Source organism: Variovorax boronicumulans NBRC 103145, from assembly GCF_001591345.1.
In the GTDB taxonomy this organism is placed as follows: Bacteria; Pseudomonadota; Gammaproteobacteria; order Burkholderiales; family Burkholderiaceae_C; genus Variovorax; species Variovorax boronicumulans.
Window position 1 is genome coordinate 1 of the sequence record NZ_BCUS01000045.1, and the last position, 44,761, is coordinate 44,761.

41 protein-coding genes and 1 pseudogene are annotated in these 44,761 nt (G+C 70.2%); 24 read left to right on the forward strand and 18 right to left on the reverse strand.

All coding sequences use genetic code 11. The features are described 5' to 3' along the window. From VBO01S_RS14865 to VBO01S_RS14885, 5 genes are all read right to left on the reverse strand, one after another. Positions 1-1,403 (reverse strand): penicillin acylase family protein (locus VBO01S_RS14865; RefSeq protein WP_174543665.1); only part of this gene is annotated, 1,403 nt, incomplete at its 3' end. Positions 1,404-1,505: 102 nt separating this feature from the next. Beyond that, entirely contained in the window at positions 1,506-2,087 is a 582-nt protein-coding gene (locus VBO01S_RS14870; RefSeq protein ID WP_062475589.1) for a glutathione S-transferase family protein, read from the reverse strand. Between the two features lie 40 nt (positions 2,088-2,127). Beyond that, on the reverse strand, positions 2,128-2,766 hold the full coding sequence (locus VBO01S_RS14875) for a CDP-alcohol phosphatidyltransferase family protein (RefSeq protein ID WP_062475593.1): 639 nt from the start codon (positions 2,764-2,766) through the stop codon (positions 2,128-2,130). Between the two features lie 88 nt (positions 2,767-2,854). Beyond that, entirely contained in the window at positions 2,855-3,601 is a 747-nt protein-coding gene (locus tag VBO01S_RS14880; protein WP_062475677.1) for a glutamine amidotransferase, read from the reverse strand. Positions 3,602-3,635: 34 nt separating this feature from the next. Next, positions 3,636-4,538 carry a LysR family transcriptional regulator gene (locus VBO01S_RS14885; protein WP_062475596.1) on the reverse strand — a complete coding sequence of 301 codons (903 nt, stop codon included), beginning with the start codon at positions 4,536-4,538 and terminating at the stop codon, positions 3,636-3,638. 143 nt (positions 4,539-4,681) lie between these two features. Between VBO01S_RS14885 and VBO01S_RS14890 the strand changes: the two genes are divergently transcribed. The 4 genes from VBO01S_RS14890 (at position 4,682) to VBO01S_RS14905 (ending at position 9,498) form a co-directional block, all read left to right on the forward strand. Next, positions 4,682-5,836, forward strand: coding sequence for a CaiB/BaiF CoA transferase family protein (locus VBO01S_RS14890; RefSeq protein ID WP_062475599.1), 1,155 nt, complete (start codon positions 4,682-4,684; stop codon positions 5,834-5,836). Positions 5,837-5,889: 53 nt separating this feature from the next. Continuing rightward, positions 5,890-6,858 (forward strand): Bug family tripartite tricarboxylate transporter substrate binding protein, encoded by a 969-nt coding sequence (locus VBO01S_RS14895; RefSeq protein WP_062475601.1) that lies wholly within the window; start codon positions 5,890-5,892, stop codon positions 6,856-6,858. Positions 6,859-6,866: 8 nt separating this feature from the next. Then, positions 6,867-8,675, forward strand: a complete 1,809-nt coding sequence (locus VBO01S_RS14900; protein WP_062475680.1) for an acyclic terpene utilization AtuA family protein — start codon at positions 6,867-6,869, stop codon at positions 8,673-8,675. Positions 8,676-8,874: 199 nt separating this feature from the next. Then, complete coding sequence (locus tag VBO01S_RS14905) at positions 8,875-9,498, forward strand: hypothetical protein (protein WP_062475603.1); 624 nt, start codon at positions 8,875-8,877, stop codon at positions 9,496-9,498. A 16-nt stretch (positions 9,499-9,514) separates the two neighbouring features. Here VBO01S_RS14905 and VBO01S_RS14910 read toward each other — a convergent pair whose 3' ends face one another. Together VBO01S_RS14910 and VBO01S_RS14915 are read right to left on the reverse strand one after the other, a co-directional pair. Then, positions 9,515-10,060, reverse strand: a complete 546-nt coding sequence (locus VBO01S_RS14910) for an SRPBCC family protein (RefSeq protein WP_062475605.1) — start codon at positions 10,058-10,060, stop codon at positions 9,515-9,517. Between the two features lie 40 nt (positions 10,061-10,100). Then, on the reverse strand, positions 10,101-10,460 hold the full coding sequence (locus VBO01S_RS14915) for an ArsR/SmtB family transcription factor (RefSeq protein WP_062475607.1): 360 nt from the start codon (positions 10,458-10,460) through the stop codon (positions 10,101-10,103). A 176-nt stretch (positions 10,461-10,636) separates the two neighbouring features. On the opposite strand from VBO01S_RS14915, the gene bla reads away from it, so the two are divergent. The 5 genes from bla to VBO01S_RS14940 all read left to right on the forward strand — a co-directional run bounded on the left by bla (position 10,637) and on the right by VBO01S_RS14940 (position 16,572). Then, on the forward strand, positions 10,637-11,524 hold the full coding sequence (gene bla, locus VBO01S_RS14920) for a class A beta-lactamase (RefSeq protein ID WP_062475609.1): 888 nt from the start codon (positions 10,637-10,639) through the stop codon (positions 11,522-11,524). Between the two features lie 47 nt (positions 11,525-11,571). Continuing rightward, a complete protein-coding gene (locus VBO01S_RS14925; RefSeq protein WP_062475611.1) occupies positions 11,572-12,567 on the forward strand; it encodes a LysR family transcriptional regulator in 996 nt (331 codons plus the stop codon). Between the two features lie 141 nt (positions 12,568-12,708). Continuing rightward, positions 12,709-14,280 (forward strand): AMP-binding protein, encoded by a 1,572-nt coding sequence (locus VBO01S_RS14930; protein ID WP_082818148.1) that lies wholly within the window; start codon positions 12,709-12,711, stop codon positions 14,278-14,280. Between the two features lie 20 nt (positions 14,281-14,300). Then, a complete protein-coding gene (locus tag VBO01S_RS14935) occupies positions 14,301-15,539 on the forward strand; it encodes an acyl-CoA dehydrogenase family protein (protein WP_062475683.1) in 1,239 nt (412 codons plus the stop codon). Positions 15,540-15,573: 34 nt separating this feature from the next. Then, entirely contained in the window at positions 15,574-16,572 is a 999-nt protein-coding gene (locus VBO01S_RS14940; protein WP_062475616.1) for a tripartite tricarboxylate transporter substrate binding protein, read from the forward strand. A gap of 10 nt (positions 16,573-16,582) precedes the next feature. On the opposite strand, the gene trhA is transcribed toward VBO01S_RS14940, so the two are convergent. Continuing rightward, positions 16,583-17,206: a PAQR family membrane homeostasis protein TrhA gene (gene trhA / locus VBO01S_RS14945; protein WP_062475619.1), complete on the reverse strand. Its 624-nt coding sequence runs from the start codon at positions 17,204-17,206 to the stop codon at positions 16,583-16,585. A 197-nt stretch (positions 17,207-17,403) separates the two neighbouring features. On the opposite strand from trhA, the gene VBO01S_RS14950 reads away from it, so the two are divergent. Further along, positions 17,404-18,399 carry a sialic acid TRAP transporter substrate-binding protein SiaP gene (locus tag VBO01S_RS14950; RefSeq protein ID WP_062475620.1) on the forward strand — a complete coding sequence of 332 codons (996 nt, stop codon included), beginning with the start codon at positions 17,404-17,406 and terminating at the stop codon, positions 18,397-18,399. Here the strand turns inward: VBO01S_RS14950 and VBO01S_RS14955 are convergent. Beyond that, on the reverse strand, positions 18,396-19,415 hold the full coding sequence (locus VBO01S_RS14955; protein ID WP_062475623.1) for an AraC family transcriptional regulator: 1,020 nt from the start codon (positions 19,413-19,415) through the stop codon (positions 18,396-18,398). The genes VBO01S_RS14950 and VBO01S_RS14955 overlap by 4 nt on opposite strands. Positions 19,416-19,555: 140 nt before the next feature. Here VBO01S_RS14955 and VBO01S_RS14960 point away from each other — a divergent pair, with 140 nt between their 5' ends. Beyond that, the gene (locus VBO01S_RS14960; RefSeq protein WP_255221122.1) at positions 19,556-20,347 is read left to right on the forward strand and encodes a crotonase/enoyl-CoA hydratase family protein; all 792 of its coding nucleotides are present in this window, start codon (positions 19,556-19,558) and stop codon (positions 20,345-20,347) included. A gap of 9 nt (positions 20,348-20,356) precedes the next feature. Here VBO01S_RS14960 and VBO01S_RS14965 read toward each other — a convergent pair whose 3' ends face one another. Together VBO01S_RS14965 and VBO01S_RS14970 are read right to left on the reverse strand one after the other, a co-directional pair. Continuing rightward, positions 20,357-21,781, reverse strand: coding sequence for a GTPase/DUF3482 domain-containing protein (locus VBO01S_RS14965; RefSeq protein WP_062475626.1), 1,425 nt, complete (start codon positions 21,779-21,781; stop codon positions 20,357-20,359). After that, positions 21,778-23,163, reverse strand: a complete 1,386-nt coding sequence (locus VBO01S_RS14970) for a DUF2868 domain-containing protein (protein WP_062475628.1) — start codon at positions 23,161-23,163, stop codon at positions 21,778-21,780. The genes VBO01S_RS14965 and VBO01S_RS14970 overlap by 4 nt, the downstream gene beginning before the upstream one ends. A 476-nt stretch (positions 23,164-23,639) precedes the next feature. Here VBO01S_RS14970 and tssE point away from each other — a divergent pair, with 476 nt between their 5' ends. Both tssE and tssF read left to right on the forward strand, forming a co-directional pair. Beyond that, complete coding sequence (gene tssE / locus VBO01S_RS14975; protein WP_082818151.1) at positions 23,640-24,230, forward strand: type VI secretion system baseplate subunit TssE; 591 nt, start codon at positions 23,640-23,642, stop codon at positions 24,228-24,230. A gap of 58 nt (positions 24,231-24,288) precedes the next feature. After that, entirely contained in the window at positions 24,289-26,169 is a 1,881-nt protein-coding gene (gene tssF, locus VBO01S_RS14980) for a type VI secretion system baseplate subunit TssF (RefSeq protein ID WP_062475631.1), read from the forward strand. Here the strand turns inward: tssF and VBO01S_RS14985 are convergent. Then, positions 26,166-26,759, reverse strand: a complete 594-nt coding sequence (locus VBO01S_RS14985; RefSeq protein WP_062475634.1) for a TetR/AcrR family transcriptional regulator — start codon at positions 26,757-26,759, stop codon at positions 26,166-26,168. The genes tssF and VBO01S_RS14985 overlap by 4 nt on opposite strands. An 85-nt stretch (positions 26,760-26,844) precedes the next feature. On the opposite strand from VBO01S_RS14985, the gene VBO01S_RS14990 reads away from it, so the two are divergent. Continuing rightward, entirely contained in the window at positions 26,845-27,273 is a 429-nt protein-coding gene (locus VBO01S_RS14990) for a VOC family protein (RefSeq protein WP_062475637.1), read from the forward strand. A 7-nt stretch (positions 27,274-27,280) separates the two neighbouring features. Here the strand turns inward: VBO01S_RS14990 and VBO01S_RS14995 are convergent, their stop codons facing one another. Then, positions 27,281-29,137, reverse strand: coding sequence for an ABC transporter ATP-binding protein (locus VBO01S_RS14995; RefSeq protein ID WP_174543666.1), 1,857 nt, complete (start codon positions 29,135-29,137; stop codon positions 27,281-27,283). Between the two features lie 94 nt (positions 29,138-29,231). Further along, entirely contained in the window at positions 29,232-30,167 is a 936-nt protein-coding gene (locus VBO01S_RS15000) for a LysR family transcriptional regulator (RefSeq protein ID WP_062475640.1), read from the reverse strand. 99 nt (positions 30,168-30,266) lie between these two features. Here VBO01S_RS15000 and VBO01S_RS15005 point away from each other — a divergent pair, with 99 nt between their 5' ends. Both VBO01S_RS15005 and VBO01S_RS15010 read left to right on the forward strand, forming a co-directional pair. Next, entirely contained in the window at positions 30,267-31,094 is an 828-nt protein-coding gene (locus VBO01S_RS15005) for a DODA-type extradiol aromatic ring-opening family dioxygenase (protein ID WP_062475643.1), read from the forward strand. A gap of 29 nt (positions 31,095-31,123) precedes the next feature. Continuing rightward, complete coding sequence (locus VBO01S_RS15010; RefSeq protein ID WP_062475646.1) at positions 31,124-32,002, forward strand: alpha/beta fold hydrolase; 879 nt, start codon at positions 31,124-31,126, stop codon at positions 32,000-32,002. 19 nt (positions 32,003-32,021) lie between these two features. On the opposite strand, the gene VBO01S_RS15015 is transcribed toward VBO01S_RS15010, so the two are convergent. Both VBO01S_RS15015 and VBO01S_RS15020 read right to left on the reverse strand, forming a co-directional pair. Beyond that, complete coding sequence (locus tag VBO01S_RS15015) at positions 32,022-33,026, reverse strand: Bug family tripartite tricarboxylate transporter substrate binding protein (protein ID WP_062475649.1); 1,005 nt, start codon at positions 33,024-33,026, stop codon at positions 32,022-32,024. After that, positions 33,023-34,018, reverse strand: coding sequence for a Bug family tripartite tricarboxylate transporter substrate binding protein (locus tag VBO01S_RS15020; protein WP_062475652.1), 996 nt, complete (start codon positions 34,016-34,018; stop codon positions 33,023-33,025). Before VBO01S_RS15020 ends, VBO01S_RS15015 begins: the two co-directional genes overlap by 4 nt. Positions 34,019-34,184: 166 nt before the next feature. Between VBO01S_RS15020 and VBO01S_RS15025 the strand changes: the two genes are divergently transcribed. The 7 genes from VBO01S_RS15025 to VBO01S_RS15055 all read left to right on the forward strand — a co-directional run bounded on the left by VBO01S_RS15025 (position 34,185) and on the right by VBO01S_RS15055 (position 42,302). After that, positions 34,185-35,639, forward strand: a complete 1,455-nt coding sequence (locus VBO01S_RS15025) for an FAD-dependent oxidoreductase (RefSeq protein WP_062475654.1) — start codon at positions 34,185-34,187, stop codon at positions 35,637-35,639. 90 nt (positions 35,640-35,729) lie between these two features. Beyond that, on the forward strand, positions 35,730-36,572 hold the full coding sequence (locus VBO01S_RS15030; RefSeq protein WP_062475657.1) for an IclR family transcriptional regulator: 843 nt from the start codon (positions 35,730-35,732) through the stop codon (positions 36,570-36,572). A gap of 53 nt (positions 36,573-36,625) precedes the next feature. Then, positions 36,626-37,921 (forward strand): aconitase X, encoded by a 1,296-nt coding sequence (locus VBO01S_RS15035; protein ID WP_062475660.1) that lies wholly within the window; start codon positions 36,626-36,628, stop codon positions 37,919-37,921. Then, the gene (locus VBO01S_RS15040) at positions 37,918-38,385 is read left to right on the forward strand and encodes an aconitase X swivel domain-containing protein (RefSeq protein WP_062475662.1); all 468 of its coding nucleotides are present in this window, start codon (positions 37,918-37,920) and stop codon (positions 38,383-38,385) included. The genes VBO01S_RS15035 and VBO01S_RS15040 overlap by 4 nt, the downstream gene beginning before the upstream one ends. After that, positions 38,382-40,082, forward strand: coding sequence for a dihydroxy-acid dehydratase (gene ilvD / locus VBO01S_RS15045; protein ID WP_062475665.1), 1,701 nt, complete (start codon positions 38,382-38,384; stop codon positions 40,080-40,082). Before VBO01S_RS15040 ends, ilvD begins: the two co-directional genes overlap by 4 nt. Positions 40,083-40,197: 115 nt before the next feature. Continuing rightward, positions 40,198-41,325: a porin gene (locus VBO01S_RS15050; RefSeq protein WP_062475668.1), complete on the forward strand. Its 1,128-nt coding sequence runs from the start codon at positions 40,198-40,200 to the stop codon at positions 41,323-41,325. A 14-nt stretch (positions 41,326-41,339) separates the two neighbouring features. After that, positions 41,340-42,302: a Bug family tripartite tricarboxylate transporter substrate binding protein gene (locus VBO01S_RS15055; RefSeq protein ID WP_062475671.1), complete on the forward strand. Its 963-nt coding sequence runs from the start codon at positions 41,340-41,342 to the stop codon at positions 42,300-42,302. Here VBO01S_RS15055 and VBO01S_RS15060 read toward each other — a convergent pair. Together VBO01S_RS15060 and VBO01S_RS15065 are read right to left on the reverse strand one after the other, a co-directional pair. Further along, positions 42,289-43,116, reverse strand: a complete 828-nt coding sequence (locus VBO01S_RS15060; protein WP_218005400.1) for an aldo/keto reductase — start codon at positions 43,114-43,116, stop codon at positions 42,289-42,291. The two genes, VBO01S_RS15055 and VBO01S_RS15060, sit on opposite strands and share 14 nt — an antisense overlap. 170 nt (positions 43,117-43,286) lie before the next feature. Next, positions 43,287-44,423 carry an ABC transporter substrate-binding protein gene (locus VBO01S_RS15065; protein ID WP_062475674.1) on the reverse strand — a complete coding sequence of 379 codons (1,137 nt, stop codon included), beginning with the start codon at positions 44,421-44,423 and terminating at the stop codon, positions 43,287-43,289. 111 nt (positions 44,424-44,534) lie between these two features. On the opposite strand from VBO01S_RS15065, the pseudogene VBO01S_RS15070 reads away from it, so the two are divergent. After that, positions 44,535-44,761 (forward strand): annotated as a pseudogene (locus tag VBO01S_RS15070) (translesion DNA synthesis-associated protein ImuA); the annotation flags it as partial.

A 44,761-nucleotide genomic window follows, 5' to 3' on the forward strand; every position in this document is an offset into this window, starting at 1 on the left:
CCCTCGAGCACGGGCAGGCCGGCGGCGTTGAGCAGCGCGGCGGCGGCCGGCGAGGGCGCGCAGGTCTTGAGCATCTCGGCCGACACGTCGGGCACCACCGACAGGTCGGCGTACATCGCGTTGCCTTCGCGGTCGGCCGCCAGGGTGTTGATCCACGGGATGCCCTGGTTGCCCATGGCGGCGCGCAGTTCGGCGACGTTGCGGGCCCGGCCCATCTTCATCCAGCTCTCGGCCGAGCGCACGTTGAGCGTGTTGGCGTCGCGGATCGCGTAGGCCTTCTGGGCGGTCCAGCCCAGGCCGGCGCGCGGCAGCGAGACCACGGGGCCCCAGTCGGTCGCGTAGAAGGTGTGCTGCACGGGCGCTCCACCGGCCGTGGCGGCGGCCGGCAGTGCGACGGTGCGCGCGACCATCTTCTTCGGCTGGCCGTCGACCCAGTACACGGTCGGGTCGTTGGGGTCGAGCTTGAGTTCGTACAGCGTGAAGCGCTTGCCGGTCGACACGGTGTGGGTCCAGGCCACGTCCTTGTTGAAGCCGATCGACACCACCGGGCTCAGGCCGCCGGTGGCGCCCATCACGTCGAGCTGGCCGGGAATGGTCAGGTGCATCTGCCAGAAGCGGTTGGTGCCGTTCCAGGGGAAATGCGGGTTGCCCAGCAGCAGGCCCTTGCCGTCGGGCGTGGCGTTGCGCCCGAAGGCCCAGCCGTTGGAGCCCAGCTCGCCGCCTTCGGGGTTGGCGTTGAAGCTGTGGCGGCCGATCTCGGCCACCGCCTGCTCGAGCGCGACCGGCGCCGCGCCGGTCTTGGCGCCCGGTGCGGGCGGCACGGCGGCCAGCACGGCGCCGGCCAGTGCGCCCAGGCCGCCCTGGATCATCGATTGCTCGGTGGCGCGCGCCAGGTCGGCGGCCGTCATCGGGCGCACCCACGGCTTGCCGCGGCAGGCCTCGGGCAGGCCATTGGGGCCCGCGTCCTGCAGGTAGCGGTTGTAGCCCGCCACGTAGCCGCGCAGCGCGGCCTTCACCTCGTCGTTGGTGGTGGCCGCCGCGCGGGCCAGCGCCGCGTCGTCCATGTGGTAGCGCACGAACAGGTCGATCTGCGCGTTGGGCATGCGGCCCAGGCCGAAGTCGCCGGTGTTCTGCGCCCCGAGGAACTGCGCGCGGTCGCCGCGCAGCGTCAGCAGGTGCTCGGCGGTCTGGCAGACGTTGTCCTGCGCATGCGCGTAGGCGGTGCCGTAGGCCAGGCCTTCGTAGTCGGGCGCCGTGATGTGCGCGATGCCGAAGGTGGTGCGCTCGATGCTCACGCTGCGGCTGCCGGGCGGCGGCGTGCTGGCGCAGGCCCCAAGCAGGGCGACCAGGCCCAGGGAGAGGGCCGTCAACGAGAACCGGGAGCGCGAGGTGTTCGAAGTCATGGGGCGGGCGTGAGGTGGGAAAAGGGTCGAAAAAGAGGGACCGATTAGAGGATGAACCTCCGCCGCGCACTGTCGCCAGCGCGGCACGCCTTGCCGCTTACTTCAACCGAACTTCATGCCTTTGGGCCGTGCCTGCAGCCTGTGGATGTACGCGTCGAGCTTCGGGCGGTTGGTGCGCCCGCCGAAGGCGCGGTGCCAGATGAGCATCGAGCCGATCATCACGTCGGCGGCCGTGAACTGGGCGCCGAACAGGTAGGGGCCGTCGCCGAGTTCGCGTTCGACGGCGTCCTTGGCCTGCTCGAAATCGGTCCAGCCGCGCGCGCTGTTGTTGCTCTTGATCTTCAGCAGGCTGTCGCCCATCGAGGGCTCGAGCTGCGCGGTCGAATAGACCATGAGCGACAGGTAGCGCCCGCGCTCGGACGTGCCCACGGCAGGTGCCAGGCGCTTGCCGGGGTACTTCTCGGCGATGTACATGCAGATGGCCGCGTTCTCGAAGATGCGGGTGCGGCCGTCGACCAGCGCGGGCAGCTTGCCGGCCGGGTTGATCTTCAGGAACTCGGGGCGCTTGTGGGCGCCCTCCCGGATGAGGGTGGGCACGATCTCGTAGTCGACCTCGGCTTCGTCGAGCATCCACTTGGCGACCTGCGCACGGCTGCGCGGGTCGAAATACAGCTTCATCGCCATGCGGGGTCCCCTTTGTCAGGTGGGTGAGATGGGCGGGTTGTCAGAACTTGGGAATGCGCAGGGTCTTGCTGATCATCAGCGTGCCCGAGAGCGCGAACAGCAGCACCAGCGGGTGCAGCTGCCAGGGGCCGAGCGTCCAGGCGCCGCCCCACACGTTGGCGCCGAGGGCGCCCTTCGAGGCCGCGTAGGCCAGCACGCCCACCAGCACCACGCTGGTCGGGATCGGCGTGCCTTCGAAGTACTTCACCTTGTCGGCGCCGGCCGAGAGGGCCTCGGCCGTCACGTTGTAGCGCGCGAGCCGGCTCACGCCGCAGCCGACGAAGTAGATGAGCACGGCGCAGTCCCAGCCGCCGTCCAGGCCGGCAGCGAAGCCGAGCGCGGCGGGCAGCACGCCGAAAGAGATCACGTCGGCCAGCGAGTCGAGTTCGCGTCCGAGCGCCGACTGGGTCTGGCGCCAGCGCGCGATGCGGCCGTCGAGCACGTCGAAGATGAAGGCGGCCGGGGCGAGCGCCGCGGCCCAGTAGAAGTGGGCGAGCGACTGGCTGCGCATGAAGGCCATCGCGAAGAACACCGCCCCGACGCCGCAGGCCGCGTTGCCGAGCGTGAACACATCGGCCAGGTGAAAGCCGCGGATCATCGAGAAGTGCTTGCGGGCCGGCGGGGACGAAGGCGTGGTCATGAGGCGGGGAAAGCTGCGAAAGGAACCGCACCTTAACCCAAGCGGGGCCCGCTTTTTGTAGTCGCGCGCCGACGCCCCGTCGGCGCGCTCAGACGGCTGGCTGCGCCTTGGCCTCGACGATCCGTGCGAAGCGCCCGAGCAGGCCCGCCGCCGCGTCGGTGGGGCGCACGCCTTCGCGCAGCGCCGCGGCGTCGAGCCCGTCCGCGGCGAGGTCGCGGGCCAGCAGCTCGATGTAGCCGCCCATGGTCCGGGCGTCGAACTCGGGGTGGAACTGCAGGCCCCAGGCCTGCGCGCCCACGCGGAAGGCGTGCACGGGTTCGTGCGCGCTGTGGGCCAGCTTCACCGCGCCCTCGGGCAGGCGCAGCGCGCTCTGCCAGTGGATCGCCTGCGCCGGGAACTGCGCGGGCAGGTCGCCCAGCAGTGCGTCGCCGGCGGCGGCCGCGTCGAGCGTGACGGTGACCGTGCCCACCTCCGGGCCTTGCGGGTGGTGCCCGGCCTCGCCGCCGAGTGCGTGCGCGAGCAGCTGGTGGCCGTAGCAGATGCCGAGCACGGGCGTGTCGCGCGCGACCAGCTCGGCAAGCCAGGCGGCGGTGGTTTCGCTCCAGGGCTCGCGGTGCGACACCATCGCGTGCGAGCCGGTGACGACCACGCCCGCGACCTGGCCGGGCGCGGGCAGCGTGTCGCCGCGGCGCGGGTCGACCACCACGAGGGGCAGGGTCTGCGTGCCGAGGCCGTCGGCGATCCAGTGCTCGAAGTCGCCGCGGCCTTCGCGCAGCGCGTCATGGGTGTCACCGACCTTGACGATGACCAGGGGATACGGGGGCGTGCTGTGCATGGCGTCGATCATGCCGCAGCGCACCGTGCGCCGGTCAGCGCCGGGACGATTCCCGACGGTGCAGCAGGTCCATGAAGGCACGGCCCACGGGCGAGGGCGAGCGCCCCGCGCGCGTGACCAGCCCGATGGGCCGCGACATCAGCGGGCGCTGCAGCGGCACGGTGGCCAGCTCGTCGTTCTGCGACAGCTGCAGCGCGAGCCGGGGCAGGGCGGTGAGCCCCAGCCCGGCCGCCACCAGCGCGCCCGCCACGGCCACGCTCGGGTATTCGAGCGCGGGCTGCACCTGCAGGCCGCGCTGCAGGAAGGCGGCGTCGGTGATCGGCCGGATGCTGCTCTGGAAGCTGCTCGCAATGAAGGGCCGTGTCGCGAACACCGACCACGACACCGAGGCGCGCGCGGCCAGCGGGTCGTCGCGCCGGCACAGCAGCACGAAGGGGTCGTCGCGCAGGTGGCGGTACAGCAGGGGCTCGTGCGCGCCGGGGCGCACGCTGAGGCCGAAGTCGGCGCGGCCTTCGTCCACCGCGGCGCGCACCGCCTCGGCCGGCCCTTCGATCAGCGAGAACTGCACCTGCGGATGCTGCTGGCGGAACTCGGCGATGGCGCCGGGCAGCAGCGCCACGCCGGTCGAGGGCAGCGCCGCGATGGTGAGGTGGCCGCTGCGGCCTTCGAGGAACTGCGACAGCTCGCTGAACGAGCTGTTGAAGTTCTCCAGGATGCGCAGCGCAATCGGCAGCAGCTCGCGCCCGGCCGGCGTGAGCTCGACGTGCCGCGTGTCACGGTCGAACAGGCGCGCGCCCACCAGGTCTTCGACGATGCGCACCGTGCGGCTCAGCGCCGGCTGCGACACGTGCAGGGCCTGCGCGGCGGCGCGGAAGTTGGTGGTCTTCGCGACTTCGACGAAGGCCTCGAGCTGCTGCAGCGTGATGTCGACTCGCACGGACGCGGCCTTCCCGGAGTGGCTGTGGATTGATCCATCCAAGTTATCACAGATATAGGAATATTGTTCTTCACAGATCAATGCGCGACGCCGAGACTGGCGCATTCGATACACGGAGACAAGGGGCCCCGCGCCCGCGTGACATGGACACCAAAATTCTGGAAGGCATCCGGGTGCTCGAGCTCGGACAGGTGCTGGCGGGGCCCTTCGCGGGCGCGATCCTGGCGGACCTCGGCGCCGACGTCGTGAAGCTCGAGCGCGTCGAGGGCGGCGACGACGCGCGCCACATGGGCCCGGCGTTTCGCCACGGCGACGCGCTCAACTTCCACGTCTTCAACCGCGGCAAGCGCTCGGTCGCCATCGACCTGAAGAGCGAAGAGGGCATGGCCGCCTTCGAGACCCTGGCGGCCGGCGCCGACATCCTCATCCACAACCTGCGCCCCGGCGTCACGCAGTCCATGGGCATCGACGGCCCGTCGCTGTGCGCGCGCCATCCGCGGCTCATCTACTGCGAGATCTCGGCCTTCGGCCACACCGGCCCGCTGCGCATGCAACCGGGCTACGAGCCGCTGATCCAGGCCTTCAGTGGGCTGTCGAGCATCAACGGCGGGCCCGACGATCCGCCCATGCGCACCGGCGCCTCGGTCTGCGACCAGGGCACCGGCATGTGGGCCGTGATCGGCGCGCTGGCGCTGCTGCAACGGCGTCACCTCACGGGGCGGGGCGGCGTGGTGAGCACCTCGCTGCTGGAGACCGCGCTGGTCTGGACCGGCCAGAAGGCCGATGCTTACGTCAACGAAGGCCGGCTGCCCGAGCGCCACCGATCGGGCCACCCGGGCTTCGTGCCCTACGAATCTTTCGATACCGCCGATGCGCCGCTGCTGATCTGCTGCGGCAACGACCGGCTCTTCGCCAAGTTCGCGCACGAACTCGGGCGCGACGACTGGACCACCGACGCGCGCTTTGCCGGCAACCGGCAGCGGCTGCAGCACAAGGCGGCGCTGTTCGACGAGATCGGCCCGCTGCTGCGCGCGCGCACCCGCGCCGACTGGATGGTGCGCTTCACCGCCGCCGGCGTGCCCTGCGCGCCGGTGCACACCGTGCCCGAAGCCGTCGCGCATCCGCAGGTCGAGGCGCTGGGCATGCTGCAAGCGGTGCCGGGCGAGAACTTTCGCCTCACGGCGCTGCCGATGTCCATCGACGGCGTGCGGCCCGCGCACCGCGCGGTCGCGCCCCGGCTGGGCGAGCACAACGCGGCGCTCGGTGCGCCGCCGGTGCCGCAGCGCGACAGCATTTGAGCGACCGCATCCTTTCCCGTTTCAAGAACTACATCCCACCGGAGACATCACCCATGCGCACTTCCATCTTCCGCCTCGGCGCGATCCTGGCCTTCGCGGTCGCGGCGGCGGCACCTGCCCACGCGCAGGACTACCCCGCCAAGCCGCTCACCGTCGTCGTGCCCTTCGCGGCCGGCAGCGGCACCGACCAGCAGGCACGCAGCATCGCGCAGGCCCTGACCACCGAGTACAAGGTGCCGGTGATCGTGGAGAACCGCGCCGGCGCCAGCGGCTTCCTGGCCGCGCAGTACGTCGCGAAGGCCGCGCCCGACGGCTACACGCTGCTCATGACCACCAACACCACGCACGCCGCCAACGAGCACCTGTACAAGAAGCTGCCCTACGACCCAGTGAAGGACTTCACGCCCGTCGCGCTGCTGTCCAAGGGCCACATGCTGCTGCTGGTGGGGGCCGATTCGCCGATCAAGTCGGTGGCCGACCTCGTGGCGGCGGCGAAGAAGTCGCCGGGCAAGCTCAACTTCGGCAGCGGCAGCTCGTCCAGCCGCGTGGCGAGCGAGCTGCTCAAGCAGATGGCCGGCATCGACATGGTGAACGTGCCCTACAAGAGCAACCCGATGGCCATCACCGACCTGCTGGGCGGGCAGGTCGACTTCATGTTCGCCGACGCGCCCACCGCGCTGCCGCACGTCAAGAGCGGCAAGCTGCGCGCGCTGGCCGTGAGCGGCGACAAGCGCCTGGCCGCCGTGCCCGCGCTGCCGACCGTGGCTGAGGCGGGCGTGAAGGGCTACGACATGTCGTACTGGACGGCGGTCTACCTGCCGCCGGGCGCACCCGCGGCCGTCACGCGCAAGCTCAACGAGATGCTGGTGAAGGTGTCGGCCTCGCCGGCCATCGTCGCCTACCAGGCCATCTCCAGCGGCGAGGCCGCCACCGGCACGCCCGAGGCGCTCGCGAAGTTCCAGGCCGCCGAGTCGCAGAAGTGGGGCCGCGTGATCCGCGCCGCCGGCATCGAGCCCGAATGAGCCGCGCGATGAACAGCCCCCACACGCAGCAGAAGACCGTGCGCATCGGCGGCGCCTCGGGCTTCTGGGGCGACAGCAGCACCGGCGCGCCGCAGCTCGTGGCGCACGGCGGCATCGACTACCTCGTGTTCGACTACCTGGCCGAACTCACGATGTCGCTGCTGGCCGGCGCGAAGCTGAAGAACCCCGACGCCGGCTACGCCACCGACTTCGTCACCACCGCCATGGCCGCCGTGCTGCCCGACGTGATGCGCCAAGGCATCCGCGTGATCGCCAACGCCGGCGGCGTGAACCCGCGCGCCTGCGCCGCCGCGCTCACGCACCTGGCGGCCGGCATGGGGCTCGCGCCGCGCATCGCCGTGGTCACTGGCGACGACGCACTGCCGCATGCCGAAGCGCTGCGTGCGCAGGGCATCGGCCACATGAGCACGGGCGCACCGCTGCCCGAGCGCCTCGTGAGCGCCAACGCCTACCTGGGCGCCGTGCCGATCGCGCGGGCGCTCGATGCCGGCGCGCAGATCGTCATCACCGGCCGCTGCGTCGACAGCGCCGTCACGCTCGGCGCGCTGATGCACGAATTCGGCTGGGCCGACGACGACTGGGACCGCCTCGCGGGCGGCAGCCTGGCCGGCCACATCATCGAATGCGGCGCACAAGCCACCGGCGGGCTGCACACCGACTGGGAGCAGGTGCCCGACTGGGCCCGCATCGGCTACCCGGTGGTCGAATGCGCGGCCGACGGCAGCTTCGTCGTCGGCAAGCCGCCCGGCACCGGCGGGCTGGTGAGCCGCGCCACCGTGGGCGAGCAGCTGCTGTACGAGATCGGTGACCCCGCGGCCTACCTGCTGCCCGACGTGACCTGCGACTTTCGCACCGTGCAGATCGTGGCCGTGGGCGCGGACCGGGTGCGCGTCTCGGGCGCGCGCGGACGTGCGCCCGCGGGCCGCTACAAGGTCACGGCCACCTACGCCGCGGGCTACCGCTGCAACGCCGAGCAGCTGATCGTCGGCTTCGACGCCGCCGCCAAGGCGCAGCGCAGCGGCGAAGCCATGTTGCGCCGCACGCGCGACCTGTTCGCGCAGCGCGGCTGGGCCGACTTCTCGGCCACCCACATCGACGTGCTGGGCGCCGAGCAGTGCTACGGCCCGCACGCCACCGCCCAGCCGCCGCGCCAGGCGGTGCTGCGCGTGGCCGTGACGCACGCGGACAAGGCGCCGCTCGAGCTCTTCGCGCGCGAGATCTCGGCGGCCGGCACCTCGTGGGCGCCCGGCACCACCGGCCTGGGCGGTGGGCGGCCGTCGGTGGCGTTGTCGATCCGGCAGTTTCCGCTGCTCGTGGACAAGGCGCTGTTCAAGCCCGTGGTCGAGATGGCCGGCGAGTCGTGGCCCGTGGCCGTGAGGGCGCAGGCGGCGCAGGTCGCCATGGCCGATGAGGTGGCGCCGCAGGCAGACGCCACCGACCCGGACACGGACGACGAATGGCTCGAGGTGCCGCTGATCCGCCTGGCCTATGGCCGCAGCGGCGACAAGGGCGACGTCTCGAACATCGGCATCCTCGCGCGCGAGCCGCACTACCTGCCCGTGCTGCGCGAGCAGCTCAGCGCGCAGGCCGTGCGCGCCTACATGGCGCACCTGGTCGAAGGCGAGGTGACGCGCTACGAGCTGCCCGGCATCGGCGCCTTCAACTTCGTCTGCGAAGCGGCGCTGGGCGGCGGCGGCATGGCCTCGCTGCGCACCGACCCGCTGGGCAAGAGCATGGCGCAGATCCTGTTGTCGATGCCGGTGCGCATCGCGGCCCGCCGGTTGCGCGCGGCCTGAGCTGGTGCGCCGCCGGGCCCGCGTTTTCAGCGCGGGCCCACGCCATCGCTCACTGCTTTCGGATTCGTCCGATGGCCTGCCTCGGCGCTTTTTCCTAGAGTGCTTCGTTCCCTGAGCGCTGGCCGTTTTCCGGCCGGCCCGCTCTTCCTTCTCTTCGCCAGATGGCTGCCTTTTTTCTCGAAGGCGCTCGAAGCACGCCATGTCCTTGTCCAGATTCCTTTCCTTCCATCCCCGCCTGCGCGCGGGCCGCTGGCTGCTTGCCGCCTCCACGCTGGTCGCGGGCTGCGGCCCCGTCGCGGTCACGTCGTACGTGCCGCTGCCGCCGATGCCGCCGCCTTCCGAACCGATGAACATGGCCGTGCCTGTCGCGGTGTCGGCCACGACCGCGCGCAAGGGGGCGGTGTACCGGCCCGCGCCCGCGGTGGTGCCCGAGCTGGCGCAGGTCGTGTTCTTCCGCCGCGCCACGTCCACGCCCAGCACGGGCGCGGCGCATGTGTATGTCGACGGCGAGTTCCACGCCGCGTTGATGCCCAACGGCTTCACGCGCCTGTGCGTGGCGCCGGGCGCGCACTCGCTGGAGGCCTACATCGACGATGCGCCGCTGTACGCGGGCAAGTCGCAACCGAAGACGCAGGCCGTGCTCGAAGGCGGGCAGACGGTGTTCGTGGCCGTGTCGGAAATGGGCGAGGGCGCGCCGGTGCCCCACGGCAGGGTCGCGGCCGAGCGCCTGCTCAAGAGCGCACGCGAGCAGCGCCAGGTGATCAGCCGCGCGGTCCGCGTGCAGCCCTGCCGCGCGCCTTCGCAGCCCGCCCGCCGGGCCTGACACCGCCCGACGGCCTTCAAGGGATGTGCGTCGCGTAGGCCGCCTCGGCGGCCTCCAGCTGGGTCCAGAAGCCTTGCGGCGCGCGCCCGTGCAGCACCTCGTCGAGCACGCCCAGGTGCGCGTGCCAGCCGCTGGCCACGCTCAGCGTTTCCTTGCGGTCGGGCAGGCGGCGGTGCGTGAGCACCAGGTGCGTTGTTTGCGCGCCCTGCGGCGACAGTTCGAAGCTGACTTCGGACGCGTCCTCGCGCTCGCTGCCCCAGCTGATGACCAGCAGGGTCGGCGGCTCGATGCGCAGCACGCGCGAGTGCTGCACGTGGGTCTCGCGGTAGGCCGCGAAGCGCTCGGGCGCCACCTCGCCCGACAGCTCGGTGTGCTGGAAGCGCAGCTCGAACACCGCGCCGGGTGCCTGCGCCATGGTGCCGCCAGCCAGCCAGCTGCGGCGCTTCTCGGGATCGACGAGGTAGGTCCACACGCGGTCGATGGGGCCGGGCAGGATGCGTTCGATGCGCAGGGTGCCGGGCTCGGTCTGCGTGCCCAGGCTGTGCTTCAAGGTCGTGGTCATGGGTCGGTGCTCCTTGGGTGAATGAGGGGAGAGAAGGCGCTCACGCGCGGCTGTGGCCGTCGTCGTGGGCATCGCGCCGCAGCGCATCCGCCAGCGCGTCCAGGCGGTGGTTCCAGAAGACTTCGTACGCGCGCAGCCACGCATCGGCCGTGGCGAGCGCCGCCGGTTCCAGCCGGCACACGTGCGCGCGGCCCTGCACGGTGCGCGACACCAGCCCCGCGCGCTCCAGCGTCTTGACGTGCTTGGAGGCGCCCGCGAAGGACATGCGAAACGGCGCCCCCAGCTCGCCCACGCTGCATTCGCCCTGCGCGAGCAACTGCAGCATGGTGCGCCGCGTGCTGTCGGCCAGGGCGTGGAACACGGCGTCGAGCCGTTCGTCTTCGATTTCAAGTTCAACCATGAAGTTGAATATAGATCGGCCCCGAAGAAAATTCAACCTGAAGGTTGAATGATCTAAATGGCGTTACACCTGATACACCCGGGACGCCGTGCGCGCACCGGGCGCTGGAAGCGCGGGGGCTGCGCTCCTACGATGCCTTTCATTCCATCCACTCGCGAAAAGAAAGACGCACGCACATGAACCCTCTGATCCAGCGCCGCACCCTGTTGCTCGCCGCCGCCGTGACCCCGCTCGCCGGCGCCTGCAGCGCATGGCCGAAGAAGGGCGCGCAGTCGGACGCCGAAACGCAGCTCGCCGAACTCGAGCGCGCCTGCGGCGGGCGCCTGGGCGTGGCGGGCTTCCACACCGGCAGCGGCGCGCGCCTGCAGCACCGTGCACACGAGCGCTTTCCGCTGTGCAGCACCTTCAAGCTGGTGCTCGCCGCCGCCGTGCTCGAACGCAGCGCGACCGACGCCAGCCTGCTCGGGCGCCGCATCAGCGTCGGCAAGGGCGACCTGGTGTCGCACTCGCCGGTCGCCGAGAAGCACCTCGCCACCGGCATGACCGTGAACGAGATGTGCGCCGCCACCATGCAGTACAGCGACAACGCCGCCGCCAACCTGCTGCTGAAGGTGCTGGGCGGGCCGGCCGCCGTCACGGCCTTTGCGCGGCGCATCGGCGACACCACCTTCCGCCTCGACCGCACCGAGCCCGAGCTGAACACCGCCATTCCCGGCGATCCGCGCGACACGACCACGCCCGCGGCCATGTCCGAGACCGTGCAGCGGCTGGCGCTGGGCGATGCGCTCGGCGCGCCGCAGCGCGAGCAGATGCGCGAATGGCTGCTCGGCAACACCACCAGCACCGAGCGCTTCCTGGCCGGCGTGCCCAAAGGCTGGCGTGTGGGCGACAAGACCGGCGCGGGTTCGTACGGCAGCACCAACGACGTCGGCGTGCTGTGGCCGCCGTCGGGCGCGCCGTTGGTGCTGTCGGTCTACCTGACCTTCCCCGACAAGGACGCGAAGAACCGCAACGACGTGGTCGCCGAGGCCACGCGCATCGCAGTGAGGGCCCTCGCGGGCTGAGTCGGCGACGGGGCCACAATGGGCGCCCCATCTTTCCCCGTCGCCCCATGGACCTGAGGTCTCTTCGCTATTTCATCGCGGTGCTCGAAGCCGGCAGCCTGTCGCGCGCCGCGGCGTCGCTGTACGTGGCGCAACCCGCGCTGACCGCGCAGATCAAGAAGCTCGAGGCCGAACTTGGCACGCAGCTGTTCGACCGCTCGCACGTCGGCGTCACGCCCACGGCCGCCGGGTTGCAGCTGTACCAGGACGCGCGGCGCCTGCTGTCGGATGCCGCGGCCATGCGCGAGCGGCTGCAGCGCGCGCCCGACGGGCCCGAGGGCTCGGTCACGGTGGCGGTGCCGTTCCTGCTGGCCTCGTTGCTGCTCGGGCCGGTGCTGGCGCGGCTGAAGCAGTCGCACCCGCGCATCCGCGTGTTCGTGATCGACGACCTGAGCCTGATGGTGCGCAAGGCGATGGTCGATCGCCGCGCCGACATCGGCCTGCTGGTCGACACCCCGAGCGTTGAAGGGCTGGACGTGCGTCCCTTCGTGCGCGAAGGCATGTTCCTCTGCGGCTTCGATGCCAAAGGAGAGGTGGCGGCACTGCTCGGAAAAAGCGCGAAGGGTGGGCGCGCGAAGAAGGGCGCACCGGTGCGTCCCACGGTGCCTTTCGCGCGCGCCGCGAACCTGCCACTGGTGCTGCAGTCGCGCCGCTTCAGCATCCGCCAGCGCGTCGAGGCGGCGGCCGAGGCGGTGGGCGTGGAACTCAACGTGGTGCACGAGCACGACTCGGCGCGCGTGCTGCGCTCGCTCTACCTGGCGGGCGCGGGCTTCACGGTCACGCCCGCCTGCGCGCTCGCGGACGGGCCGGGTGATCAGCCGAACTGGTTGATTGCACGCATCGTCGAGCCCGAGCTGGCGCGCACCTACCACCTGGCCACGCCAGCGGGCAAGGCGCCCGACGCGGCCACGCAGGTCGTGAGGCAGGCGCTGGCCGACGAGGCGCGATCGATGATCGCCTCGGGCCGCTGGGACGCGCAGTTCCTGGGCGACGGCAAGGCGTAGCCATCGCGCACGGCGGTGCCGTGCGCCGAGGCCATCATCTTTTGTGATGGCCGCGCATCAGCAATCGGTATTTGTTGTGCGGCGGCGTTGTTTGCGAAAGTTCTCCCCACGGTGCACAGGCACCGGCCTCAAGGAGACAACTTGCCCTCACTTTCGCCCGAGGTCGCCAACGTCGGCGAACTCGCATCCCGCGCCGCCCGCCTGCATGCCCGGCAGATCGCCGTGACCAGCCCGCAGCGCGCCTGCACCTACGAACAGCTCGACCGGCGCGCCAACCGCCTGGCCAACGCCCTGCGCGGCCTCGGCCTGCAGCGCGGCGACCGCGTGGGCGTGTACCTGCCCAACTGCGTCGAGATCGTCGAGCTGGAGCTGGCCTGCTACAAGGCCGCGCTGGTGAAGGCGCCGATGAACGCGCGGCTCGCGCCGGTCGAGGTGGCCGAGGTCATCGAGAACAGCGACGCCGCGCTGATCGTCACCACCGCCGCGCGCGCCGAGACCTTCCTGCCGCTCTTGAAGGGCGCGGCCCCGAAGCTACTGCTGCTCGACGCGGCCGAAGGCACGCCCGCTTCCTACGAAAGCCAGCTGGCACGCGCGAGCGACGCCTTCACCTGCGAGCGCGTGCGTGCCGACGAGCTGGCCGTGCTGCACTACACCTCGGGCTCCAGCGGCGTGCTCAAGGCCGCGATGCAGACCTTCGGCAACCGGCTGGCCCAGCTGCGCAAGTTCCTCTCGCGCAGCGAAGGCCTGCGCCCCGGCGACCTGCTGGGGCTGGTGGGGCCGATCACGCACGCCTCGGGCATGCAGATCGTGCCGGCGCTGTGCAGCGGCGCGACCATCCGCCTGTTCACGGGCTTCGAGCCCGCGCGCTTCCTGGACGACATGAAGAAGGAGCGCGTGACCCACACCTTCATGGTGCCCACCATGATCAACATGCTGCTGGCCGAGCTGCAGGGCCGCTACCGGCCGCTGCCCGACCTGCAGCGCCTGGGCTACGGCGCCGCGCCGATGGCGCCCGCGCGGATCATGCAGGCGATGGACGTGTTCGGCCCCGTGCTGTCGCAGGGCTACGGCGCGGGGGAGACCACCTCGGGCGTGTGCGGCCTCTCGGTGGAAGACCACCTGTTCGCGCGCGCCGCCATGCCCGAGCGGCTGGCCTCGTGCGGGCGGCCGTTCCTCGAGTCGCTGGTGGAGATCGTCGATGACGAAGGCCGGCCGGTCGCGCCCGGCGAGGTGGGCGAGATCGTGGTGAGCGGCGAGGACATCTTCGCCGGCTACTGGCGCGCGCCCGAACTCACGGCCGAGGTGCTCAAAGAGGGCCGCTACCACACGGGCGACCTCGCGCGCGCCGACGACGAGGGCTACATCTACATCGTCGATCGCAAGAAGGACATGGTCATCAGCGGCGGCTTCAACGTGTACCCCTCGGAGGTCGAGGCCGTGCTGTACCAGCATGCGGCGGTGGCCGAGGCCTGCGTGTTCAGCGTGCCCGACGACAAGTGGGGCGAGGCGGTGGCCGCGCACATCGTGCTGAAGCCGGGCGCCTCGCCCGACACGGCCGGGCTCGACGACTTCTGCGCCGCGCGGCTCGCGGGCTTCAAGCGGCCGCGCCGCATCGAGTTCGTCGAGTCGCTGCTGAAGAACGCCAACGGCAAGGTCGCGCGCAAGGCGATCCAGACGCCGTACTGGGCCGGCCACGCGCGGCGCGTCAATTGAACAAGAGCGAAGAGAACGACATGGACACCACGCTGACCCCTTCCGCCGCCCCTACCGAGGCTTCGGCCATCCGCGCGCCGCTGTTCGACGGCCCCTTCGAGGGCTCGTCGCGCGCGGCCGAATTGATCGCCCGCATCGGCGACTTCCTGAACGGCGAACTGGCCGACCTGGTGCGCGAGAAGGGCATCGACCACGAGCACGGCCCCGACAGGGAGACGCTGCGCCACGTCTGGCGCCGCTCGCACGCGATGGGCTTCTACGGCATGACGCTGCCGCCGGCGATGGGCGGCCTGGGCCTGTCGCTGCTCGACCACGTGCTGGTGAAGGAATCGATCTACGCCAGCGGTTCGCCGCTCGCGCCGCATGTGTTCGGCGAACTCAGCGGGCCGCCGCGCGTCGGCGCACTGGCCAAGTTCGCGACGCCGGAGCAGATGGCGCAGTTCATCCGTCCCGTGGCGCAGGCCGAGAAGGCGATCTGCTTCGCGCTCACCGAAGCCGAGGCCGGCTCCGATGCCGGCGCGGTGCAGACGCAGGCGCGGCGCGAGGGCGACGTGTATGTGCTGAACGGGCGCAAGCGCTTCATTTCGGGCTCGCCGTTTGCCGATCTCGCGGTGCTCATGGCGTCCACCTCGGACGATCCGGCGCGCCGCGAGGTGACGGCGTTCTTCGTCGACCTGACGCTGCCGGGCGTCGAGGTGCAGGCGGGCTACAAGACCATGGCGGGCCAGTCGACCACGGGCGACATCGTGCTCACCGATTGCCGCGTGCCGGCCGCGAACCTCATCGGCGAGCCCGGCAAGGGGCTGGCGCTGGCGCTGGGGCGCATCACGGTCAACCGGCTGCTGCACTGCCCGGGCATGGTGGGGCTGGCGACCGTGGCGCTGAAGGACGCACGCGACTACGCGCGCACGCGCCGCCAGTTCGGCCGCGCCATCGCGCAGTTCCAGGCGATCCAGCATTCGCTGGCCGACATGGCGACGCAGCTGTGCGCGGCGCGCGCGCTGATGCTGTCGACCGCGCGGCAGATCGACGCCGGCGGCGACCCGCGCGCCGAGGCCTCGATGGCCAAGCTGTTCTGCTCGGAGGCCGCGTTCCGCGTGGCCGACGCGGCGGTGCAGATCCACGGCGGCGAAGGCATCGTGCAGGGGCGGCGCGTGGAGTTTTTGTTCCGCATGCTGCGCATGTACCGCGTGCTCACGGGCACGAGCGAGATCCAGAAGAACATCATCGCGCGCGAGCTGATCGGCGACGCGGCCTGAGGCCGAACCAGACAATCAGGAGACAAGACAAGCCATGACGCTCATCAATGCCCATCGCCGCGCGCTGTGCGGTGCGATCGCTGCCTCGGCGCTGCTGCCGGCCATCGCGCGCGCAGCGGGCGCGAACGCCTCCGCCTGGCGGCCGACCCGCCCGGTCAAGTGGGTCGTGCCGTACCTGGCCGGCACCGGCCCGGACAACGCCGCGCGCATCCTCGCGGAAGCGCTCGGCCCCTTGCTGGGGCAGCCGGTCGTCATCGAGAACCGCGGCGGCGCGGCCGGCAACATCGGCGCGCGCCAGGTCGCGCGCGCCGCGCCCGACGGCTACACCTGGATCTACTCCAGCGCGCCCATGGCCGCCAACATGCGCATGCAGCAGAACCCCGGCTACGACGCGCTCAAGGACTTCCGCCACATCATGCGGCTCACCACCTCCGACGTGCTGCTGGTGGTGAATGCGGGCTCGGGCATCCAGACCCTGCAGGAACTCGTGGCGCGTGCGCGCGCCAACCCCGGCAAGCTCGACTACGCCTCGGGTGGCGTCGGCACGCCCTCGCACCTGGGCGTGGAGTTGTTCCTGCAGGCGGCGGGCGTGCAGGCCACGCACGTGCCGTACAAGGGCGCGTCGGAAATCGTCAACGCGGTGCTGGGCAACCAGGTGAACTTCGGCATGCCGATCTTCTCGGTGGCGCTGCCGCACGTGCAGGGCGGCAAGCTGCGCGCCCTGGGCGTGGCCGGCGCCAAGCGCAACGCGGCCTTGCCGCAGGTGCCGACGCTGGCCGAGCTGGGGCTGCGCGGCGTCGAGCTCACGTCGTGGGGCGGCGTCTCGGTGCCGGCGGGCACGCCCGACGCGATCGCTGCGCGCATCTACGAGGTGTTCGGGCAGGCGCTGAAGCAGCCGTCGGTGATCGCTGCGCTGACCGAGCTGGGCAGCGAGGTGAGCCCGTCGACGACCGAGGCCTACGTGCAGGGCTTCGCGAGCGAGATGGAGCTGACCGAGCGGATGATGAAGACCGCGAAGCTCCAGCCGTTGTAGGAAGCAGGCTTCAGAGCACGAACCACCCCACGGCCACGTAGTGGCTCGTGGTGCCGGCCAGCACGAACAGGTGCCAGGCGCCGTGCGCGTGGCGCAGCCCCCGCCGGTTGCGATAGAACACCGTGCCCACCGTGTAGAGCACGCCGCCCGCGACCAGCCAGGCCAGGCCGGTGGCGTGCAGCTTGGCCGCCAGCGGTGCGGCGGCCAGCACGCCGAGCCAGCCCATGCCGATGTACAGCGGCAGCGAAGGCTTCTTCGCCGCGTCGGCCGAAGCGGGTTTCAGTTCACGCCAGATGCCGAAGCACGCCGCACTCCAGATCGCCGCGAGCAGCAGCCAGCCCCAGAGGCCTTGCAGCGTGACGAGCGCGAAGGGCGTGTAGGTGCCCGCGATGAGCAGAAAGATCGCGCAGTGGTCGGCGCGTTCCCACAGGCGCTTGCTGCGGCCGCGCGTGCTGTGAAAGAGCGTGGAGGCCGCGTACAGTGCCACGGCCGAGAGCGAGAACACCAGCCCGCCCGCGATGCGCGCAGGGTCGCCCGTGGGCAGCGTCTTGGCGAGCAGCAACGCGGCCGCCGGCAGCGCGAGCAGCAGGCCGAACAGGTGGCTGTAGCCGTTGAGTCGTTCGCCGGGGTACATGAGGTGCGGTGAGGAAGTGGGCGCGTCGGGCGCACGCGGATGCTAGGGAAGGGCCATGACTGCCCCGTGACCGGGCAAACCCTGTCTGGATTTTGGTTGCAAATGTTTACATTCAGCGGCCGGGATGCGTTCCCGACACCCGCCGCGTGCTTTGGCGCACCCGCGCCGGCGGGCCTTCTCACCGTGAGGGACTGCCGATGAAAAAACGTTTGATGTCGTGGCGCCGGGCTGCTGTCCTGTGCGTCGCCATGGGGAGCGCCGCTGTCGCTTGTGCGCAAGTGCAGCAGTTCAAGTGGGGCCACATCTACGAGCCCGCGAGCATCTTTCACCAGCAGGCCGAACTGGCGGCGCGCAAGATCGCCGAGCAGTCCGAGGGCAAGATCAAGATCGAGGTGGTGCCCGCCTCGAAGCTGGGGCAGGAGCGCGACTACGCGCTGATGCTCGCCAACGATTCCCTACAGATCGCCTACGTCGGTCAGGCCACGCTGGCCGAGGGCTATCCGCCGCTGGGCCTGGGCAGCTATCCCTTCGCCTTCAAGGACCTGGACCACGTGCGCAAGTACCTCGCGAGCCCGCTGCTCGCGGACCTGATGAAGGGCTACAACGAACGCAGCGGCAACCGCATGGTCGCGTCGGTCTACTATGGCGCGCGGCAGGTGACCTCGGGCAAGCCGCTGCAGCGCCCCGAAGACTTTCGCGACCTGCGCCTGTACGTGCCCGACGCCGCGGCCTACCAGCTCTTTGCCACCGCGCTCGACGCCAAGCCCGTGTCGCTGCCGTTCAACAGCCTGTACGGCGCACTCAAGAAGAACGAGGTCGAGGCGCAGGAGCATCCGATGGGCACGGTGCGCGCCAAGCAGCTGTACGAGGTGCAGAAATACGTGCAGCTCACGGGCCACATCTACGACACGCTGGGCATCGTCATCGGCAAGGCCGCCTGGGCCCGCCTCACGCCGGCGCAGCAGGCGATGGTGGAGAAGACGCTGGCCGACACGGCCAAGTGGACCAACGTCGGCGTGATCGCCAGCGAGCTGGAAGACGAGCAGTTCCTGCGCGGCAAGGGCATGACGGTGCAGCCGGTCAACCGCCTGCCGCTGCTGGAGCGCGTGACGAAGCGCTCCACGCCCGAGCAGATGGGCGCACGGCCGGGCGACTTCGCGAAGCTGCAGGCGCTGGCCGACGCAGCGAACTAACCGGCCCGCTGCCGGTAGCCGCGCGGCGTGCTGCCGGTCCACGTGCGAAAGGCGCGGTGGAAGGCCGGCGTGTTGTCGAAGCCGACTGAGGCGGCGATGCGGTCGATGGGCTCGCGCGTCTTCACGAGGCGCTGGATCGCGAGGTCGCGCCGCACCTCTTCCTTCAGTGCGCGAAAGCTGGTGCCCTCGGCCGCGAGCTGGCGCGACAGTGCGCGCTCCGACATGTGCACCGCGCGCGCCGCCGCGCCCAGCGTGGCGTCCGAGGCGAGGTGCGCGGCGACGAACTCGCGCACCGTGGCGCTGGTGGTGTCGTGGTCGAAGGTGACGAAGATCCAGTCGTCGGGCGCGCGGCGCACGAAGTCGAGCAGCTCGGCGCGCGTGCGCTGGAAGGTCTGGCGCAGCACCGGTTCGGCAAAGCGCACCGAAGATGTGTCTTGCTCGAACTGCAGCGGGCCCGGGAACAGGTTGGCGTACTCGTCGAAGCGCGCCGGGCGCGGGAACGCAAAGCCGACGCCCAGCACCGGCAGCTGCCGCCCCATGAGCCACGAGGCCACGCCATGGATCAGCTTGACCATCAGCGCATGGCCGAAGGGCGTGGTGGGCCGCGCGGCGGCTTCGGGGTGCGGCGCGATGGCGATCGTGGCCACGCCGTGGGCGCGCGTCATGCGCAGGCGGTGGTCGTCCAGCAGCAGGTTCCAGAAGCGCGTGAAGCGGTACATGGCGACCATGAGCGAGGGCGCGTCGAGCAGGCTGAGCCCGAGGTACTTGAGCGCGCCGGCGCGGATCGGGCGCGACCACAGGCCCAGCATCTCGTCGCCCATGAAGAGCGACACGCACTCGTACATGCGAACGAACTGCTCGCGCGTGACGCGCGCGCCGTCCTGGCGCAGCAGCTGCGGCGAGAGGCCGGCCTGCGCGGCCAGCAGGTCGATGTCGCGCGGGCTCAGCTGGCGGCGCGCGCCGCTCAGCAGGTGCTGCAGGAAGCTGACGGCGACGGTGGCGCGCTCTGGCGGCATAACGAGTTCAAACGACGGTTGGCGGAATCTGCAAATGAATGGGCGCGATCTGCAAGCAATGGCGCGACGCCCAAGGCTATCGTAGCCCTGAAGCGCCCCATTCCGGTGGCGGAATCCGCAATAACCCAAGGAGCCCTGCCGTGATCGAACGGAACGTCACCCTGCACATGGACGAAGAGGTCGCCGTCGTGACCCTGAACCGTCCCGCCAAGCGCAACGCCATCGACGAGGCCACGCTTGCCGCGCTGGACGCCGTGTTCTCTGCGCTGCCGCGCGAGGCCAAGGCCGTGGTGCTGACCGGCGCGGGGCCGCATTTCTGTGCCGGGCTCGACCTCAAGGAACACCACGACAAGGAACGCACGGCGGTCGACTTCATGCGCGTGTGCCAGCGCTGGCACAGCACCTTCGACAAGATCCAGTACGGCGGCATCCCGGTGGTTGCGGCGCTGCATGGCGCGGTGGTCGGCGGCGGGCTGGAGCTGGCGGCGGCCACGCACGTGCGCGTGGCGGACCCGTCGACCTATTTCGCGCTGCCCGAGGGGCAGAAGGGCATCTTCACGGGCGGCGGCGCGACGGTGCGCGTGGCGCGCATCATCACGCCGGGCCGCATGGTCGAGATGATGCTCACCGGCCGCGTGCTCGACGCCCGCGCCGGCAAGACGCTGGGCCTGGCGCACGAGATCGCCGCACCCGGCGAGAGCCTGCGCGCCGCGATGGTGCTGGCCAAGCGCGTGGCGAAGAACGCGGCGCTGTCGAACTACGCGATGGTGACGTCGATCAGCCGCATCGCCGACATGTCGGCCACCGACGGCATGTTCGCCGAGTCGCTGATGGCGGCGGTGGTGCAGACCGGCGGGGAAGTGCAGACGCGGTTGGGGGCGTTCGTCGACAAGTCGCTTGCCAAGGTCACGCCCGAGCAAGTGGCGGGTTGAAGCCCGGCTTCAGGCGTCGAAGGCGCGCCGCAGTTCGCTCGACAGCGTGCCCGCCAGCGCCTCGCGCTGCGGCGCGGGGCGCCAGAAGCTGCGCGTGAGGGCGCCGGTCGATTCCCATTCGGGATGGCTGCGCGCGGGCTGCACGGCGCGCACGGCACCGGCGGCAGCGCGCATCAGCGTGTCGTCTTCGTCCGCCGACGGGGCCTCGGCCCGGATGCGCTCGACGGCCGCATGGCCGCGCCGCTCCAGTGCCTGCGCCAGCTGCAGCTGCCATGCCGCGAGCGTGAACAGCACGCTGTCTTCCACCGTGAGCTCGTGCATGTCGCGCAGCTTGTTGGCCAGCTTGCGCCCGAGCGGGCCCCAGCCCTGCGACACCGCGCCGCCGATGGCGCCGCCCAGTGCCGCGCCTGCGCCCAGCGACAGCCCCGCCACCGCGAGGTCGGCCACCACGCCCACGGCGGCACCGATGACCGCGCCCTTGCCCAGGCGCAGGCCCGCGTCCTTCATCGCCTCTGGGTTGAAGAAGTCGAGCGTCCAGCGGCCTTCGATGATCGGCAGCGGCGCCTCGTCGGCGTCGCCCTGGCGAAAGCCGTAGAGCGCGAGCAGGTCGTCGGTGCAGCGCTGGGCCTTGTCGAACACGTCCTTCTGCACGCCGGCGACCAGCGCCTGGCGGCGCGTGGCGTCGGCGAACTCGGCGGCGGGCACGGTGCGGCGGATGGACGCGGCATCGACCAGCAGGTCCGCGATGCGCGTGCAGGCCGACTGGCGGCGCGCGTCGGCCTCGGCGTCGAGTGCGTCGACCACGCCGCGCAGCGCGTCGCGGCGGTCGCGCAGCAGGGTGGCCAGGTCGTTGTAGAGGTCGTGCTCGGCGCCCACGAAAGGCGCCGCCGCATCGAAGCGCACCTGCACGTGCAGGCCGTAGGCCGAGAGCAGTTCCTTCCAGGCCGGCTCGCGGCTGGCGGCGTCGCGCACGAAGTTGAGCACCGGCAGCACCGGGCGCGCGCAGGAGTTCAGCAGTTCGATCTCGTCGCGGAACTTGGGCAGCACCGGCTCGCGCACGTCGATCACGAGAAAGGCGGCGTCGATGTCGAGCATCGCGCGCAGCACCTTGGCCTCCTGCTCGAACACGCCCTGCGCCTCGGGACCCTGCAAAAAGCGGCGGATGCGCTCGGGCGGCGTGGCCTGCTGGGCGGCGTCGAGGCCGGCCAGGTGCTCGCGCAGCGCGACCGCGTCTTCCAGGCCCGGCGTGTCGAGGAAGCGCACGGCCGGCTGGCCGTTCACCTCGAGATCGACCGACTCGACATGGCGCGTGGTGCCCGGGCGCTGCGACACCTCGCCGAAATTCACGCGCCGCGTAAGCGTGCGCAGCAGCGAGGTCTTGCCCGCGTTGGTGTGGCCGACGACGGCAATGCGGATCGGAGTCGGGGTGGTCATGCGGTGGCGGTGCCTTCCGTGAAGACGGCATCGAGCCGGTCGCTCGCGACCACGTGGGCCAGCTCGGCGTCGCGCAACCAGTCGCGCCAGCGTTGCGTGGCGGCGGCGTTGGGCGCGTCGGCCAGCCAGAGGCGGCATTCGCCGCAATGCGCCAGCACCTCGCGCAGGAAACGCTCGGTGCCGCGGTCGGGGCTCGAGGCCGCATGGCAGACCAGCAGCACGGTGCGCGGGTGGACCTGCGCGAGCTGGTCGAGCATTGCGCGGCGCGCCGGGGCGCTGCCGTCGATGCGGACCGCCGATGCCGGCAGGCCGGCAGGCGGCCAGGGCAGGTCGGGCGGCAGTTCGAAGCCGACGACGAACAGGCCGTCGTGCTGCTCGGAAGCCGGCAGGCCGGTGGGCGCGGCGGGGTGCGCGCGGCCCGGGTCGGCATCCACGATGGCGGGCGGCGCCAGCGCGGCGAAGCGTGCCAGCAGCTTGCGGTAGTAGGGCGCCTGCCAGTCGGGTTGCAGGGCCGGGCGACGGTGGCGGCAGACGGCGGCGCTCAGCAGCACCAGCGCCAGGCGCGGCAGCAGGCCGTACACCGCGATGCAGCCGGTGAGCCAAAGCGCCCAGGTGCGCTGGGCCGCAGCGACTGGCGCCGCCGATTGCACGGTGGCCGCATCGGGCACCGGAAAGCCGAACTGTGCCGGCAGCCAGCCCAGTGCCTGCACCACGCGCACGAAGAAGGCGGGCTCGAGGATGGTGGTTTCCCAGCTCAGCGTGTAGCTGCGAAAGGCGAGGGCGAACAGCATCGCGGCCAGCACCACGGCGAACGACAGCGCCCAGATGCCGTGGCTCACGAGCCCGAAGGCCCAGGGCAGCAGGCGCGCACGTGTCAGCAGCCCCGTGGCCGCGCGCACCAGCTGCGGCGCCTGGCCGCGCTGGCCGCCCGCCACCCGCGCCGTGAGCGACAGCCACAGCCAGCCCAGTGAGGCCGTGCCGAAGGTGCCCGACGGCAGCCACAGGCCGGCCAGCCACAAGAGCAGCGTGAGCGCATGCAGGCCCAGCAAGCTGACGAGCGCGACGATCACGTTGATGTGGCGGTCGTTGCCGCCGACCACCTGGCCCGCGAGGCCCAGCCCCGCGATCACGACCAGCGCCACCAGCGCCAGCAGCACCCACGGCGCCCATTGCCGGCCGCGCGCGAGTTCGGCCTGCAGGCCCATGCGCTCGCCGAGCTGGCGGGCGCGTTCAACGATGCGGGTGGGGCCGTCGGCTGCGCGCGAGGCCGCGGTGCGAAGGGCCGACGCGTCGTCGAGCGGGCCGTTCTGTTCGGTCCATCGGACCGCCTCGGTGATCACCGCATCCGGGAAAGCAGGTTCGCGCAGTGCGGTGGTGGTCAACAGGGTCCCTTCTTCTTCGCCAATGACGCCCCGGCGCAGGAATGCAGGGGCGGGGCGCGCAAATTATGCCCGGCGCTTCGCGAGGCCCGGCGCACGGCCAACGGGGCCGCGAACGGCCCCGTTGCGCTGCGCGTGCAGCAAAAGAAAGGACGCGCGGTCGGCAGGTTTCAGCGCAGGCCGAAGAACGACAGCACGGCCACGACGACCACGACCAGACCGACGATGTAGATGATGGAATTCACGCGAGGGCTCCTTGTGGTTGGCGATGACCCAGCATCGGCCGCCCATCGGCGCGCGGGTGTCGGCGAGGGACGGTGCGTGCTGTAGGACTCGCGAAGCGCGCACACGGCGACAAATGCCCGGGATGGGCGTGGACGTGGGCGTGGGCGTGCGCGCCGGCCCGCTGTGTGACCATTGTTTGCAATGAGCGGCGGGCATCCACGCAAGACTCTGCCCCTTCCAGAAAAGGCCAGGTCATGCGGCTCACCGAGCAATCCCCGTTCACAGGTTCCCACCCCGCGCACCCCGGCGCCCGCGCGCCCCGCGGGCCCGATGCACCCGCCGTGCCGCGCGTCAACGCACAGCTGCTGCCCACGCTGTTCGACCGCTTGCGCGACGACGCGCCCAGCCGCACCACCGAGCTGCCGTCGGAGTACACGGCCACGCCGGCCCGGATGCGCGAGATCATCCAGCGCGACCTGGCCCTGCTGTTCAACACCACCAACGCCGAAGACCTGATCGACCGCACGCGCCATGCCGATGCGGCGTCTTCCACCGTGAACTACGGCGTGCCGCCGCTGGCCGGCAGCTACCTGTCGGAGCGCAAGTGGGCGGACATCGAACGCATCATCCGCCGCGCCATCCGCGACTACGAGCCACGGCTGATTCCCGACAGCGTGCAGGTGGTGCCGCTCATGAAGGAAGACGGCGCGGCCGAGGCCTACAACGTGCTGCTGTTCGAGATCCGCGCGCTCATCCACCTGAAGCCGTACCCGCTGGCCTTCACGGTGCAAAGCGCGGTCGACCTCGAGACCAACCGCATGCGCATCGTCGGCGCGGCGGACTGAAGCCTGTCTGTCTTTCATTTCTCCTTTACTTCAACCACGCCAGGGAAGGCTCACCGTCATGGACCCGCAACTCCTCGAGTACTACAACCGGGAACTCGTCTACATGCGCGAGGCGGCGAGCGAGTTCGCCGCTTCGCACCCCAAGATCGCCCGCCGCCTGGGCATGCACGGCATCGAGGTGGCCGACCCGTACGTGGAGCGGCTCATCGAGTCGTTCAGCTTCATGTCGGCGCGCATGCAGATCAAGCTCGACGCCGAATTTCCGCGCTTCACGCAGCGCCTGCTCGAGGTGCTGTACCCCAACTACCTGAGCCCCACGCCGTCGATGGCCGTGGCGCAGCTGCATCCCAGCGTGAAGGAGGGCGACTTCACGCGCGGCTTCGTGGTGCCGCGCGGCACGGCCTTCCATGCGCGCGTGCCCGCGGGCGAGCAGACGCCGTGCGAGTTCCGCTCCAGCCAGGACGTGACGCTGTGGCCCTTCGAGATCGCCGAGGCGCGGCTCACCGGCGCGCCGCCCGACATCCCGGCGCTGGAGCGCTATGTGCCGCCGCACGTGCAGGTGACGGGCGCGCTGCGCCTGCGGCTGCGCATCGTGGGCGAGATGGGGTTCTCGGCACTGTCGGGGCTCGATCGGTTGCCGATCTACCTGCGCGGCAACGAGCAGGTGGCGTCGCACCTGTTCGAGCTGCTGCACACCTCGGCGGTCGCGACCTTCATCGGCGAGCCCGGCCAGCTGATGGACCGGCCGCACGTGGTGACCGAAGGCGCACTGGTGCACGAAGGGCTGGGGCCGGGCGAAGGCCTGCTGCCGCTGGCATGGAACACCTTCCACGGCCACAACCTGCTGCACGAATACTTCGCGTGCCCCGAGCGCTTCTACTTCTTCACGCTCACGCAGCTCGCGCCGGGGCTGGCGCGCATTCCCGGCAAGGAGGTCGAGATCGTCGTGCTGCTGAGCAAGCCGCCCGGCGCGCTGGGGGCGCTGGTCGATGCGGCGCAGTTCGCGCTGTTCAGCACGCCGGTGGTCAACCTGTTCGAGCGGCGCACCGACCGCATCGAACTCGACAGCGCGCAGACCGAGTTCCACCTCGTGCCCGACCGTTCGCGGCCGATGGATTTCGAGGTGTATTCGGTGCAGCGCATCGCCGGCCAGCAGGCGCGCACCACGGCCGAGATCGACTTCCGCCCGCTCTACCAGACGCTCAACGAAGACGAGGGCAACCACGGCCGCTACTTCTCGGTGCGGCGCGAGCCGCGGCTGGTCTCCGAAACGGCGCGCAAGTACGGCACGCGCACGCCCTACATCGGCACCGAGGTGTTCCTGTCGCTGGTCGACCAGCAGGAGGCGCCGTACCCCGAGAGCCTGCGCTACCTGTCGGTGAAGGCGATGCTCACCAACCGCGACCTGCCGTGCCTCGTGCCGCGCAACGGGCAGGCCGACCTCGCGGTGGCCGATTCGATCCCGGTGTCGGCCGTGGGCCTCATCCGTGCGCCGAGCACGCCCAAGTCGCCGTTCGCGCAGCGCGAGATCGCATGGCGGCTGATCCGCCAGCTGGGTTTCAACCACCTGCCGCTGGCCGACATGCCGCACCGCGAGGGCGCGCAGGCGCTGCGCGACATGCTGCGGCTGTTCGTCACCGCCGACAACGACGTGCTGCGCCGGCAGATCGATTGCCTCGTCGGCTCGCGCATCGAACCCGTGACGCGGCGCCTGCCGGGCGCGGGGCCGCTGATCTACGGGCGCGGCGTGCAGTGCACGCTGAGCGTCGACGAAGAAGGCTTCTCGGGCACGAGCCCGTACCTGCTGGGGCTGGTGCTGGAGCACTACCTCGCGCGGCACGTGAGCATCAACGTGTTCACGCAGACCACGCTCGAATCGATGCAGCGCGGCACCGTCGCCAAGTGGCCCGTGCGCATGGGCGGTCGAGGCGCGGTCTAGTTCCTCTTGGGTGGGAGCGCCTGCTCCAGCAGCCACAGCATGGTGGCCCGCACCTTGGCGGCATCGGCGCCTGCATCGATCTCCAGGGCCGCGCGGTCGAAGGCGGCCGACAGCAGGCGGGCGAGGGCGTCGAGCGACACCTCGCCGCGGCCCATGCCGGCGCGCGCCAGCCCCTGGCGCAGCGAGTTCGCCGAAGTGGCGTCGTCCATCGACATCATTTCCGCCAGGCCGAGCACGGCCGGCCCGTCGATCAGCAGCAGCCGGGTGCGCCCCGGCACCGTCATCGCCTTCAGGTAGGCCTCGCTGCCCACGAGCAGGGCCTCGCGCGGGCCGAGCTCGTCGGGCGTGGCGGCATCGATGTCGGCCGCGACCGCCTGCGCCTCCAGCAGCAGCACCTGGCGGAACAGGTCGCGCTTGTCGTTGAAGTGGTGGTACAGCGCCCCGCGCGTGATGCCGGCGGCCATGGCGATCTCGGGGGTGGATGTGTCGCCGTAGCCCTTGCTGACGAAGAGCGTGCGGGCCGCCTCGGTCAGGGCGAGGCGGGTGGTTTCGGTGCGTTCGCGGTTGGTGCGTGCCGGGGTTTTGGCCATGACCCTAATTTACATGCAGTCTGTTTGTGGATTAATATTTAACTTACATGCAGTTTGTACGTTTTATCCACGAAGGAGCCACCCCATGAAAGTGACGAGCTATTACCCGGTGATCATGACCAACGACGTGGCCGGCACCGCGGCCTTCTACCAGGCGCATTTCGGGTTTGTGTCGTTGTTCACGACCGACTGGTACGTGCACTTGCAGCTGGCGGACGATGCCTCGGTGAACCTCGCCGTGCTCGACGGCAGCCACACGACCATTCCCGCCGAAGCGCGCGGGCAGGTGGCGGGCGGGTTGCTGCTGAACTTCGAGGTGGAAGATCCCGACGCGGTGCACGAGCGCCTGAAGGCGGCCGGCCTGCCGATCCTGCTGTCGCTGCGCGACGAGGCTTTCGGCCAGCGCCACTTCATCACGCGCGACCCGAACGGCGTGCTGATCGACATCATCAAGCCGATCCCGCCGTCGGGTGAGTACGTCGCGCTGTACGAGGCCGGTACGTCACCGACCTGACGATCGCTCAGGCGCGCAGGGCTTCGTCTTCTTCGAGCCCGTCGCCCAGGAAGCCGCCGCTCTGGTGCGCCCACAGCCGCGCATACAGGCCGCCTTGGGCCATCAGCGTGCGGTGGTCGCCTTCTTCGACGACGCGGCCTTCGTCGAGCACGATGAGCCGGTCCATCGCGGCGATGGTCGAGAGCCGGTGCGCGATGGCGATCACGGTCTTGCCTTCCATCAGCGTGTACAGGCTCTGCTGGATCGCGGCCTCGACCTCGGAGTCGAGCGCGCTCGTGGCTTCGTCGAGCAGCAGGATCGGCGCGTCCTTCAGCATCACGCGCGCGATGGCCACGCGCTGGCGCTGGCCGCCCGAGAGCTTCACGCCGCGCTCGCCCACATGCGCCTCGTAGCCGCGCCGTCCGCCCGCGTCGCCCAGCGTCTGGATGAAGTCGTGCGCCTCGGCACGCCTGGCGGCCGCTTCGATCTGCGCCAGCGTGGCGTCGGGCCGGCCGTAGGCGATGTTGTCGGCCACCGAGCGGTGCATCAGCGAGGTGTCCTGCGTGACCATGCCGATGTGCATGCGCAGCGAATCCTGCGTGACCTTCGAGATGTCCTGCCCGTCGATGAGGATGCGGCCGCTTTCCAGGTCATGGAAGCGCAGCAGCAGGTTCACCAGCGTCGACTTGCCGGCGCCCGAACGGCCGACCAGACCGATCTTCTCGCCGGGCCTGACCACGAGGTTCAGGTCGTCGATCACGCGGCGGCCCGCGTCGCCGTAGCGGAAGCTCGCCTGCTCGAAGCGCACCTCGCCGTGCGGCACGTCGAGCACCGTGGCATGGGGCGCGTCGAGCACCGTGCGCGGGCGCGACAGCGTCTTCATGCCGTCCTGCACCGTGCCGATGTTCTCGAACAGGCTGGTCATCTCCCACATGATCCAGTGCGACATGCCCTGCAGCCGCAGTGCCATCGCCGTGGCGGCGGCCACCGCGCCCACGCCCACCGTGCCGTGCGACCACAGCCACAGCGCCATGCCCGCCATGCCGGCGGTGAGGCCCATGCTCAGCGTGTGGTTGACGATCTCGAAGGCGCTCACCAGCCGCATCTGGCCGTAGCCGGTCTTCATGAACTCGCGCATCGCGTCGCGCGCAAAGCCGGCCTCGCGCTGCGTGTGCGAGAACAGCTTGACGGTCGCGATGTTGGTGTAGGCGTCGGTCACGCGCCCGGTCATGAGCGCGCGCGCGTCGGCCTGCGCCTTGCCGACCTTGCCCAGGCGCGGCACGAAGTACACCAGCGAGGCGATGTACAGCGCCAGCCAGATGACGAAGGGCCACACCAGTTGCGCGTCGAGCACGCCCACCAGGATGATCATGGTGGCCACGTACACGCCCATGGCCACGAGCACGTCGGCCAGCACGAACACGGTCTCGCGCACGGCCAGCGCGGTCTGCATCACCTTGGCCGTGATGCGGCCCGCGAACTCGTCCTGGTAGAAGGCCATGCTCTGGCCCAGCATCAGGCGGTGGAAGTTCCAGCGCAGGCGCATCGGCAGGTTCACCGCCAGCGTCTGGTGCTTCACGATGGTCTGCAGTGCCACCACGCCGATGCTGATCACCAGGAACGCGGCCAGCCACAGCAGCGTGTCGCCGCGCTCGGCCCACAGCCGCGAGGGTACCTGGCCGCCTAGCCAGTCGACGATGCGTCCGAGGATCGCGAACAGCGCGGCCTCGAAGGTCGACATCACCGCCGTGAGCACCGCCATCGCGGCGATCTTGCCGCGCACGCCGTGCGTGCAGGCCCACAAGAAGGCGAAGAAGCCTTGGGGCGGCAGCGCGGGTTCGGCGGCGGGATAAGGGGTAAGGAGTTTTTCGAAAAAGCGGAACAAGGAATCGGTCTCCAGGAGAGCCTTCGACTGTAGCCCTGCATGCATGACCTTGCCCCGAAAAGGTGCGTTCGCGGCCGGTGCCTTCAGCAAGCCTTCAGCTGCGTCGTGTCTTGGTGTCGTCGGCCCGTGCTGCCTTTGTTTCCATGCCTCCCAGCCGCTCGCTCAGGAAGTCGATGAAAGTTCGCAGCTTGGGCGACATGTACTGCCGGCTCGTGTACACGGCGAACAGCGTGACCGGCGTGGCCTCGAACGTGGGCAGCAGCCGCACCAGCCGACCCTGCGCCAGGTCGTCGTCGATGAGCCACACGGGCAGGTAGGCGATGCCCATGTCGGCGCGCACCGCGTGCAGCGTGAGCGTGGTGTCGTCCGAGCGCATCGCGGGCGTGAGCCGCAGCGGGAACATGCGCCCGCCCGGTCCCTTGAGCGCGAGGTTGTCCAGGTTCACGTAGCTGGGCACGATCGCGCCCAGCTTCGCGAGGTCGGCCGGCACCGCGGGCAGGGCGCCGTGGCGCTTCAGGTAGGCCGGCGTGCCCGCAAGATGAAAGGGCACGCGGCACAGCGGCCGCGCGATGAGCGCGGGCGAGGGCTCCTGCGTGGCGCGCAAGGCCAGGTCGTAGCCGTCGGCCGCGAGATCGACCTTGCGGTTCTCCAGGTGCATGTCGACCAGCACCTCGGGGTACGCCGCGCGGTAGTCGGCCAGCACGCGCGCAAAGCGCGGCGTGGCGCACCACACGGGCGCGCTCACCTTGAGCTGGCCGCGCGGCGCGTCGCTGGTCTGGCCGATGGCGGCCTCGGCCGCGTCGAGCAGGTCGAGCGCGCGGCGGCTCTGTTCGTACCAGGCGGTGCCGGCCTCGGTCAGGCTGAGGTGGCGGCTGGAGCGGTGCAGCAGTCGCGCGCCCAGCGATTTCTCGAGCTGCGCCACGTGCTTGCTGGCCATCGGCGCCGACAGGCCCAGCCGCTCGGCCGCCGCCACGAAACTGCCGGCCTCGACGACCTCGCGGAACACGCGCAGGCTGGTCATGCGGTCCATCGATGATTTCCTGTGAAGAAAGGATTCGATGCATCGTAGCCTGTCGATTTCCTGAAAGGAAATGTCTACAGTCGATCCAACGCCTCAAGGAGCATCGACTTGACCCACGACACCACCCCTCTTTCCCGCCTGCCCACGTACTTCATCTCGCACGGCGGCGGCCCCTGGCCCTGGATGAAGAAGGAGATGGGCGCCACCTACGACCAGCTCGCCGCCTCGCTGGCCGACATGCCGCGCCAGATCGGCCGCACGCCGGCCGCCATCCTCATGGTCTCGGCGCACTGGGAGTCGCCCGTGTTCACCGTGCAAGGAAACCCGCGCCCGCCCATGATCTACGACTACGGCGGCTTTCCGGCCCACACCTACCAGGTGCGCTACGCCTCGCCCGGTTCGCCCGAACTCGCGCAGCGCGTGCAGTCGCTGATCGCCGCCGCCGGCCTGCCGGCGCAGATCGACCCCGAGCGCGGCTACGACCACGGCATGTTCTCGCCGATGGCCGCGATGTACCCGAACGCCGAGGTGCCGGTGGTGCAGCTGTCGCTGCGGCGCGGGCTCGACCCGGCCGAGCACCTGGCGCTGGGTCGCGCGATTGCGCCACTGCGCGACGAGAACGTGCTCATCGTCGGCAGTGGTTTGAGTTATCACAACCTGCGCAACTTCGGCCCGCAGGCGCACGGCGTGTCGAAGGCCTTCGGCGACTGGCTCGACGAAACCGCTGTGCAGGCCACGCCGCGGGCGCGCGTGCAGCGCCTGCAGGACTGGGCCTCGGCCCCGTCGGCGCGCATGGCGCATCCGCGCGAGGAGCACCTGATTCCGCTGATGGTCGCGGTGGGCGCGGCCGAAGGCGACGTCGGCGAGCGCGTCTACCACGAGGACGCCTTCATGGGCGGGCTCGTGGTGTCGAGCTACCGTTTCGGCGCGGCGTGAGGTCGCGGGCCGCGCGGCAGAATGAAGCCATGCCCACGCCCGCTCTTCCCACCCCCGACGAATCCGCCGAAGCCCGGCGCCAGATCGCCCGCATCGAAGCCCTGTCCACCTCGCACGACCCGGTGCACGACGGCGTGCGCGTGCGCTGGCGCCGCTTCGGCACCGACACGACGCAGCCGCCCATCGTGCTGCTGCACGGCGGCCACGGCAGCTGGATGCACTGGCTGCGCAATGCCGAGGCGCTGTCGGCGCAGCGCACGCTGCTCCTGCCCGACATGCCCGGCTTTCATGATTCCGACGCGCTGCCGCGCGTGGCGCCCGGCGAGGACGCGCTGGTGCCGCTCCTGGCCGCGCTTGGCGGCACGCTCGATGCGCTCATCGGCACCGGCACGCCCATCGACCTGGGCGGCTTCTCGTTCGGCGGGCTCACCGCCGCGCGCTTCGCGGTGCGGCGCGGCGCCATCCGCCGGCTGGCGCTGATGGGCAGCGGCGGCCACGGCACCTTGCGCCGCATGACGGTCGAGATGATCAACTGGCGCGCCGCCCCCGACCGCGAGACCGAGCGCGCCGCGCTCATGCACAACCTGGGCGCGCTGATGCTGCACGCGCCGGCCGCCATCGATCCGCTGGCCTTCGAGATCCACGACCTCTCGTGCCACGGCACACGCTTTCGCAGCAAGGAGGTGTCGCTCTCGGGCGGGCTGCAGGCCGCGATCGACGCGCTGGGCGTGCCGACGCTGCTGTTGTGGGGCGAGTTCGACGTCACCGCCGATTCGCGTCCGCTGGTGGCGCAACTGGCCAGCGAAGGCCCCGGCCGCGAAGGCGTGGTGATCGACGGCGCGGGGCACTGGGTGCAGTACGAGCGCGCCGACGAGACCAATGCGCGGCTGCTGAAGTTCTTCGGCTGAACTTCGCCGTCGCGACCCGTTACTGCTTCGTGAGGCCGAGCTTGCGGATGGTCTCGGCCCACTGGTCGTAGGTCGTGCGCGTGAGGTCGGCCAGCTGCTGCGGGGTCGACGATTCAGCCTCGTACGCCCCCTGGCGGAAGAAGTCGCGCGTGGCCGGCATGGCCAGCACCTGCGCCAGCGCGGCGTTGAGCTTGGCGACCACCGGGGCCGGCATGCGCGCCGGGCCGTAGAAGCCGAGCCAGCTCGCCATGTCGACGCCGCTCACGCCTTGCTCGCTCATCGTGGGCACGTCGGGCAGCATCGCGCTGCGTTTGGGGGCTGCCACCGCGAGCATGCGCACCTTGCCGGTGGCCGTGTTCTGGATGGCGTTGGGCGCCGCGTCGAAGTAGTACTGCACGCGGCCCGCGAGGAAGTCCTTCGCCGCATCGGCGCCGCCCTTGTAGGGCACGTGCACCACGTCGAGCCCGGCCTGCCGCGCGAAAGCCTCGCCGTAGATGTGCGACGAGGTGCCGGTGCCGAACGAGGCATAGCTCATCTTCCCCGGGTTGGCCTTGATGTACGCCACCAGCTCCTGCACGTTGCGCGCCGGCACGCTGGTGTGCACTGTCAGCACCAGCGGGCCGCGGGCGCCGAGCGAGATGGGCGTGAGGTCCTTGAACGGGTCGTAGCGCACCTGCGCCAGCGTCTGCGGGTTCTGCGCGACCACGGAAGAGGGCGCGTACATGAAGGTGTAGCCGTCGGGCGCCGCGCGGATCACTTCCTCGGTCGCGAGGATGAAGCTCGCGCCCGGGCGGTTCTCCACGATGACCGGCGTCTGCAGCACCTCGCCGAGCTTGTTGGCGACGAAGCGCGCCTGCGCGTCGGAGGCGCCGCCGGCCGCCAGGCCGAGCACGATGCGGATGCTGCGGCCCTTGACCGGAAAGTCCGCGGGTGAGGCTGCGAATGAAGACAGCGGCAAGGCGATCGCGCCCAGCGCAAGCCATGCGGCCGCGCTGCGTCGGGTGATGAAAGAAGAAGGGCTCATTGCTTGGCCAAGCCTACCTGCTGCACCATCGCGCCCCAGCGCTCGTAGGTCGTGCGCGTGATGCCGGCGAATTCTTCCGGCGTGGTGGCGCCCGCTTCGTAGCCGCCCGTGCGATAGAACTCGCGCACCTGCGGCATCGCCAGCACCTGCGTGAGCGCCGCGTTGAGCTTGGCTACCACCGGCGCCGGCATGCGCGCGGGCCCGTAAAAGCCGAGCCAGCTCGGCAGGTCCAGCCCTGCGTAGCCTTGTTCGGCGAAGGTGGGCACGTCGGGCAGCGCGGGGATGCGCGCATTCGCCGCGATGGCCAGCACCTTCACCTTGCCCGTGGCCGAGGTGATGATGGCCGACGAGGCCGAATCGAACATGTACTGCACGCGCCCGCCGATCAGGTCTTTCGCCGCGTCCGAGCCGCCCTTGTAGGGGATGTGCACCGCATCGACGCCGGTCTTCTTCACGAAGGCCTCGCCGTAGATGTGCGACGAGGTGCCCGCGCCGAACGAGGCGTAGCTCACCTTGCCGGGGTTCGCCTTCACGTAGGCCACGAGTTCCTTCACGTTGCTGGCCGGCACCGAGGTGCTGACCGACAGCACCAGCGGTCCGCGCCCGCCCATCGAGATGGCGGTGAAGTCCTTGAACGGGTCGTAGGGCACCTGCGCGAAGGTGTGCGGGTTCTGCGCCATCGTGGACGAGGGCGCGTACAGCAGCGTGTAGCCGTCGGGCAGTGCGCGCGACACCTCGTTGGCCGCGAGCATGGTGCTGGCGCCGGGCTTGTTGTCGACGATCACGCTGGTGCCCAGCACCTCGCCGAGCTTCTGCGCCACGATGCGCGCCTGCGCATCGGTGCCGCCGCCGGCGGTGAAGCCCACGACGATGCGGATCGGTTTGTTGCGCGCCGGAAAGTCCTGCGCGAACGCGAGCGGCGCCAGGCCCAGCAAGGCCGCGGCGCCGAGCGCCGTGCCGAATGCACGGCGGGTGCCGTTGAGTCTCTTCATCGATGTCTCCGTTGGAATGTTCTCCTGATATTGATTTAGAAAATCATAAAAATCCATATTAACTAGGGAATACCCCGAACAAACGCCTTTTACTGGCTTTTGTATTTGACAAAATGAACATTGAAATCAAAATACGACGAAACAGCCCATCCAAGACACCCATCTCATGAAAACTGTCGTCCGCACCGACGAGCGCATCCTGTCCTCCGACATCTTCGACCGCGACAGCCGCGTCAAGCGCCCTGACCACGGCAGCTGGGCCGAGCCCGGCAAGAACATTCCGGTCTATCACCGCTGCGGCGTGCTGGTGGTCGGCGGCGGCCCGTCGGGCACCGCCGCAGCCGCCGCCGCGGCCCGTGCGGGTGCCGACGTGGCGCTGCTCGAGCGCTACAACCACCTGGGCGGCTTGTCGACCGGCGGCCTCGTGATCTGGATCGACCGCATGACCGACTGGGAAGGCAAGCTGGTGATCCGCGGCTTCGCCGAAGAACTGTTCGACCGCCTGCCCGCCGACGCCATCGCCGGCCCGCAGCGCGAGGACTGGGGCTCGCAGGACGCGGCCAAGGCCGCGCACTGGTCGCAGCGCACGGCCGCCTACCACGGCATCGTCACCTGGTCGCCCACCATCGACCCCGAGCGCCTGAAGCTGCTTTCGCAGGAGATCGTGCTGGAGCGCAAGGTCAAGCTCATCTACCACTCGTGGGCCGCCATCCCGATCGTGCAGGACGGCGCGGTCAAGGGCGTGGTCTTCGAGAGCAAGGAAGGCCGCATGGCCATCATGGCCGACGTGGTGGTCGACGCCACCGGCGACGGCGACCTGTTCGCCCGCGCTGGCGCCGCCTACGTGAACGACATCGAAGAGGCCGACGTGCACCACTGCATGAACACCTCCTGGCTTTTCGGCGGCGTGGACATGAACCGCTGGATCGACTTCAAGGCCGGCCAGCCCGAGGCCTTCGCCGGCTTCATGGCGCGTGGGCGCGAGCAGCTCGGCCTCTTCGAGCGGCCCTTCGTCTCGTGGCGCAACGACGTGGCGCTCTTCATGGGGCCGCGCCAGTCGGGCTACTCGGCGCTCGACGTGGACGACCTCACGGCCGTCGAAGTGCGCTCGCACCGCGCCATGGCCGCGCACCTCGACTACTTCAAGGCGCACGCGCCCGGCTTCGAGGACGCCTACCTGATGCTGAGCGCGCCGCAGATCGGCGTGCGCCATGCGCGGCGCCTCACCGGCGTGGGCGCGGTGCTGCGCAGCCAGTGGCCCGACGGCGTGGCGCTGGCGGACGAGATCGGCGTGACGCCCGCGGTGTCGCCGAAATTCCCGAACATCTCCATTCCCTATGGCGCGCTGGTGCCGCAGCAGCTCGACGGCCTCGTGGCCTGCGGGCGCCACATCTCGTGCGATCGCAACTCGCACGGCTTCATGCGCGAGATTCCGCAGTGCTGGATCACGGGCCAGGCCGCGGGCGTGGCGGCGGCGCTGGCGTCGCAGGGCGGCATCGCGCCGCGCTTCGTCGATACCGGCGCGCTGCAGTCCGCGTTGCTGGCGCAGGGCGTGTACCTGCGCACCGGGGGCGAAGCCGGGCAGGGCGCGGCCTCCGTCGCGGCCGAAGCCAGCGCCTGACCCGGCTCCTTTTTTGCCATGAACCCGGCCGACCTCCTTTCGCGAGCCTCTACATTGCAGAGTCTTGCAAAGCGTTCAAAGGGTCCTTCCATGTCCACCGATAAAAACGACAGCTCTCTTTCCGCGGCCGATGCCTCCGATTCGCGCGGCGAACGTTCCGACACCGTGAGCGCGCTGGAGCGCGGCATCTCGGTGCTGCGCTGCTTCAGCGAAGACCGCCCGGTGCTCGGCCACGCCGACGTCGCGCGCATCACCGGCATTCCGCGCCCCACGGTCAACCGGCTGGTCGCGACGCTGCTCTCGCTGGGCATGCTCAAGCCCGCGCAGGCGCCCGACCGCTTCATGCTCGGGCCGGGCGTGGTGTCGCTCTCGCGCGTGTTCCTCGGCAGCCTCGATGTGCGCGCCGCCGCGCGGCCCAGCATGCAGGCGATGGCGGAGGAGGTCGGTGCATCCGTCTACCTCGCGGTGCGCGACGGCATGGAGATGGTGCTGATCGAAGCCTGCCGCCCGCGCTCGTCGATGCTCTCGGCGCGGCTCGACGTAGGTTCGCGCGCGCCGCTGCCGAATTCGGCACTCGGCCGCGCGTACCTCTCGGCGCTGCCCGATGCGCAGCGCAACCAGCTGGTCGATTCGATGCGCCTCCTGCGCGGCCCCGAGTGGGACGGCATCGCCGCACCCATGACGCGCGCCATCGGCGAAGCCAAGCGGCTGGGCTATTGCCTCTCGCTCGGCGAATTCCACCGCGAGATCAACTCGGTGTCGGTGCCGCTCATCGGCCCCGACGGCGAGGTGATGGCGCTCAACGGCGGCGGCGCCGCCTTCGTGTTCACCGAAGACAGATTGCGCAACGAACTCGCACCGCGGCTGCACGACATCGCGCTCACCATCGCGCGCGACATCGGCGGCCACGTGCCTTCACCCTCGCCGGGTTAGCAACCCGGCCGGGGACCCTTCCCCACGGCGACAGAAGAACGGAGACACAGGTCATGCACCTGAGCGATGAAGAAAAAGCCATGTACGACGGCCGCGACGGACCGGCCGTGCAGAAGGCGATGGACCTGCTGATGCGCTACGGCGAAGCCCTCGGCGCCGAGCGACTGGTCGAGACGCGCAACGTCTGCGCCACCATCACCTCGACCACGCCTTTCCAGCGCGACTTCGCGCTCGCCAAGGGCGGCGGCATGGACGCGGTGTTCTCCGAATTCAGCCTCGACAGCCAGGAGACCGTCGAGATCCCGAAGTTCAAGGTCTTCACGAGCCACCTGCAGCTGGGCTTCGATCCGGGCCAGCCCGAGCGCATGGGCGTGAGCGAGGAGATCGTCCAGTTCTACAACAAGAGCGAGCGCCATGCGGCCGGCCTCGGCGCGCAGATCATGAACACCTGCACGCCCTACCAGGTGGGCAACATCCCGACGCGCGGCGAGCACTGCGCGTGGATGGAATCGTCGGCGGTGGTGTATTGCAACTCGGTGCTTGGCGCGCGCACCAACACCGAAGGCCGCGAGAGCACGGGCGCGGCGATGCTCACCGGCCGCATTCCGTACTGGGGCTACCACCTCGAAGAGAACCGCCGCGCGACCCATGTGATCGAGCTCGACATCGAGGTCGAGTCGGTGCAGGACTGGGGCCTGCTCGGCTACTACATCGGCGAGCACGTGCAGGAGCGCGTGCCGGTGGTGCACAGCCGGCGCGGCATCGGCCGCGTGCCGAATTTGCCGCGGCTCAAGCACTTCGGCGCGGCCGCCTCGTCCTCGGGCGGCGTGGAGATGTACCACATCGCCGGCGTCACGCCCGAGGCGCTGACGCTGGCGCAGGCGCTCGGCGGAAAGGCGCCCATCGAGGTGCTGCGCTACGGCGAGGCCGAGCGCCGCGCGACCTACGAAAAGATCAACGTCACCGGCAAGGACGCCGAAGTCCAGTACGTGATGCTCGGCTGCCCGCACTACACCATCGAGCAGATCTGGGAGGCCGCGCAGCTCATCGAAGGGCGCCACGTGCACCCCGACTGCGAGCTGTGGATCTTCACGCCGCGCGCCATCAAGTCGCTGGCCGACCGCAACGGCTACACGAAGATCATCGAGGACGCGGGCGGCATTCTCATGACCGACAGTTGCTCGGCCATGAGCCGCGCCGTGCCCAAGGGCACGAAGACCGTGGCGCTCGATTCCGCCAAGCAGGCGCATTACCTGCCCGCCATCCTCGGCGTGCAGGCGTGGTTCGGCAGCACGGCCGAATGCATCGATGCGGCCTGCACCGGCCGCTGGAACGGGGGCTACGCATGAACGCCGCAGTCATGACCGAAGAGAAGACCATCGTGATCCGCGGCCGCAAGGTGGTCGGCGGCGTTGCGGAAGGCGAGGCGCTGGTCACGCGCGACCGCATCTCGGGCTGGGGCGGCATCGACCCGCGCACCGGCACCGTCATCGAGACGCGGCACGAACTGCGCGGCCAGAGCTTCGCGGGCAAGGTGCTGGTGTTCCCGGGCGCCAAGGGCTCGTCGGGCTGGTCCGCGATGTTCCACATGACGCGGCTCATGAACTCCGCGCCTGCGGCGTTCCTGTTCAACGAGATGACGACCAAGATGGCGCTCGGCGCCGTGGTGACGCACTCGCCCTCGATGACCGACTTCGAGCGCGACCCGCTCGCATGCATCGAGACCGGCGACTGGGTGCGCGTGGACGCCGACCGCGGCGTGATCGAGATCACCAGGAAGAACAACGACAACAAAACCGGAGACCGTTCATGACCCGCCCCCTGCGCAGCAACTTCCCGCGCGGCTCCTACCTCTGGTCGGTGCGCAATGCGCACTGGCGCGCGCTCGGCATTCCCGAAGAGGATTGCGAGAAGCCCAAGATCGCCATCGTCAACAGCTCCTCGGAGCTGGCCGCGTGCTTCAGCCACCTGGACAAGGTGGCGGCGGAAATCAAGGCGGCGATCCGCGCGGCGGGCGGCGTGCCGTTCGAAATCCGCACCGCCGCGCCCAGCGACTTCATCACCGGCGCGGGTGCGCGCGGCGCCTACATGCTCGGCGCGCGCGACCTGGTGACCAACGACATCGAAGTCGCGGTCGAAGGCGCGCAGCTCGACGGCATGGTCTGCCTCACCTCGTGCGACAAGACGGTGCCGGGGCAGCTCATGGCGGCCGCGCGGCTCAACATCCCGACATTGCTCGTGCCCTGCGGCTACCAGCCCAGCGGCGAGTACCGCGGCAAGCACATGGACATCGAGGAGGTGTTCATCGGCGCGATGCACGCGGTCACCGGCCACCTGCCGGTGGAAGAACTCGTGGGCATGAGCCGCGAGGCGATCCGCGGGCCGGGCGTGTGCTCGGGCCTGGGCACGGCGAACTCGATGCACATCGTCTGCGAAGCGCTCGGCATGGCCTTGCCCGGCAGCGCGCCGGTGGCCGCGCTGAGCCCGAAGATGATGGACGACGTGCGCGCGGCCGGCACGCGCATCGTGCAGATGGTGCTGGACGACCTGAAGCCGCGCGACATCCTCTCGGCCGGCGCCTTCGCCAACGCGGTGCGCGCGGTGCTCTCCGTCGGCGGCTCGCTCAACACGGCCAAGCACCTGCAGGCGATATCGACCGAGGGCGAGTGCGGCGTCGATGTGTACGGCCTCTTCGAAAGCCTCGGCCCCACGACACCGGTGCTGGCCGGCGTGCGGCCCATCGGCGAGCATTCGATCGAGGCCTTCGAGGCGGCGGGCGGTTGTCGCGCGCTGATGAAACAGCTCGCGCCCTTGCTCGACACGGGCGCGCTCACGGTGACCGGCGGCACGGTCGCCGACAACCTGCGCCACGCCGAAGTGAGGGACGCCGAGGTGATCCGCCCCATCGACCGCCCGGTCGCGCCGCTGCCGGCCATCGTGCTCCTGCGCGGCAACCTCGCGCCCGAGTCGGGCCTCATCAAGACCGGCATCGCCGAGCGCAAGGTGCGGCGCTTCACCGGGCCGGCCGTGTGCTTCTGGACTTCGGACGCCGCCATCGCCGCGATCAAGAACCACGAGATCGTGCCGGGCCAGGTGGTCGTGATGCGTGGCGCCGGCGCGTGCGGCGGACCGGCCATGGGCGGCGGCGCATCGCGCGTGGTCTTCGCGGTCGATGGCGCGGGGCTGGGCGACCAGGTCGCGCTGCTGACCGACGGGCATCTCTCGGGTCTCGTCTGCAAGGGCCTCGTGGTGGCCGAGGTGTCGCCCGAAGCCGCGCTCGGCGGGCCGCTTGGCCTCGTGCGTGACGGCGACGTGATCACCATCGACCTCGACGCGCGCCGCCTCGACATCGCATTGACCGACGCCGAACTCGCCGCGCGCCGCGCCGACTGGCAGGCGCCGCCGCCGGCCTTCGACACCGGCTGGCTGCAGCAGTACCGGCGCAACGTGAGTCCGCTGTCCAAGGGGGCCGTGCTCGTGCGCACCGAGCGCCCGCAGCCCGCCAGCTAGACCTTTTTCACCCCGGCCTTCGCCAACCGGTGCGCACCCCCCGTGCGCACCCGGTGGCGTAGCCCTGCGCGCGATCCAAGTTTTCAACCCAAAAAAGAGCAGGAGACAAGAAACCATGAAGAGACTTTTGATGTGGTCGGCCATTGGCCTGGCCAGCAGCGGTGCGGCGCACGCGCAATCCAGCGTCACCGTGTTCGGCGTGATGGACCTCGGCGTCCAGTACACGAAGGGCGAGGGCGGCGGCTCAGTCAAGGCGCTGTCGAACGGCGGTCTCTCGACCAGCCGGATCGGCTTTCGCGGCACCGAAGATTTGGGCGGCGGCCTGCGCGCGGGCTTCTGGCTCGAAGGCAGCCTGAACCCCGACCTGGGCACTGGCCGGCCGAGCAACACCAACAACCAGACGAGCGGCGCGGGCCCGGCGGGGCCGATCACCTTCGACCGCATGTCCTTCGTGAGCCTGTCGCACGATTCGCTGGGCGAAGTGCGGCTGGGCCACGACTTCATTCCCACGCACTACAACAGCATCTACTTCGACCCCTTCAATGCCAACGGCGTGGCGCGCGCGGGCAACCTCACCTTCGCCGGCGCGGGCACCGGGCCGCTGCCCACGGCCATCACCGGCAGCAACACGGTGAGCTACTGGCTGCCGGCCAAGCTGGGCGGCTTCTACGGCATGGCGATGATCGGCACCGGCGAGAACAACTCCACCGCGCCGAACCGCGACGACGGCAACTTCGGCGGCGCGCGCTTCGGCTTCGCCTCGGGCGCGTTCGACATCGCGGCGGCCGTGACGCGCTCGCACTTCAACGCCACCTCCACCATCGGCAACTACACGCACGCCAACATCGGCGGTTCGTGGGACGCGGGCTTCGCGAAGTTCTTCGCGCTCTACAACAAGGTGACGGTGAAGCTCGCGGCCGGCACGGTGCGCAAGAACACCGTCGAGATCGGCGCGCACGTCCCGGCCTTCGAGGTCGGGCGCATCCGCGTGAGCTACGCCTACCTGGACGACCGCAGCGACGAGAGCCTGCGCAACGCCAACGGCATGCCGCGCAACCGCGACGACGCGCGCCAGTTCGGCATCGGCTACGTGCACAACCTCTCCCGGCGCACCGCGCTGTACGGCACCTATGCGCGGCTGATGAACAGCGGGCAGGCGCGCTACGTGGTGAGCGGCGGCAGCGCACCGGCGGGCGGGATGCGCTCGTCGGGGTGGGAGTTCGGCGTGCGGCACCTCTTCTGAACAAGGAGGCTTTCATGCGACGCAGAACCTTGACTCTCGCGGCCCTCGCCGCCACGGCACTGCCCGGCGCGGCGGCCTGGAGCGCCGACGCGTACCCGAACAAGCCGCTGAAGCTGATCGTCGGCTTTGCCGCGGGCGGCGGCGCCGATTCGCTCACGCGCATCATCGCGGAGGGGCTGTCGAAACAGCTCGGCCAGCAGGTGATCGTGGAGAACCGCCCCGGCGCCGACGGCGTGCTCGCGGCGCAGGCCACTTCATCGGCCAAGCCCGACGGCTACACGCTGCTGATGGGCACCAACACCGCGATGGTCGCCGCGCCCACGCTGCGGCCGACCTCGCCCTACGACCCGTTCAAGGCCTTCACGCCGATCAGCTCGGCGGGGCAGTTCTCGATGTTCCTCGTGGTGCCGTCGAGCTTGCCGGTGAAGAGCGTGAACGAGCTGCTGGCGCTTGTGGCGTCGAAGCCCGGGGCGCTCAATTCGGCATCGAGCAACAGCGCCTCGGAGCTCGCGATGCTGCAGTTGCTCGGCGAGCGCAAGGTGGTCAACGCGCGTTACAAGGGCGACATGCAGGCCATGACCGACCTGCTGGGCGGGCAGATCCAGATGATGTTCACCACCGGCACGCTGGCGCCGGGCTTCGTGAAGGAGGGGCGCATCCGCGCGCTGGTCACGCTGCTGCCGCAGCGCAGCGGCTTGCTGCCCGATGTGCCGACGGGCGGCGAGCTGGGGCTGGGCAAGCTCACGATCACGCCCTGGGCCGGCTTCTTCGGGCCGCCGGGGCTGCCGAAGGAGATCACCGACAGGCTCTCGCAGGAACTGCAGAACACGCTCAAGCGGCCCGACGTGCATGCGCAACTGGTGCAGCAGGGCTTCGAGGGCTACGGCATGAGCCCCGCGAAGTTCGCCGAGTTCTTCCGCACGCAGTACGACGCCTTCGGCGCGACCGTGCGGGAGCACAACGTCAAGTTCGAATAGAAGAGGCCTCGCGGCGCCAGAAGGCGGCATCGGGGAAGGTGCCGGCGCCGGCCGCGGCGTTGTCCGTCATGTGCTCCGCACGGCCCGTGCCCGGGATCGTGCAGGTCACGGCCGGATGGCTCAGCACGAACTTCAGCAACACCTGCGCCCAGCTCGTGCAGCCGATGTCGCCGGCCCAGGCGGGCAGCGGCTTGTCGCGCAGGCGCCGCAGCAGGCCACCACCGCCGAAGGGCATGTTGACGATCACCGCCACGCCGCGCTCGGCCGCGAGCGGCAGCAGGCGCTGTTCGGCATCGCGCGCATCGAGCGAGTAGTTGATCTGCACAAAGTCGAGCTGCTCGGCGCGCAGCACGGCTTCGACCTCGTCGTAGGCCGAGGCGGTGTAGTGGGTGATGCCGATGTAGCGCACGCGGCCTTTCTCCTTCCAGCCGCGCAGCGTGGCGAGGTGGGTGCGCCAGTCGACGAGGTTGTGCACCTGCATCAGGTCGATCTGCGGCGTGCGAAGCCGGGTGAACGACTGTTCCATCTGCGCGATGCCGGCTTCGCGGCCCGAGGTCCAGACCTTGGTCGCGAGGAAGGGCCTGGCGCTCAGCTTGGCGGCGGCCAGTAGTTCGCCGGTGGTTTCCTCGGAGCGGCCGTACATCGGCGAGCTGTCGATCACCGTGCCGCCGGCCGCGAAGAGCGCATCGAGCACGCCGGGCAGGCGCCCGTATTCGTCGGTGCCGGGACGCCGGTCGAAGCCGATCCAGGTGCCGCAGCCGACGACCGGCAGGGCTTCCTTCGTGGAGGGAATGGGGCGGGTGGTCATCTGCATCGCGGGCCTGCGGGGTGGCTGCTGGGCGAAGGAGGGGAGCGCGGCGCCTGCGCACAGGGCTGCGCCCAGTCGGAGCAACCGGGCGCGCGTGAGGGCGTAAGGGTGTGCGTTCGTGAGGGGCGTCGTCACGAACGAAATTCTGCGCCCGCCATGCCGGCGGGCGGAAGGGCTCAGCGCAGGTAGCGCCCGTCGGCCTTGAGCATCGACAGCTCCGAGAAGGTCAGCCCGCGGTGCTCGCCGGGCCGGTACGACACGGCGATGCCGCCGAGGTCGAGCGTCTTGAACGACTCCAGGCCTTTCTGCAGCGACTCGGGCGTGGGGTTGGCGCCCGCGCGCTTCAGGCCTTCGACCATGACCTTGGCCGTGACGTAGCCCTCCAGGCTGGCGTAGCTGAACTCGGTCATGCCGATCTTCTTCATCGCCGCCTGGTACTCGGCAATCACCGGCATCGCGCTGTTCCACGGGTAGGGCACGACCTGCGAGATGACCACGCCGGCCGCGTCCTTCTTGATGTCCTGGAAGAGCTTCTGCCCGTTCAGGAAGGAGAACGAATAGAACGCCGTCTCGCCGCCGGCCGCGCGGTAGGCCGCGATGAACTTCGCCGCCACGTCGTTGGTGGCCGACAGCACCACGGCCTTGGGCTTGAGCTTGGCCAGCTCGGCGGCGCGCTCGGCCGCGTCGGAGCCGTCGTTCTTGATGGCCACGCTGCCGACCATCTTGTCGCCGCGCTCGGCAATGAACTTCTGCGTGCTCTCCATCGCCGAGCGCGCGCCGGGGTTGTCGTTGTGCGCGAAGGCGATGCGCGACAGGCCGATGGTGAACAGGTGGTTCACGATGCGGCTGTATTCCTCGTCGAAGCTGATGCGCACCGGAAAGCCGAACTCGCTGAACTTCACCACCGGGCCCGCGCCCGTGTAGGGGCCTACGACGGGAATCTTCAGCTCGTTGGCCGCCTTCAGCGCGCCGACCGCCGACGAGGTGCCGATGGGCATCAGCACGCCGATGGCGCCGTCTTTCGCGAAGGTCTTGACGTTCTCGGCGCCCTTGGCGGGGTCGTAGGCGTCGTCGAGCTGGCGCAGCTCGACCGGGCGGCCGTTGACGCCGCCGCTCGCGTTCAGCGCGGTGAACATGGCACGGATGCCCACCAGCGGTTCGGTCGACAGCGACGCGAGCGGGCCGGTCTGCACGTAGGTCTGGCCGATCAGGAGCGGCTTGGCGGGCTGGGCCGAGGCGGGCGCCCCTGCACAGACGAGGGTGGCGAGCGCGGCGAGGGCCAGAAACCGCAGGTGAATCTTTTTGTGTCTCATGGTCACTAATTGTTAATAAACCGATCTTAAGGCGCGGGCCTTCGCAGGTAAATCGATCGCTGGTTGCGACCTGGGAAATACTGTATAAAAATACAGTTAACAACTGCAATCATGGGCCTCCCTTTCCTCGACTCCTTTTCCACCGCCGCGGGCCGCGGCGTCTGGCACGCCGACGAACTCGGCCTGGCCGACGCGCAGGTCGTGGCCACCGGGCATGCCGCGCTCGACGCCGAACTGCCCGGCGGCGGCTGGCCCGTGGGCGCGATGACGGAGCTGCTGCAGGCCACGCCCGAGGCCCATGTCTGGCGCCTGCTGCTGCCCGCGCTGGCGCAGGCGGT

Coding starts and splice junctions, on each gene's coding strand:
- VBO01S_RS15060 (WP_218005400.1), bottom strand. CDS start 43,116: ATGCAGATGACCACCCGCCCCATTCCCTCCACGAAGGAAGCCCTGCCG.
- VBO01S_RS14890 (WP_062475599.1), top strand. CDS start 4,682: ATGGACACCAAAATTCTGGAAGGCATCCGGGTGCTCGAGCTCGGACAG.
- VBO01S_RS15000 (WP_062475640.1), bottom strand. CDS start 30,167: ATGGACCGCATGACCAGCCTGCGCGTGTTCCGCGAGGTCGTCGAGGCC.
- VBO01S_RS14950 (WP_062475620.1), top strand. CDS start 17,404: ATGAAAAAACGTTTGATGTCGTGGCGCCGGGCTGCTGTCCTGTGCGTC.
- VBO01S_RS14955 (WP_062475623.1), bottom strand. CDS start 19,415: ATGCCGCCAGAGCGCGCCACCGTCGCCGTCAGCTTCCTGCAGCACCTG.
- VBO01S_RS15010 (WP_062475646.1), top strand. CDS start 31,124: ATGCCCACGCCCGCTCTTCCCACCCCCGACGAATCCGCCGAAGCCCGG.
- VBO01S_RS15020 (WP_062475652.1), bottom strand. CDS start 34,018: ATGAAGAGACTCAACGGCACCCGCCGTGCATTCGGCACGGCGCTCGGC.
- VBO01S_RS15065 (WP_062475674.1), bottom strand. CDS start 44,423: ATGAGACACAAAAAGATTCACCTGCGGTTTCTGGCCCTCGCCGCGCTC.
- VBO01S_RS14900 (WP_062475680.1), top strand. CDS start 6,867: ATGAACAGCCCCCACACGCAGCAGAAGACCGTGCGCATCGGCGGCGCC.
- ilvD (WP_062475665.1), top strand. CDS start 38,382: ATGACCCGCCCCCTGCGCAGCAACTTCCCGCGCGGCTCCTACCTCTGG.
- bla (WP_062475609.1), top strand. CDS start 10,637: ATGAACCCTCTGATCCAGCGCCGCACCCTGTTGCTCGCCGCCGCCGTG.
- VBO01S_RS14925 (WP_062475611.1), top strand. CDS start 11,572: ATGGACCTGAGGTCTCTTCGCTATTTCATCGCGGTGCTCGAAGCCGGC.
- VBO01S_RS14895 (WP_062475601.1), top strand. CDS start 5,890: ATGCGCACTTCCATCTTCCGCCTCGGCGCGATCCTGGCCTTCGCGGTC.
- VBO01S_RS15055 (WP_062475671.1), top strand. CDS start 41,340: ATGCGACGCAGAACCTTGACTCTCGCGGCCCTCGCCGCCACGGCACTG.
- VBO01S_RS15040 (WP_062475662.1), top strand. CDS start 37,918: ATGAACGCCGCAGTCATGACCGAAGAGAAGACCATCGTGATCCGCGGC.
- VBO01S_RS15030 (WP_062475657.1), top strand. CDS start 35,730: ATGTCCACCGATAAAAACGACAGCTCTCTTTCCGCGGCCGATGCCTCC.
- VBO01S_RS15015 (WP_062475649.1), bottom strand. CDS start 33,026: ATGAGCCCTTCTTCTTTCATCACCCGACGCAGCGCGGCCGCATGGCTT.
- VBO01S_RS14875 (WP_062475593.1), bottom strand. CDS start 2,766: ATGACCACGCCTTCGTCCCCGCCGGCCCGCAAGCACTTCTCGATGATC.
- VBO01S_RS14880 (WP_062475677.1), bottom strand. CDS start 3,601: ATGCACAGCACGCCCCCGTATCCCCTGGTCATCGTCAAGGTCGGTGAC.
- VBO01S_RS15025 (WP_062475654.1), top strand. CDS start 34,185: ATGAAAACTGTCGTCCGCACCGACGAGCGCATCCTGTCCTCCGACATC.
- tssE (WP_082818151.1), top strand. CDS start 23,640: ATGCGGCTCACCGAGCAATCCCCGTTCACAGGTTCCCACCCCGCGCAC.
- tssF (WP_062475631.1), top strand. CDS start 24,289: ATGGACCCGCAACTCCTCGAGTACTACAACCGGGAACTCGTCTACATG.
- VBO01S_RS14985 (WP_062475634.1), bottom strand. CDS start 26,759: ATGGCCAAAACCCCGGCACGCACCAACCGCGAACGCACCGAAACCACC.
- VBO01S_RS14905 (WP_062475603.1), top strand. CDS start 8,875: ATGTCCTTGTCCAGATTCCTTTCCTTCCATCCCCGCCTGCGCGCGGGC.
- VBO01S_RS14910 (WP_062475605.1), bottom strand. CDS start 10,060: ATGACCACGACCTTGAAGCACAGCCTGGGCACGCAGACCGAGCCCGGC.
- VBO01S_RS15035 (WP_062475660.1), top strand. CDS start 36,626: ATGCACCTGAGCGATGAAGAAAAAGCCATGTACGACGGCCGCGACGGA.
- VBO01S_RS15050 (WP_062475668.1), top strand. CDS start 40,198: ATGAAGAGACTTTTGATGTGGTCGGCCATTGGCCTGGCCAGCAGCGGT.
- VBO01S_RS14990 (WP_062475637.1), top strand. CDS start 26,845: ATGAAAGTGACGAGCTATTACCCGGTGATCATGACCAACGACGTGGCC.
- VBO01S_RS14935 (WP_062475683.1), top strand. CDS start 14,301: ATGGACACCACGCTGACCCCTTCCGCCGCCCCTACCGAGGCTTCGGCC.
- VBO01S_RS14940 (WP_062475616.1), top strand. CDS start 15,574: ATGACGCTCATCAATGCCCATCGCCGCGCGCTGTGCGGTGCGATCGCT.
- VBO01S_RS14870 (WP_062475589.1), bottom strand. CDS start 2,087: ATGGCGATGAAGCTGTATTTCGACCCGCGCAGCCGTGCGCAGGTCGCC.
- trhA (WP_062475619.1), bottom strand. CDS start 17,206: ATGTACCCCGGCGAACGACTCAACGGCTACAGCCACCTGTTCGGCCTG.
- VBO01S_RS14965 (WP_062475626.1), bottom strand. CDS start 21,781: ATGACCACCCCGACTCCGATCCGCATTGCCGTCGTCGGCCACACCAAC.
- VBO01S_RS14915 (WP_062475607.1), bottom strand. CDS start 10,460: ATGGTTGAACTTGAAATCGAAGACGAACGGCTCGACGCCGTGTTCCAC.